The 57,671-nt window shown below is 72.5% G+C and carries 38 protein-coding genes (2 of these 38 running past the window's edge); 18 read left to right on the top strand and 20 right to left on the bottom strand.

Annotated features, from left to right (window positions below; all coding sequences use genetic code 11):
* Window positions 1-188 carry the end of a DUF2804 family protein gene (locus FE251_RS15775; protein WP_139947807.1) on the top strand. 2,635 nt of this gene lie to the left of the window's left edge, so 188 of the gene's 2,823 nt are visible here — the last part of the coding sequence; its start codon lies off the left edge, out of view; the stop codon is at window positions 186-188.
* Window positions 189-194: 6 nt separating this feature from the next.
* Here the strand turns inward: FE251_RS15775 and wecB are convergent, their stop codons facing one another.
* Complete coding sequence (gene wecB / locus FE251_RS03035) at window positions 195-1,256, bottom strand: non-hydrolyzing UDP-N-acetylglucosamine 2-epimerase (protein ID WP_139073820.1); 1,062 nt, start codon at window positions 1,254-1,256, stop codon at window positions 195-197.
* A 128-nt stretch (window positions 1,257-1,384) separates the two neighbouring features.
* On the opposite strand from wecB, the gene FE251_RS03030 reads away from it, so the two are divergent.
* Window positions 1,385-3,130, top strand: a complete 1,746-nt coding sequence (locus tag FE251_RS03030) for an ABC transporter ATP-binding protein (RefSeq protein ID WP_230976521.1) — start codon at window positions 1,385-1,387, stop codon at window positions 3,128-3,130.
* Window positions 3,127-4,194 (top strand): glycosyltransferase family 2 protein, encoded by a 1,068-nt coding sequence (locus tag FE251_RS15445; protein WP_168202637.1) that lies wholly within the window; start codon window positions 3,127-3,129, stop codon window positions 4,192-4,194. Before FE251_RS03030 ends, FE251_RS15445 begins: the two co-directional genes overlap by 4 nt.
* Before the next feature lie 3 nt (window positions 4,195-4,197).
* Here the strand turns inward: FE251_RS15445 and FE251_RS03025 are convergent, their stop codons facing one another.
* A complete protein-coding gene (locus FE251_RS03025; RefSeq protein WP_139073821.1) occupies window positions 4,198-5,187 on the bottom strand; it encodes a glycosyltransferase family protein in 990 nt (329 codons plus the stop codon).
* A 51-nt stretch (window positions 5,188-5,238) separates the two neighbouring features.
* Here FE251_RS03025 and FE251_RS03020 point away from each other — a divergent pair, with 51 nt between their 5' ends.
* The 4 genes from FE251_RS03020 to FE251_RS03005 are packed head-to-tail and all read left to right on the top strand — an operon-like array spanning window position 5,239 to window position 9,747.
* Window positions 5,239-6,363: a glycosyltransferase family 4 protein gene (locus FE251_RS03020; protein WP_139073822.1), complete on the top strand. Its 1,125-nt coding sequence runs from the start codon at window positions 5,239-5,241 to the stop codon at window positions 6,361-6,363.
* 32 nt (window positions 6,364-6,395) lie between these two features.
* Window positions 6,396-7,499, top strand: coding sequence for a glycosyltransferase (locus FE251_RS03015; RefSeq protein ID WP_139947805.1), 1,104 nt, complete (start codon window positions 6,396-6,398; stop codon window positions 7,497-7,499).
* Window positions 7,496-8,572 carry a glycosyltransferase gene (locus FE251_RS03010; protein ID WP_139947803.1) on the top strand — a complete coding sequence of 359 codons (1,077 nt, stop codon included), beginning with the start codon at window positions 7,496-7,498 and terminating at the stop codon, window positions 8,570-8,572. Before FE251_RS03015 ends, FE251_RS03010 begins: the two co-directional genes overlap by 4 nt.
* Window positions 8,569-9,747, top strand: a complete 1,179-nt coding sequence (locus tag FE251_RS03005; protein ID WP_139947801.1) for a glycosyltransferase family 4 protein — start codon at window positions 8,569-8,571, stop codon at window positions 9,745-9,747. The genes FE251_RS03010 and FE251_RS03005 overlap by 4 nt, the downstream gene beginning before the upstream one ends.
* Before the next feature lie 4 nt (window positions 9,748-9,751).
* Here the strand turns inward: FE251_RS03005 and FE251_RS03000 are convergent, their stop codons facing one another.
* The 6 genes from FE251_RS03000 to FE251_RS02975 all read right to left on the bottom strand — a co-directional run bounded on the left by FE251_RS03000 (window position 9,752) and on the right by FE251_RS02975 (window position 17,075).
* The gene (locus FE251_RS03000) at window positions 9,752-10,954 is read right to left on the bottom strand and encodes a CAP domain-containing protein (RefSeq protein WP_139947799.1); all 1,203 of its coding nucleotides are present in this window, start codon (window positions 10,952-10,954) and stop codon (window positions 9,752-9,754) included.
* Window positions 10,955-11,113: 159 nt separating this feature from the next.
* A complete protein-coding gene (locus FE251_RS02995) occupies window positions 11,114-12,115 on the bottom strand; it encodes a sugar phosphate isomerase/epimerase family protein (protein ID WP_139947797.1) in 1,002 nt (333 codons plus the stop codon).
* A gap of 1 nt (window position 12,116) precedes the next feature.
* Window positions 12,117-13,295, bottom strand: coding sequence for a Gfo/Idh/MocA family protein (locus FE251_RS02990; RefSeq protein ID WP_139947795.1), 1,179 nt, complete (start codon window positions 13,293-13,295; stop codon window positions 12,117-12,119).
* 67 nt (window positions 13,296-13,362) lie between these two features.
* A complete protein-coding gene (locus FE251_RS02985) occupies window positions 13,363-14,436 on the bottom strand; it encodes a substrate-binding domain-containing protein (RefSeq protein WP_139947793.1) in 1,074 nt (357 codons plus the stop codon).
* A gap of 54 nt (window positions 14,437-14,490) precedes the next feature.
* Complete coding sequence (locus FE251_RS02980; protein WP_139071994.1) at window positions 14,491-15,561, bottom strand: ABC transporter permease; 1,071 nt, start codon at window positions 15,559-15,561, stop codon at window positions 14,491-14,493.
* On the bottom strand, window positions 15,558-17,075 hold the full coding sequence (locus FE251_RS02975; protein ID WP_139071993.1) for a sugar ABC transporter ATP-binding protein: 1,518 nt from the start codon (window positions 17,073-17,075) through the stop codon (window positions 15,558-15,560). Before FE251_RS02975 ends, FE251_RS02980 begins: the two co-directional genes overlap by 4 nt.
* A gap of 107 nt (window positions 17,076-17,182) precedes the next feature.
* Here FE251_RS02975 and FE251_RS02970 point away from each other — a divergent pair, with 107 nt between their 5' ends.
* On the top strand, window positions 17,183-18,397 hold the full coding sequence (locus tag FE251_RS02970; RefSeq protein WP_139947791.1) for an ROK family transcriptional regulator: 1,215 nt from the start codon (window positions 17,183-17,185) through the stop codon (window positions 18,395-18,397).
* A gap of 227 nt (window positions 18,398-18,624) precedes the next feature.
* Here the strand turns inward: FE251_RS02970 and FE251_RS02965 are convergent, their stop codons facing one another.
* The 5 genes from FE251_RS02965 to FE251_RS02945 all read right to left on the bottom strand — a co-directional run bounded on the left by FE251_RS02965 (window position 18,625) and on the right by FE251_RS02945 (window position 38,333).
* Entirely contained in the window at window positions 18,625-24,459 is a 5,835-nt protein-coding gene (locus FE251_RS02965; protein ID WP_179954773.1) for a ThuA domain-containing protein, read from the bottom strand.
* A gap of 378 nt (window positions 24,460-24,837) precedes the next feature.
* Window positions 24,838-25,476, bottom strand: a complete 639-nt coding sequence (locus FE251_RS02960) for a 3-keto-disaccharide hydrolase (RefSeq protein WP_223147558.1) — start codon at window positions 25,474-25,476, stop codon at window positions 24,838-24,840.
* A 121-nt stretch (window positions 25,477-25,597) separates the two neighbouring features.
* A complete protein-coding gene (locus tag FE251_RS02955; RefSeq protein WP_456237478.1) occupies window positions 25,598-30,949 on the bottom strand; it encodes a ThuA domain-containing protein in 5,352 nt (1,783 codons plus the stop codon).
* A gap of 605 nt (window positions 30,950-31,554) precedes the next feature.
* On the bottom strand, window positions 31,555-37,002 hold the full coding sequence (locus FE251_RS02950; protein WP_139947788.1) for a TIM barrel protein: 5,448 nt from the start codon (window positions 37,000-37,002) through the stop codon (window positions 31,555-31,557).
* Between the two features lie 275 nt (window positions 37,003-37,277).
* The gene (locus tag FE251_RS02945; protein WP_168202635.1) at window positions 37,278-38,333 is read right to left on the bottom strand and encodes a polyprenyl synthetase family protein; all 1,056 of its coding nucleotides are present in this window, start codon (window positions 38,331-38,333) and stop codon (window positions 37,278-37,280) included.
* A gap of 272 nt (window positions 38,334-38,605) precedes the next feature.
* Between FE251_RS02945 and FE251_RS02940 the strand changes: the two genes are divergently transcribed.
* The 7 genes from FE251_RS02940 to FE251_RS02910 are packed head-to-tail and all read left to right on the top strand — an operon-like array spanning window position 38,606 to window position 45,612.
* Window positions 38,606-39,775, top strand: coding sequence for an inositol-3-phosphate synthase (locus FE251_RS02940; protein WP_139070960.1), 1,170 nt, complete (start codon window positions 38,606-38,608; stop codon window positions 39,773-39,775).
* On the top strand, window positions 39,772-40,632 hold the full coding sequence (locus tag FE251_RS02935) for an SCO3242 family prenyltransferase (protein ID WP_139070959.1): 861 nt from the start codon (window positions 39,772-39,774) through the stop codon (window positions 40,630-40,632). Before FE251_RS02940 ends, FE251_RS02935 begins: the two co-directional genes overlap by 4 nt.
* Window positions 40,629-41,507 carry a sugar phosphate isomerase/epimerase family protein gene (locus tag FE251_RS02930; RefSeq protein WP_139947786.1) on the top strand — a complete coding sequence of 293 codons (879 nt, stop codon included), beginning with the start codon at window positions 40,629-40,631 and terminating at the stop codon, window positions 41,505-41,507. The genes FE251_RS02935 and FE251_RS02930 overlap by 4 nt, the downstream gene beginning before the upstream one ends.
* Window position 41,508: 1 nt before the next feature.
* Entirely contained in the window at window positions 41,509-42,189 is a 681-nt protein-coding gene (locus tag FE251_RS02925) for an EboA domain-containing protein (RefSeq protein WP_139947784.1), read from the top strand.
* 21 nt (window positions 42,190-42,210) lie between these two features.
* On the top strand, window positions 42,211-43,077 hold the full coding sequence (locus FE251_RS02920) for a TatD family hydrolase (RefSeq protein WP_139070957.1): 867 nt from the start codon (window positions 42,211-42,213) through the stop codon (window positions 43,075-43,077).
* Window position 43,078: 1 nt separating this feature from the next.
* Window positions 43,079-44,245 (top strand): metabolite traffic protein EboE, encoded by a 1,167-nt coding sequence (eboE, locus tag FE251_RS02915; RefSeq protein WP_139947782.1) that lies wholly within the window; start codon window positions 43,079-43,081, stop codon window positions 44,243-44,245.
* Entirely contained in the window at window positions 44,242-45,612 is a 1,371-nt protein-coding gene (locus FE251_RS02910) for an alkaline phosphatase family protein (RefSeq protein ID WP_139947780.1), read from the top strand. The genes eboE and FE251_RS02910 overlap by 4 nt, the downstream gene beginning before the upstream one ends.
* Before the next feature lie 554 nt (window positions 45,613-46,166).
* Here FE251_RS02910 and manA read toward each other — a convergent pair.
* The 4 genes from manA to FE251_RS02890 all read right to left on the bottom strand — a co-directional run bounded on the left by manA (window position 46,167) and on the right by FE251_RS02890 (window position 51,601).
* On the bottom strand, window positions 46,167-47,366 hold the full coding sequence (gene manA / locus FE251_RS02905) for a mannose-6-phosphate isomerase, class I (protein WP_139070954.1): 1,200 nt from the start codon (window positions 47,364-47,366) through the stop codon (window positions 46,167-46,169).
* Between the two features lie 96 nt (window positions 47,367-47,462).
* Complete coding sequence (locus FE251_RS02900) at window positions 47,463-48,617, bottom strand: CAP domain-containing protein (protein ID WP_168202634.1); 1,155 nt, start codon at window positions 48,615-48,617, stop codon at window positions 47,463-47,465.
* 132 nt (window positions 48,618-48,749) lie between these two features.
* Window positions 48,750-49,610: a dTDP-4-dehydrorhamnose reductase gene (gene rfbD, locus FE251_RS02895; RefSeq protein WP_255303545.1), complete on the bottom strand. Its 861-nt coding sequence runs from the start codon at window positions 49,608-49,610 to the stop codon at window positions 48,750-48,752.
* Between the two features lie 53 nt (window positions 49,611-49,663).
* The gene (locus FE251_RS02890; protein ID WP_139947776.1) at window positions 49,664-51,601 is read right to left on the bottom strand and encodes an N-acetylmuramoyl-L-alanine amidase; all 1,938 of its coding nucleotides are present in this window, start codon (window positions 51,599-51,601) and stop codon (window positions 49,664-49,666) included.
* A 114-nt stretch (window positions 51,602-51,715) separates the two neighbouring features.
* Here FE251_RS02890 and FE251_RS02885 point away from each other — a divergent pair, with 114 nt between their 5' ends.
* The 3 genes from FE251_RS02885 to FE251_RS02875 all read left to right on the top strand — a co-directional run bounded on the left by FE251_RS02885 (window position 51,716) and on the right by FE251_RS02875 (window position 55,043).
* Window positions 51,716-53,044 carry a UDP-glucose dehydrogenase family protein gene (locus FE251_RS02885; RefSeq protein ID WP_139947774.1) on the top strand — a complete coding sequence of 443 codons (1,329 nt, stop codon included), beginning with the start codon at window positions 51,716-51,718 and terminating at the stop codon, window positions 53,042-53,044.
* A gap of 44 nt (window positions 53,045-53,088) precedes the next feature.
* Entirely contained in the window at window positions 53,089-54,078 is a 990-nt protein-coding gene (gene rfbB / locus FE251_RS02880) for a dTDP-glucose 4,6-dehydratase (RefSeq protein WP_139070950.1), read from the top strand.
* A gap of 95 nt (window positions 54,079-54,173) precedes the next feature.
* Window positions 54,174-55,043 carry an Fpg/Nei family DNA glycosylase gene (locus tag FE251_RS02875; RefSeq protein ID WP_139947772.1) on the top strand — a complete coding sequence of 290 codons (870 nt, stop codon included), beginning with the start codon at window positions 54,174-54,176 and terminating at the stop codon, window positions 55,041-55,043.
* 110 nt (window positions 55,044-55,153) lie between these two features.
* On the opposite strand, the gene FE251_RS02870 is transcribed toward FE251_RS02875, so the two are convergent.
* The 3 genes in view from FE251_RS02870 to FE251_RS02860 are tightly spaced (each overlapping or abutting the next) and all read right to left on the bottom strand, a layout consistent with a single transcriptional unit that may run on beyond the window.
* Window positions 55,154-56,140 (bottom strand): Gfo/Idh/MocA family protein, encoded by a 987-nt coding sequence (locus tag FE251_RS02870; protein ID WP_139070966.1) that lies wholly within the window; start codon window positions 56,138-56,140, stop codon window positions 55,154-55,156.
* Window positions 56,140-57,243 carry a DegT/DnrJ/EryC1/StrS family aminotransferase gene (locus FE251_RS02865; RefSeq protein ID WP_139070948.1) on the bottom strand — a complete coding sequence of 368 codons (1,104 nt, stop codon included), beginning with the start codon at window positions 57,241-57,243 and terminating at the stop codon, window positions 56,140-56,142. Before FE251_RS02865 ends, FE251_RS02870 begins: the two co-directional genes overlap by 1 nt.
* Window positions 57,240-57,671 carry the 3' portion of an acyltransferase gene (locus tag FE251_RS02860; protein WP_139070947.1) on the bottom strand. The gene runs 162 nt beyond the window's last position, so 432 of the gene's 594 nt are visible here — the last part of the coding sequence; its start codon lies off the right edge, out of view — the gene reads right to left on this strand; it ends in the stop codon at window positions 57,240-57,242. Before FE251_RS02860 ends, FE251_RS02865 begins: the two co-directional genes overlap by 4 nt.

Genomic DNA, 57,671 nt, shown 5'->3' with positions numbered 1-57,671 from the left:
GGGAGCGTGCGGACCTCACCCTCACCCCGTTCCACGTCAAGGAGTCGCGCACGGCGCTGGGCGTGCTCGCCAGCGACACCCACCAGGCGTTCGGGCACTGGTCGGGGTGGATGAGCGACTCCGCCGGGACGCGGGTGAGCGTGGACGGTGCCACCGGCTGGGCGGAGGACGTCCTCAACCGGTGGTGAGCCGCCTCAGGCCGGCAGCGCCTCCGTGAGCGCCGCGACGACCTGCTCGGCCGCGTGCCCGTCCCCGTAGGGGGCGGCGTCGGTGGCGGGCGGCGTGGGACGCAGCGCGTGGCCGGCGACGTCGGTGAGGTCCCCGTCCAGGACGTTCCAGCCGAGCTCGACCGTCTCGACCCACTCGGTCTCCCGGCGCAGCGTCGTGCACGGCACCCGCAGGAGGAAGGCCTCCTTCTGCAGGCCGCCGGAGTCGGTGACGACACCGGAGGACCGCGCGACGAGCGCGACGAGCGTCGGGTAGGGCTGCGGCTCGAGGACGGTGACCGCCCCGGCCGTGAGGTCGATCCCGGCGGCCGCCGCGCGGTCACGCAGGCGCGGGTGGGCCAGCAGCAGGACGGGCCGGGGCAGGCTCGCCAGCGCCCCGACGATGGCCCCGAGACGCTCGGGGTCGTCGGTGTTCTCCGCGCGGTGGATGGTCGCGACGAGGTAGTCCCCCTCGGGGGCCGCGACGGCGGGGGCGCCCTCGCGCACGACCTCGTCGCGCACCCGGTACAGGACGTCGGTCATGACGTCGCCGACGAGGACCGTCCGGTCGGCCAGTCCCTCGGAGCGCAGGTGCTCCACGGCGACGGCGGTCGGGGCGAGCAGGAGGTCGGCGGCGTGGTCGGTCATCACCCGGTTGTGCTCCTCGGGCATGCGCCGGTTGAAGGAGCGCAGCCCCGCCTCGAGGTGGGCCACGGGCTGGTGGATCTTCACCGCGGCGAGCGCGGCGGCGACGGTGGAGTTCGTGTCGCCGTAGACGAGCACCCAGTCGGGGCGGTGGTCGAGCATCGCCCGCTCGAGGCCGGGGAGCATCGCCCCGGTCTGCTCGGCGTGCGAGCCGGAGCCCACGTGGAGGTTGACGTCCGGGCGGTCGATGCCGAGGTCGGCGAAGAAGACGTCGGACAGGGCGGCGTCGTAGTGCTGGCCGGTGTGGACGATGACGTGCTCGTGACCGGCGGCCGCCAGGGCGTGGGCGACGGGCGAGAGCTTGACGAACTGCGGGCGGGCACCGACGACGCTGAGGATCTTCACGAGCACCGACCCTATCCGGCAGCCGCGCGGCGTCGGACCTCGGTGCGATAGTGGGACGATGGCGGGATGACCGTGCCGACCGAGGAGACCGACGCGTGACGCGCTTGTGGGCCGCTCTCAAGGAGCTCTTGCCGCTTCTCCCCCGAGGTGCCCGGCGCTTCCTCGTGCTCTACGCCGTGGCGACCAGCTCGCTCGCGCTGCTCGACATCGCCGCCCTCGGCCTGCTCGCCCTCACGATGACGCCCCTGGTCCAGGGCCGCCCGCTCAGCCTGCCGCTCGTGGGCGAGGTGCCGCCGGAGTACACCGTGTGGATCATCGTCGTCGTCTGCGTGCTCATCGTCCTCAAGAGCGTCCTGTCGATGGCGCTCCAGTGGATCGCCACCCGCCGCTTCGCGGCCTATGAGCTGCTCATCGGCGACCGCCTCTTCGCCGCCTACATCCAGGCGCCGTGGACCGAGCGGCTGCGCCGCAACTCCGCCGAGCTCGTGCGCCTCGCGGACGTCGGCATCGCCAACACGACGGCCGGGCTCCTCCTGCCCGCCGCGTCGCTGCCCGCCGAGGTCGTGACGTTCGTCGCCGTGCTCGCCGTGCTCGTCGTCGCCGAGCCGGTGACCGCGGCCATCACCCTCGTCTACCTCGGCCTCATCGCCGCCGTCCTCTACTTCGTCATCTCCAAGCGCGCCGTCGTCGCCGGGCGGGTCAACCGCGACTACTCCTTCCGCGTCGCCACGCTCATGACCGAGATGGTCGCCACGCTCAAGGAGATCACCCTGCGCAACAAGGCCGGGGAGGTCGCGCAGGTCGTCCACCGCAACCGCATCCACACGACCCGGGCCCGCGCGAACATCCAGTTCCTCAACGCCGTGCCGAAGTTCGTCATCGAGGCCGCGCTCATCGGCGGCTTCGTCCTCGTCGGGGCGGCCGCCTACCTCCAGGGCGGGTCGGCGAGCGCGCTCAGCGCCGTCGCGCTCTTCGCCGTCGCGGGCTTCCGGATGATCCCCTCGGTCACCCGCTTCCAGGGGATCATCACCACGACGTCCTCGACGATCCCGCACGCCAACGCCGTCATGCGCGACATCCGGCTCGCCGAGAGGTACACCGCGGGGCCCGAGCAGATCGGCACCCGCCCGCTGCGTCACCGCCCCGAGGTGCTGAGCCTGCGCGACGTCGAGTTCACCTACCCGGGCAGCGCGACCCCGGCCGTCACCGGTGTCGACGTCGACGTGCGGATGGGCAGCTCGCTCGCGCTCGTCGGTGCCTCCGGGGCGGGCAAGTCCACCCTCGTCGACATCTTCCTCGGCCTGCTCGTCCCGTCCTCCGGCTCGATCACCATCGACGGGGAGCCGCTCGTCGAGGTGCTCGCCGACTGGCGGTCCAAGGTCGGCTACGTCCCCCAGGACGTCTCGCTCTTCGACGGGACCATCGCCCAGAACGTCGCGCTGTCGTGGGACGGGGACGTCGACGAGGACCGGGTGCGCGAGGCCCTGACCCGCGCCCAGCTCCTCGAGGTCGTCGAGAACCGCGCCGGCGGCCTGCACGCCCGGATCGGCGAGCGCGGCATGGCCCTGTCCGGCGGGCAGCGCCAGCGCCTGGGCATCGCCCGGGCGCTGTACTCCGACCCGCTCGTCCTCGTCATGGACGAGGCGACGAGCGCGCTCGACACCGCCACCGAGGAGGCCGTCGCCCGCGCGATCCGCGACCTCCACGGCGACGTCACGGTCATCAGCGTCGCGCACCGGCTCTCCACGATCCGCCACAGCGACCAGGTGTGCTTCATGCGCGACGCCCGCATCGTGGCCCGCGGGACCTTCGAGGAGGTCGTGGCCAGCGAGCCCGACTTCGCCTACCAGGCGAGCCTGGCGGGTCTCGCGTGAGCGCCCCCGACGTCGACGTCGTCGTCGCGCTCCACGACCCCTCCCGGCCGGTGGGACGCTGCGTCTCCTCCCTCCTCGCCGGCGCCGGCTCCCACGTCCGGGTGACCGTCGCCTGCCACGAGCTCGACCCCGACGACGTCGCCCCGCTCGTCCCGGCCGACCCGCGCGTGCGTCTCCTGCCGGTCCGCGACGGCCTCGGCAGCCCGTCCGGCCCGTACAACGCAGGCATCGACGCCGCCACGGCCCGCTACGTCTCGATCATCGGCTCGGACGACTTCCTCGAGCCCGGCGCGCTGTCCGCCTGGACGCGCGCCGCGGACCGCCTCGGCTCCGACGTCATGCTCGCCCGGGTGCGCATGCAGGACGGCACCGAGGTCCACACGCCGCGGGTGCGCCCGCTGCGCTCGCGCGACCTCGACCTCGTGCGCGACCGGCTCGCCTACCGCACGGCGCCGCTGGGCCTCATGCGCAGGGCGACCCTCGACGCGCTCGAGCTGCGCCTCGTCGAGGGCATGCGCTCGGGCGGCGACGTCGCGTTCACCGCGCGCCTGTGGTCCTCCGGCGTGCGGGTGGACCTCGCGCGCTCGGCGCCCCGCTACGTCGTGGGGACCGACGCGGTCACCCGGGTGACGACGTCGGTACGCCCGATCACCGACGAGCTGCGCGCGTTCGACGACCTCGTCTCCCGCCCGTGGCTGCCCGACCTGACCCCCGCCGCGCGCCGCGCCATCGCCGTCAAGAGCGTGCGCATCCACCTCCTCGGAGCGATCCGCCGCCGCCGGGAGGAGACGGACTGGCACGAGGGCGAGCCGCAGTGGCTGCGTGACCTGCTCACCCGGTGGGTGGACCTGGCACCGGGCGTGCTGCGGCCCTTCAGCCGCGCCGACCGGGCGCTGCTCGCCGCCGCCCTCGACCCCCAGGTCACGGCCGCCTCGCTCGTCGAGGCCGTCGCCGCCCGCGCGGCCGCGGGCCGGTGGGACGCCGTCCTCACGCCATCGCCGGCCGACAACCTCGACCGGGAGTCGACGCTGCGCTACCTCGCGGCGGACCGCTTCTGGCGCTGAGGCTCAGCCGGACCGCGCGACCCGGCGGTAGACCTCCTGGAGCGGCCGGACGTAGGGGTCGGCCGTGTAGTGCCGGCGCACCCACGCCGCCGCCCCGAGGCCGTCACTGACCCCACGAGGGTCGCGCAGCGACTCGAGGACGTGCTCCACCGACTCCTCGACGCCGCCCGCGAGCACCGGGGGCGGCCCGCCCTCCGGGTGGGTGAGCACGTGGCTCGGGACGACGAGCGGCACCCCGAGCGCCATCGCCTCGTGCTCGCTCACGCCCAGGACGGTGTTCGCCTGCCCGACGACGACGTCGGCCTGTGCGAGCAGCTCGAGGTAGCGGGCGTGCGCCGTGCGCGGGAGCAGCTCCACCCCGGCCGCGGCGGCCGCCCCGGCGGCCTCGCCCCAGTCCAGCCCCTGGAGGCGGACGTCGGCGGGGAGCACCTCGCGCAGCCGCGCCGCGAGCTCGAGCATGACCGGGGCACCCTTGGCCGGCGACCAGCGGGAGGCGAAGACCACCCGGCGGCCGCCCGGCCGCCACTGCGGCAGGCCGGTGACGTCGACGAAGGCCGGCATGTACTGCGCGTCGGGCCGGGCGGCCAGCGCCCGCTCCGCGGTGTCGAGGTTCGTGTAGTAGACCTGCTCGGCGCCGTCGACGGCCCGGGCGATCTCCTCGCGGTAGCGCGGGTCGTCGGCCTGCTCGCGGATGTCGGTGCCGTGGAGGTGGAGCAGGTAGGGCCGCCGGGGCATGAACCGCTCACGGATGAGCCGCACGCTCGTCCCGTAGTGGACGTGGACGACGTCGGCCCGGTGCAGCGCACGGGCGCGGCGTTGGACGTAGGGCAGGTAGCGGACCCGGTCCAGGCCCCCGCCCGGCGTGCGGGCCGGGCGGACCTTGTCCGGGGGCAGGTAGCCCCACCGCAGGTCGGCCCTCCGGGCGGCGCGCACGAGGTTGAGCGCGACGAACGCGCAGTCGTTGAGGTGGAGGACAGCCGGCTCAGCGGTCATGCCCGCCAGCGTATGCGAACGTCGTCGGGGATCGGTGGCAGGATTCCGTCCATGCCGACCCGCCCGACGTTGCTCATCCTGTCCTTCTCCCCGATCCACGCCGACGCCCGGGTGCTGCGCCAGGTCCAGCTCCTGTCGGGCAGCTACGACGTGACGACGTGCGGGTACGGACCGGCGCCCGAGGGCGTCGTCGACCACATCGAGATCCCGGCCGAGCACGTCTACTGGCGCAAGGACCAGCGCCTGCTCCTCCAGCGGCGCTACGCGGCGGTCTACCGGTCGAACGAGGTCGTGCGGTACCTGTGGGACCGCCTGCCGCGCGGCTACTTCGACGTCGTCCTCGCCGACGACATCGACACCGTCCCCCTCGCCCTGTCCCTCGGGGCGCGCGCCGGGGTGCACGTCGACCTCCACGAGTACGCCCCGCGCCAGAACGAGGAGATGTGGCGCTGGCGCCTGCTCGTCGCGCCCTACCTGCGCTGGCTGTGCCGCACCTACCTGCCGCTCGCGAGCTCGGTGACCACCGTGGGCGCGGGGCTCGCCGCGGAGTACGGCCGGGAGTTCGGGGTGGACGCCGCCGTCGTCGTCAACGCGCCCCACTACGCCGACCTCACCCCGGGCGAGGTCGGCGACCCGATCCGGCTCGTCCACTCGGGCAACGCGCGCCGAGGCCGCCGCCTGGAGATCATGCTCGACGCCGTCGCCGCCTCGCGCCGGCCGTTCACCCTCGACCTGTACCTCATGCCGAACGACCCGGTCTACCTCGCCGAGCTGCGTGAGCGGGCCGAGACGATGCCCGAGGTCACGGTGCACGACCCGGTCCCGCCGACCGAGCTCGCCCGCACCCTGTCGGCCTACGACGTCGGCGTCTACGTCCTGCCGCCGGTGAGCTTCAACAACCTGTGGGCGCTGCCGAACAAGTTCTTCGACTTCATCCAGGGCCGCCTCGGCCTCATCGTCGGCCCCTCCCCCGAGATGGCCGGCATCGTGCGCCGGCACGGGCTCGGGGAGGTCACCGAGGGGTTCACCGCCGAGGCCCTCACCGCCGTCCTCGACGAGCTCGACCCGGCGCAGGTGCGCCGCTGGAAGCAGGCCTCCCACGAGGTCGCGGCCGAGTACTCCGCCGAGCAGCAGACCCAGGGCTGGGCCGACGCCGTCGCCGCCATCCTGCGCTGAGGGGCCACGCCGCCGGCTGGTAGCGTGACGGCGTGCGAGTCGTGGCCGTGTCGACCTGGTTCCCGACGTCCGTGGCCCCCAGCAGCGGTGCCTTCGTCGTCAAGGACGCCCTCGCGATCGCCTCGCTCGGGCACGACGTGCGGGTCGTCCACCTCGTCCCGCCCCACCAGGACGACGGCACCCGCTCCCTCGTCCACGAGGGGCTGCCGGTGCGCCGCGTCCCGATGGGCACGACGAACCCGCTCGACGTCGTCCGGGCCGCCCGCGCGCTGACGCCGCTGCTCGCCGGGGGCGACCTCGTCCACTCGATGGCGATCTCCTCCCTCCTGCCGCTCTCGCTGCACCGTCCCGCGGCGCCGTGGGTGCACACCGAGCACTGGTCCGGGCTCACCTCCCCGCAGAACCTCCCCGCGACCTGGCGCCGCGCGCTGCCCGTCGTCTCGCGGGTGCTGCGCCGGCCCGACGTCGTCACGGCGGTGTGCGAGTTCCTCGCCCAGCCGATCCGCGCGGTGCGCGGCCCGCGCCCCACGCGCGTCGTGCCGTGCATCGTCGAGACGCCCGAGCCGCTCCCGCCCCGCCCGGCCCGCACCGACGTCCTGCGCCTCGTCAGCGTCGGCGGGCTCATCGACCGCAAGGACCCGGTGACCGCCGTCGAGACCGTCGCCGAGCTCGAGCGGCGCGGCACCCCCGCCGAGCTCGTCCTCGTCGGGGAGGGTGAGCTGCGCGCGGCCGTCGTGCAGCGCTCCGAGGAGCTCGGGATCGCCCACCGGGTGCGGCTCACCGGCTCCCTGCCCCGCCCCGCCGTCCTCGCCGAGCTCGCCGCCGCGGACCTGTTCCTCGGGCCCACCAAGGGGGACAACTTCTTCGTCTCCGCGGCCGAGGCGATCGTCTCCGGCCGGCCCGTCGTCGTCGGCGCGACCGGCGGCCAGGGCGAGTACATCGACCCGCGCGTCGGGGAGCTCGTCGCCGAGCAGACGCCCGCGGCCTACGCCGACGCCGTCCTGCGCGTCGAGGCCGCGACCCGCGACCTGTCCGCCGAGGAGATCTCCGCGACCATCGGGGACCGCTTCTCGGTGCCTGCCGTGGCCGACGGCTACGAGCGTGCCTACTGCGCGGCCCGGGAGCTGCGCCCGTGAGCGGACCTGTCGACATCGTCATCGCCGTCCACAGCCCGACCCGTCCCGTCGGGCGGGCGGTCGCCTCCGTCCTCGAGGGCAACCGCGCCGAGACCAGGCTCACCGTCGTGTGCCACAACGTGGCGGCGGACGAGATCGCGGCGGTCATCGACCCGCGCCACCGCGCCGACGTGCGCCTGCTCGAGCACACCGACCCCCGCCGCAGCGCCTCCGGCCCGTTCAACGCCGGCATGCGTGCGGCGGAGGGCGAGTTCGTCTCGATCATGGGCTCCGACGACGTCCTGCAGCCCGGGGCCGTGCGCTCGTGGCTCGACGTCGCCGGGCGCACCGGCGCCGAGACCGTCATGTGCCGGCTGCGGATCGGCAGCGCGGCGCGGCCGGTGCTCACCCCGCCCGTCCGTCCCTGGCTGCGCGGGCTCGCCGACCCGGTGCGCGACCGGCTCAGCTACCGCAGCGCCCCGCTCGGCCTCGTCTCCCAGCGTGCCCGCGAGCGCCTGGGCCTCGAGCTCGTCGAGGGGATGACCGTCGGCGGTGACGTCGCCTACGTCACCCGCCTGTGGTTCGAGACGCGCGTGGCCGTCGACCGCCGCGGCCCGGCGTACGTCATCGGCGAGGACGCCCGCGACCGGGTGACCCTCACCCCGCGCCCCATCGCCGTCGAGCTCGCCTTCGTCCGCGACCTCCTCGCCCAGCCGTGGTTCGCCGGCTACGACCTCACGGCGCGACGCGCGGTGTGCACCAAGCTCACCCGCATCCACCTCTTCGGCGCGGTCTGGAACCGGCGCGACCCCGCGGTGTGGACGCCCGAGGACCGCCAGGCGCTCGCGCAGACCGCCGAGGACCTCCTCGCCCGCGCCGAGGGCTTCGAGCGCGTGCTCTCCCTCGCCGACCGGACCCTGCTCGACGCCGTCGCCGACCCTTCCTCCGACACGGGCGCGATGATCCGGCTCGCGGAGCAGCGACGTCGCCACGGACGCCCCGCGACGCTCCTCACCCGCAGCCCGGCCGACCTGCTGCGGGTCGAGGCCCCGGTGCGGCTCATGGCTGCCTCGGCCCTCGTGGGACTCCCGTGAGCGGGTCGGCACGGCCCGCCGACGGCGTCCGCGTCACCCTCGCGACCCGCATCTTCGCCCCCGAGCCGGCAGCCGCCTCCTTCCGCCTCGCCGCGCTCACCCGCGGACTCACCGGTCTCGGCGCCCGGGTCCGGGTGCTCACGACGACGGTGCCCGGACGGGCCGAGCCCTCCCCCGGCCCCGGCGTCACCGTCGAGCGGTGGCCCGTGCTGCGCGACCCCGAGGGCTACGTCCGCGGCTACGTCCAGTACCTCAGCTTCGACGTCCCGCTGCTGCTGCGCCTGCTGCGCACGCCGCGTCCCGACGTCCTCGTGTGCGAGCCGCCGCCGACCACCGGCGCGGTGGTGCGGCTGGCCGCCCGGCTGCGCCGCGTTCCCTACGTCTACTACGCGGCCGACGTGTGGGCCGACGCCGCGCAGTCCGCCGGCATGCCGGGCGCCGTCGTGCGCGCCCTGCACACCGTCGAGCGATGGGCGATGGGCGGGGCGGCCTGCGTCATCGCCGTCTCCGAGCCGGTGGCCGCGCGGCTGCACGAGCTCGGCGTCGGGCGGGTGGAGGTCGTGCCCAACGGCGTCGACACCGACGTCTTCTCCCCCGACGGCCCCGCCGTCGACGACGAGGGACGCCCGTACCTGCTGTACGCCGGTACCGCCTCGGAGTGGCAGGGCGCCGACGTCTTCCTCCGGGCGCTGCCCCGGGTCCTCGAGGAGGTCCCCGGCGCCCGCGTCGTCTACCTCGGGCAGGGCAGCGACTGGCAGCACCTGCGCGAGCTCGCCGCCGGGCTGCCGCCCGGGACCGTCGAGTTCCACACCCGCGGCCCCGCGGAGGAGGCGGCCCGCTGGCAGCGGGGTGCCGCGGCCTGCCTGGCGAGCATCGTGCCGGGCCGCGGCTACGACTTCGCCGTCCCGACGAAGATCCACTCCGCGCTCGCCTGCGGCGCCCCGGTCGTCTTCGCCGGGGTGGGTCAGGCGGCCGAGCAGGTGCGCGACGAGCGGCTCGGCTGGGCGGTGGACCACGAGCCCGGCGCCGTCGCCGAGGCGATGGTCGCCGCCCTGCGCGCCGGGCGGTCACCGCAGGAGGACGCGCGGCGCGCCGCCTGGGTCCGCAGCCACCGCTCCGCCACGGCCACCGGCCGGCGGGCCGCTGAGGTCGTCACCGCCGCGGCCCGCCGCTGAGGCCCTAGGAGCAGCCGCGCACGAAGCGCTGGGTGTTGTAGACCATGTCCCCGGCCTGGACGCTTCCCGTGGCCACGTGGGTGTTGTTCGGGTTGAGGATCCCGGTGCGGTGGTCGGCCGAGCTCATGTACCAGTTCATCGCGTCGCGCGGGTCCGGCGCGGTCCCCCGCTGCCACGTGCGCACGATGTGCTCCCCGCCGCGGGTGCAGCCCACGGCGGCGGCGTCGGCCGCGATCGTCGCGGTGGCGGCGTGCTGGATGATCCCGTTCTCGGCCATCCACGTCGAGTGGCGCACGGCGGCGGCGCGCAGCTGCGGCACGGCGCGCACGGGCGGGACGTCGCGGGCCGCGCGCTCCGCGTTGATCATCTCGATCATCCGCTCGTCGTACTCGTTCATGCTGCCCACACGCGGCGGCACCGGGTGGCTAACGCCGTTGCGCAGGCCGATCGAGTCGCGCCCGTCGCCGTTCCAGTCGCCCACCATGACCCCGTCACCGCGTGCGCCGTAGGGCATGACGATGTCCGCCGGGCCGCCGGCGATGGTGTTCTTCATGTGGAAGACGTCCCCGCGGCGCACCCCGAGGGTGTCCCCGCCGCGGCCGTCCCAGTCGCCGACGAGGACCTCGTCGTCCGGGCGCCCGTAGGTGACGACGACGTCCGCGTCGCCCCCGCTGATCGAGTTCTTCAGGTGGTAGGTGCTGCCGCGGCGCACGCCGAGGCTGTCGGCGCCGTCCCCGTCCCAGTCGCCCACGAGGACGACGTCCCCCGGCCGTCCGTAGACGACGACGTGGTCCGCCTCCCCCGGCGTGAGGCTGTTCTTGACGAAGTACTGCGCGCCGCGCCGCACCGCCGGGGTGTCGACGCCGTCGCCGTCCCAGTCGCCCATGAGGACGACGTCGCCCGGGCGCCCGTAGGTGACGACCCGGTCGGCCGGGCCGCTGGACAGGCTGTTGCGGTAGTGGAAGGTGGCTCCGCGGCGCACCGCGAGGGTGTCGGTGCCCCGCCCGTCCCAGTTGCCGACGTGGACGGAGTCGTCCGCGTGCCCGTAGGCGATCGACAGGTGGGTGATGCCCGCCCACGTGTTCGTCAGGTGGTAGCGGGTGCCCTGCCCCTCGACCTCCCCGCCCTTGGCGGCGGCAGGTGCGGCGACGGCGGTGAGGCCGACGGTCAGGGCGGCGGCGAGCAGGCGTCGTCGCGTCGTCGTCATTGGCTGGTCTCCCCCAGTGGTCGTGTCCGGCAGTCCACGGTACGGAAGACCGGCGGCGCGGTCATCTCGGCGACGCCGTCGCCCTGGTCACACGCCGACGCCGGCGGTACCGCGGCGCCCACGAGGGGGCGCCGCGCGTGCCGCCGGCGTCGGCCGGGCTCAGCGCGTGGAGAAGGCGGCGTCGAAGGCCGCCTCGGACGGCTTGAAGGAGAGCTTGCGGACGAACTCGAGCGCCTCGGGGGCGCCGACGAGCCGGTCCATCCCGGCGTCCTCCCACTCGACCGACAGCGGACCGTCGTAGCCGATGTGGTTGAGCATCCGGATCGCGTCCTCCCACGGCACGTCGCCGTGGCCGGTGCTGATGAAGTCCCAGCCACGGCGCGGGTCGGCCCACGGCAGGTGGGAGCCCAGGCGTCCGTTGCGGCCGTTGAGCCGGCGCTTGGAGTCCTTGCAGTGGACGTGGAAGATCTTGTCCTTGAAGTCGAGCAGGAACGCGACCGGGTCCAGGTCCTGCCACATGAAGTGGCTGGGGTCCCAGTTGATCCCGAACGACTCGCGGTGGCCGATCGCCTCGAGGGTGCGCTGCGCGGTCCAGTAGTCGTAGGCGATCTCCGAGGGGTGGACCTCGAGCGCGAAGCGCACGCCGACCTCGTCGAAGACGTCGAGGATCGGGTTCCAGCGGTCGGCGAAGTCCTGGTAGCCGGCCTCGACCAGCTCCTCGGACGCCGGCGGGAACATCGCCACGTACTTCCAGATGGAGGAGCCGGTGAACCCGGTGACGGTCTTGACGCCGAGGCGGGCCGCGGCCCGCGCCGTCATCTTCATCTCCTCGGCGGCCCGCTGGCGCACGCCCTCGGGCTCGCCGTCGCCCCAGACCCGGTCGGAGAGGATGTCGCGGTGACGCGCGTCGATCGGGTCGTCGCAGACCGCCTGCCCCTTGAGGTGGTTGGCGATCGCGTAGACCTTGAGGCCGTTCTTCTCGAGGATGTCGAGCCGGTTCTGGACGTAGGCGTCGTCCTCGGCGGCGCGCCACGGGTCCAGGTGGTCGCCCCACGAGGCGATCTCCAGGCCGTCGTAGCCCCACTCACCGGCGAGACGGGCCACCTCCTCGAAGGGCAGGTCTGCCCACTGTCCGGTGAAGAGCGTGATCGGTCGAGCCATGTCAGTCTCCAATCGTCGTGAACGTGCTGTTCTGCGCGGCCGAACGCTCGATGGCGTCGAGCACGCGCTGGACGTGCAGACCGTCCTCGAAGGACGGGGTGGGCTGCTCGCCGGCGCCGAGGGCGCGGACGAGGTCGACCGCCTGGTGGACGAAGCCGTGCTCGTAGCCCAGGCCGTGACCGGCGGGCCACCATGCCTCGATGTACGGGTGGACGGGCTCGGTGACGAGGATGCGGTGGAAGCCCGCGGTCTCGGCCGGCTCGGTGGCGTCGTAGTAGTGCAGGACGTTCATGTCCTCGAAGTCGAAGGCGATCGACCCGGTCGAGCCGTTGACCTCGATGCGGATGGCGTTCTTGCGGCCCCAGGCGAAGCGGCTCGCCTCGAAGACGGCGGGCGCGCCGCTGGACAGCCGGCCGAGGAAGCTCGCGGCGTCGTCGACCGTGACGGGGCCGCGCTCGGTGCCACCGGTGCCGTGCAGGCCGCTGAAGCTCTCCGCGACCGGGCGCTCGGTGACGAACGTGTCGAGCATGCCCGAGACGCCGGCGAGCTGCTGGCCGGTGATGAACTGGGTGAGGTCGATGATGTGGGCGCCGATGTCGCCGAGCGCGCCGGAGCCGGCCTTCTCCTTGTCCAGGCGCCACGACAGCGGCGTCTCGGCGTCGGCGAGCCAGTCCTGGAGGTACTGGGCGCGCACCTGGCGCACCTCGCCGATCCGGCCCTCGGCGACGAGCCGCTGGGCGAGCCGGACCGCGGGGACGCGGCGGTAGGTGAAGCCGACCATCGACTGCACGCCGCGGGCGCGGGCGGCGACGGCGGCGGTGGTCATCGCCTCGGCCTCGGCGACCGTGTTGGCCATCGGCTTCTCGACGAGGACGTGCTTGCCGGCCTCGAGCGCGGCGATGGCGATCTCGGCGTGGGTGTCGCCCGGGGTGCAGATGTCGACGACGTCGACGTCCTCACGCTCGATGGCCCGCCGCCAGTCGGTCTCCACGGAGTCCCAGCCCAGCTGCTTCGCGGCGGCACTCGCCCGCTGCTCGTCCCGGCCCACGAGCACCGTCATGTGCGGCTCGAGGGGCAGGTCGAAGAACCGGTGCGCGTTGCGCCACGCCTGGGAGTGGGCGCGGCCCATGAACGCGTACCCGATCATCGCTACGCCGAGCCGCGGCTTGTCCTCAGTCATCATGCTCCTTGTCGATATGTGGGAACCGGGGCGCCGGACGGACCGGCGCCCCGGTTCCTGGGGTGACTCAGGACTCGAAGGCCGAGTCGATGTACTGGCTGACGTTCTCCGAGGTCACGACGGGGGCGTAGAGCTGGACGAGGCGGGGGACCTCGATCTGGACGAGGTCGCCCATGCCCTTGCCCTGCGCGAGCAGACGCGCGAGGCGGATGCCGTCGGCGGCCTGGCTGGCCGGGTAGATGACGGTGGCCTTGACGAGCGAGTCGCCGGACTCGATCTCACGCATCATGTTGGCCGAGCCGGCGCCGCCGACGACGAAGAACTCGTCACGGCCGGCGTTCTCGATGGCGGCCATGACGCCGACACCCTGGTCGTCGTCGTGGTTCCAGATGGCGTCGATCTCCGGCGCCGCCTGGAGCAGGTTGGCCGTCGCGGACTCCCCGCCCTGGACGGTGAAGTCGGCCGCGACGCGGTTGGAGACCTCGAGGCCGCACTCGGACAGCGCGTCGGCGAAGCCCTGGCTGCGCTCCTGCGTCAGCGGCAGGTTGTCGATGCCGGCGATCTCGGCGACGACGGCGTCGGACTGGTCGCCGAGCTGCTCGCAGATGTACTCGCCGGCGCTCACGCCCATGCCGTAGTTGTCGCCGAGGACGGTGACGCGGGCGGCGTTCGGGTCGGAGAACTCGCGGTCGACGTTGATGACGGGGATGCCGGCCGCCATCGCCTCGAGGGCGATGTCGGTGAGCGCGGCACCGTCGAAGGGCAGCAGCACGATGGCGTCGACGCCGTCGTTGATGAACGTCTCCATCTGGCTGATCTGCAGCGACACGTCGTTGGTGCCCTCGGCGAGACGCAGCTCGACGTCCCCGTACTTCTCGGCCTCCTCGACGGCCTGGGAGGTGATGGCACCCATCCAGCCGTGGTCGGCGGCGGGGGCGGAGAAGCCGATGACGACGTTCTCGCCCTCCTCGTCGTTGCTCGAGCTGCCACCGGCGGTGGCACCGGCGGTGGAGCCGGCGGTGGAGTCGCCGTCACCGGTCTCCTCGGGCTCCTCGGTGTTGCCGGTGCATCCGGCGAGGAGCAGGGCGGCGGTGACGCCTGCGGCGACCGCGAAACGGCGGCGCGTGGTGCGTGCGGACATGGGTGGTTCCTCCTTGAACGGGTACTGCTGACAGGGATGGGAAGGGTTCTTGGGCTACTTGGTCCCGCGCGTCGCGATGCGCTGCTGGAGCATGACCGCGCCGACGATGATCGCGCCCTTGGCGACCTGCTGGACCGAGGTGGAGAGGTTGTTGAGGATGAAGACGTTGGTGAGCGTGGAGAAGATGAGCACGCCCAGGACGGTGCCGACGATCGTGCCGCGGCCACCGATGAGCAGCGTGCCGCCGACGACGACCGCCGCGATGACGTCGAGCTCGAGGAGCACGCCGTGGGTCGAGGTGCCCGCGCCCGTGCGGCCGAGCATCGTGATGGCGCCGATGCCCGCCGTGAGGCCGGCGATCGCGAAGAGGTACATCGTGTGGCGCTGGACGTTGATGCCGGCCAGGCGCGCCGCCTCGGGGTTGCCACCGACGGCGATGGTCCGGCGGCCGAAGGTCGTCCGGTTGAGCAGGATCCACCCGATGATCGCGACGACGACGAACATCCACACCGTGACGCGCAGACCGAGGAAGCTCGCGCCGAAGAAGTCCTTGAACTCCTGGACGTTGAGGATCTGGGTCTTGCGGTCGGAGATGATCTCCGCGAGTCCGCGGGCCGCGACGAGCATCGCGAGCGTCGCGATGAAGGCGACGACCTTCCCGTAGGCGACGACGACGCCGTTGACCAGTCCCGCGGCGGTGCCGACGAGCATCGCGGTGAGCGCGATGACGAGCCAGTGGGTGTCCTCGGCCATCGACTGGGTGGCGAGGGTGGTCGCCCACACGGTGGCCAGGCCCATGACCGAGCCGACCGACAGGTCGATCCCGCCACCGGTGATGACGAAGGTCATCCCGACGGCGAGGATGCCCGTCGTCGCGGCCAGCGCGAGGATCGTCGCGATGTTCGACGTGCTGAGGAAGCGGTCCCCCGCGGTGGCGAAGCCGGCGACGCACAGCAGGGCGAGCGCGACGACCAGGCCGAGGTTGCGGGCCATGCCCGAGATCCGCAGGCTCCGGCCGGACGAGCGGCCGGTGCCGTCGTCGGGCACGAGGTCGGCGTTGGTGGGCGGCAGTGCTGCGGAGCTGCCCGCAGCGGCGGAGGTGCCTGCCGCAGTGTTCTCACTCATGCGTGAGTTCCTTCCATGACGAGGTCGAGCACGCCGTGCTCGTCGATCTGGTCAGCGGGTCCCTGGTGGACCACTCGGCCGTCGGCGACGACGAGGACGTCGTCGGCCAGACCGAGGACCTCCTCGATCTCGCTGGAGACCATGAGCACCGCAGCCCCCTGGGCGGCGAGGCGTCGGATGAGGCCGTAGATCTCGGCGCGGGCACCGACGTCCACGCCGCGGGTCGGCTCGTCGAGGACGAGGACGTCGCAGCCGTGGACGAGCCAGCGCGCGAGCATGGCCTTCTGCTGGTTGCCGCCCGAGAGCGTGCGGATCCGCCGCTCCCCGTCGGCCGGCGCCACGTGCAGGTCCTTGATCTGCTCGTTGGCGGCGCGGCGCTCGGCCCGCTCGTTGAGGAAGCCCGAGCGGGCGAAGCGGGCGAAGGTGGACAGGGTGATGTTGCGGTAGACCGGCTCGTCGAGCAGGAGTCCCTGGCTCTTGCGCTCCTCGGGCGCGAGGCCGACGCCGGCGTTCACCGCCGCGGCGACCGAGCCGGGGCGCAGCTTCTTGCCCTTGACCCGCACGGTCCCGGACGTCGCCTTGCGCGCGCCGTACACGGTCTCGAGGATCTCCGAGCGGCCGGCGCCGACGAGGCCGGCGAGGCCGACGATCTGCCCGGCGCGCACGGTGAAGCTCACGTTGTGGAAGACGCCCTCGAGAGAGAGGTCCTCGACCTCGAGCAGGGCCTCGCCCCGCTCGTGGCCGCCCGGCCCGCCGCCGAAGTCGCCCTCGACCGTGCGACCGGTCATGAGGCGGATGAGGTCGGGGGTGGGGGTGTCGGCGACGGCGAGGTTCTCGGCGACGGTGCGCCCGTCCTTGAGGACGGTGATCCGGTCACCGATCTGGCGGATCTCCTCCAGGCGGTGGGAGATGTAGATGACGGCGACGCCGTCGGCCTGGAGCGCGCGCACGACGCGGAAGAGGTTGTCCACCTCCTCCGGGTCCAGCACCGCGGAGGGCTCGTCCATGACGATGACGCGCGCGTCGTGCGAGAGCGCGCGGGCCATCGACACGATCTGCTTGCCGGCGGCGGACAGGTGGCCGACCTCGCGGTTCGGGGAGATCTCCGAGTGGCCCAGGCGCTTGAGGAGCGCACGAGTGAGGCTGTGCGCCTCCGAGCGGCGCAGGAGGCCACCGCGGGAGAGCTCGTGCCCGAGGAAGATGTTCTCCGCGACGGTGAGACCGTCGACGACGTCGAGCTCCTGGTACATCGTCGCGATGCCGAGCTCGATCGCGGCGGTGGGTGACCCGATGGTGACGACCTCGCCGTTCCACCGGATCTCGCCGGCGTTGGGCTGGTGCGCCCCGGCGAGGACCTTGATGAGCGTGGACTTTCCGGCGCCGTTCTGGCCGAGGAGGCAGTGGACCTCGCCGGCGCGGACCTCGAGGTCGACGCCGTCGAGCGCCTTGGCTCCGGGGAAGTGCTTGACGATGCCGGTGAGGGTCAGGAGGGGTGTGGGGTCTGCTGTGACCATGGCGACACTGTAGGGGCGCATTCTGGAATCCGTCAATCAAAAGTTGGGAAGGAGAGAAGTAGTTACGTGAGCGTGACCTGTGGAAGCAACGGTGGTTTACTCTGTGCATGAGCACACTTCCGACAGGCCTGGAGGAGCGCGGAGACCTGCGGCGTGACGCCGACCCCCGCTCTGCCGGCACGCTGTTCCAGCTCGTGCGCGACGGACGGCCCCGGACCCGCGCGGATCTCGCGGCCGTCACCGGCTTCGCGCGCCCGACCGTGGCCGCGCGCATCGACGAGCTGCTCGGCTCCGGACTGATCGTCCCCGCCGGCGAGGCGTCGTCCACCGGCGGACGACCCCCGGCCACCTTCGCGTTCAACCCGGGCGCCCGCATCATCCTCGCCGCCGACCTCGGGGTCAGCCACGGCCGTCTGGCCATCACCGACCTCGCGTCCAACGTCCTGGCCGAGCGGTCGCTGGAGCTCGTCATCGCCGACGGCCCGGAGATCGTCCTCGACGCCGTGACCGCCGCGCTGTGCGACATGGTCGACGAGCTCGGTCGCCCGATCTCCGACGTCGCGGGCGTGGGCGTCGGACTGCCCGGTCCGGTCGAGCACCGGCTCGGGCGTGCGATCAGCCCGCCGATCATGCCCGGCTGGGACGGCTTCGACGTGCCCGGCCACATCGGCCGCACCCTGCCCACCCCCGTCCTCGTCGACAACGACGTCAACATCATGGCGCTCGGCGAGCACGCCGCGCGGTGGAAGGACGTCAAGGACCTCGTCTTCATCAAGATCGCGACCGGCATCGGCGCGGGGATCATCTCCGACGGCGAGCTGCGCCGCGGGGCGCTCGGCGCCGCCGGGGACCTGGGCCACATCGCCGTTCCGCGCGGCCGCCAGATCCCGTGCCGCTGCGGCAACGTCGGCTGCCTCGAGGCACTGGCCGGCGGTCAGGCGATCGTGGAGTCCCTCAAGGCCCAGGGCATCGACATCCAGCGCACCGCGCAGATCGTCGACCTCGTGCGCTCGGGGAACGTCACCGCCAGCCAGACCGTGCGTCAGGCGGGCCGCGACATCGGCGACGTCGTCGCCGGCTGCGTCAACCTGCTCAACCCGTCGGTCATCGTCATCGGCGGCATCGTGTCGGAGGTCGGGGAGCACCTCCTCGCCGGCATCCGCGAGGTCGTCTACAGCCGCTCGCTGCCGCTGGCGACCCAGCACCTGCGCATCGTGGCCTCGCAGACCGAGGGCCGCGCCGGCGTCCTGGGCGCCTCCCAGATGGTGTCCCAGCAGGTGCTCTCGGCACCCGCCATCGACGACCTGCTCGCCCGGGCCTGATCCTCCCCGGCGGGGAGCTGCGTGCTCCCCGCCCCGGGTCGAGGGCGCCCGGGCCGGCACCGCGCGTCTGCGCGGTGCCTTGTGCTGCGGTGACGCGGACGTCACGAGGGTCATCGTCGTCTCACCATCTGCGTGTCGTGGAGGGGCAGATCGACGGACCGGATGGTCCGCCCCGGTGAGCCAGGGGCCCGGGCGAGGGCCCGGGCCCCTGGCTCACCGGTTGAGGGTCAGACGGCGATCACCTGCCCGAGAGCTGCCAGCGCCGTCGCGATGACGGCCGGGGGCAGCCGGCGCAGACCGAGCGTGTCGGTCCCGTTGCCGTCCCAGTCGCCGACGAACGCCTGGTCGGTGACCCCGCCGTAGGTGACGGTGAGGTCGGCGTTGCCGCCGCTCAGGGAGTTCTTCGCGAGGTACGTGCCACCGCGGCGCACTGCCAGGGTGTCGGTACCGTCGCCGTCCCAGTCACCGGCGAGCGTGATGTCGCCGGCGCGGCCGTAGGCGAACGTCTTGTCCGCGACACCACCGGTGAGGGAGTTCTTCACGAAGTACTCCGCCCCGCGGCGCACGGCCAGCGTGTCGCGACCGTCGCCGTCCCAGTCACCGACCAGGACGACGTCACCGGTGCGGCCGTAGGCCACCACGGTGTCCGCCACGCCACCCGACAGGGAGTTCTTCACGTGGTAGACGTTGCCGCGGCGGACCGCGAAGGTGTCCTTGCCGTCGCCGTTCCAGTCGCCGACGAGCACGGTGTCACCCGGGCGTCCGTAGACGAACACGGAGTCCGCCGTGCCGGCGCGCAGCGAGTTGGCCACGTGGAAGACGTTCCCGCGGCGCACCGCGATCGAGTCCTCCCCGTCCCCGTCCCAGTCACCGATGAAGACCTCGTCGGTGAACCGGCCGTAGTGGAACGCGTGGGCCGTGCCGCCCTTCCAGTCGTTCGACAGGAAGAAGCCGTGCTCCTGGCTGACCGGGGGCTGCGGCTGCGGCTCCGGCTCCGGCTCCGGCTGCTCGCCACCGGTGGTGGCGAACGTGTAGGACCACTGGGCGGTGGCGTCGTCGGCCAGCACGTAGCCGTCCGTCGCACGCGCCGTCACGGTGACCGTCCCGGAGCCCGGGTAGGTCCCGGCCGTGACGACCTCGCCGTCCACCAGGTACTCCACGCCCTGCGTGGCCGGCACCGTGAAGGTGTCGTTCGCCGTGCCGGGCAGCTCGGTGAACGTCACCGCGGCCGGACGGACCTCGACCGGCTCCGGCTCGCCACCGGTCGTGGCGAAGGTGAAGCTCCACTCGGTGGTCGCGCCGTCGGCGATGACGAACCCGTCCAGGGCCCGCGCCGTCACCGTCACCGTGCCGGAGCCCGGGTAGGTGCCGGCCTCGACGACGTCGCCGTCGACCAGGTACTCCACGCCCTCGACCGCCGGGATGGTGTAGGTGTCGCCGGCGGTGCCGGCGGCGTCGGTGAAGACGACCGCCTGGGGCGTCACCGTCACCGGCTCGGGCTCCTCGTCCCCGTCGACCCGGAAGTAGTCGAAGGTGACGGGCTGGTTGTCCGTCGAGGAGGTGCCGAGCGCGAAGAGGCCGACCTTGCCGCTGGCGGCGACAGGGGCGTTGGGGATCGACGCGAAGGTTGTCCACTCCTCACCGTCGGCGGAGTACGAGCCGGTGAAGTCGGTGCCGACCTTCGCCAGCCGCAGGTGCCAGACCGCCTGCTGGACGGTCGCTGCGGGCTGCGGGTTCTGGATGGCCCCGTCGACCTCGCTGAGCGCCTCGAGACCGAGCGTCAGCGCGCTCCCGGGGCTGTTGCGGGCCGAGATGTCGAGCTTGACGTAGTTGTCGTCGTCGACGTAGGCGATCAGACCGCCCTGCTCGTACTGGCGGGTGAGGGTGGAGGCGTCGACCAGGGTCTCCACCGTCCAGTCACCGTCGCCCAGGTCCTGCAGGACGAAGTTGTTCGGCGTGCCGTTGTCCGTGCCGTAGATGTCACCGGCGGTGGCGTCGAGCTCGAGGTGGCCGTCCACGACCCGCATGTGCTGCGGGTCGGGCCGCACGATCTCCCAGCGGCACCCGTCCAGGGTGCTGCCGTCGAACTCGTCGCTCGGGTCGACGGGTGCGACCGAGTCGTCCGGGACGATGTGGAAGTAGTCGAACTCCACGTCGACCGGGGCCTGCGCCTGGCCGGCCCCCTGGAGGGCGAACAGACCGATCTTCGGGTCCGTCATGCCGGCCAGCAGCTTCGTCTCCGACATCTCGGTGAAGTCGGTCCCGTTCGCGCTGTAGGACGCGACGAGGTTCTGCCCGTCACTGACGAAGCGCACCCACACCGTGCTCGGGTGGTCCGCACCGACCGCGGGGCTCAGCGAGGCGTTGACCTCGTTAGGCTGCCCCGCCTCCTCGCGGATGAACTGGAAGACGCGGCTCGCCGGGTCGGACCCGGAGGTGCTGCGCCCGGAGAACACCATCTTGGCGTAGTTGTCCGCGTCGCCGTAGATGATGAGGCCGCCCTGCTGGTAGGCCTGCGACCCGTTGAGCGTCAGCCTGGTCGTCGCCGTGAACGGCCCCTCGGGAAGGTCCTGCAGGACGACGTTCGGCACGTCGCCGTTGTCCGTCCCGTAGATGTCCGTCGAGGACGTCGGGATGACGAGGTTGCCGTCCTCCACGCGCAGGTCCTGGTTGACCCGCAGGGACTCGTCCCAGCGCTCGGTGTCGAGCGCGTCACCGTCGAAGCCGTCGGAGCGGCCGTCGAGGCACTGGAGACCCGGCGCCGTGACGTTGACCTGGACGGTCTCGATCGTCGAGGCGCCGCGAGCGTCGGTCACCGTCACGGACGCCGTGTAGCGGCCGGGGGTGGTGTAGGTGTGCGAGGCCTCGGCCGTGTCGGCCGTGGCCCCGTCCCCGAAGCTCCACGCGTAGGTCAGGGGCGTGTCGCCGTCGGGGTCGGTCGCCGTGGCCGTGAAGGCCACCGCGAGCGGGGCCGGTCCCGAGGTCGCCGTCGTCGTGATCTCGACCGCGGGGCTCTCGTTGTCCGTGACACCGCGTCCGATGAACTGGACCCAGTTGACGTTGGCCTGTCCGCTCGTGATGACGAAGTAGAGCGGGCCGCTCTCGGTCGTCACGTCCTCGGGGAGGGCGACGTCGTGGTTGGCCCAGGACTGCCAGGTGTTCGCGGGGACGGTGATGGTGCCGATCGACTCCCCGTCCGGCGCGCCGGTACGGATGTCGACGGTGCCGCCGGGCTGCGACGCGGCACGGAGCCGGATCGAGTCGATCCCGGTGAGGTTGGTCGGGTCGAAGGAGAACCAGTCGTCGACCTCGGCGAAGCCGACGTTCTGGCCGCCGCCGACGTCCTCGGTGGCCTCCACCTGGACGCCCGGGTCACCGGTGCTCGTCGAGCCGGGCAGACGGCCCGTCTCGGCGAAGTACTCGGCCTCCTTGCGCTTGGGCTGGAGGATGATGACCTCCTGCGTGGTGAGGGGGTCGACCCCCTCGGCACCCTGGTCGGTGTAGGTCACGGTGATGACGCCGAAGATGTTCGCGCCGATGTGACCGGTGTCCCCGTTGACCGGGATCGCACCCTCACAGCCGCGGTACTGGTCGTACGGGTGGGCGTGCTCGTCGTGGCCGAGGGCCGGCTGGACGATGACGTCGTTGCAGTCGATCTCCTCCCCGTCCTCGGGGTCGGTGACCGTCACCTTGTACTGCACGACGTCACCGAAGTTGAAGAAGCCACCGTTCGGGGGCATCTCGACGGTGACCGTCGGCGCGGTGTTGCCCGCCGAGATGAGGACCGTGGTCGAGGTCGAGACCCCGTCCGCGTTCGTCACGGTGAGCGTGGCCGTGTAGTTGCCGGCCTCCGTGTAGGTGTGGGTCGGGTTGGCCTCCGTCGACGTCTCGCCGTCACCGAAGTCCCACGCGAGGGTGACCGGGCCGCCCTCGGGGTCGCGCGACCCCTCGGAGCTGAAGGTCACCTCGAGCGGCAGCGGTCCGTTCGTGACGTCGGCCTCGGCGCGCGCGATCGGCGCCCGCTGGCCGGAGAGGTAGTCGAGGCGGTAGACGCCGGAGTCGGCGTTGTTGCCGCCGAAGCCGGAGCCCCACTCGATGATGTAGAGCGCACCGTCGGCGCCCCACTCCAGGGCGTGCGGACGCCGGAAGGACATGCTCTCGAGGATCCGGTTGATGTCGACGACCTCGGTCGTGTCGTCGTTCATCTGGAAGGTGAAGAGCTTGCCGGTGTTCCACTCGGCGAAGGCGGCCTTGCCGTCGAAGTAGGCGGGCCACTTGCGGGCGGAGGCCAGCTCCTCGTCGTAGACGTAGACGCTGCCGGCCATCGGAGCGCCACCCCCGGAACCGATCTCCGGGGCGTTGTTCCGCTGGTTGTTGTTCTGGTACCAGATGGTCGCGGGCACGACCGGCGGCAGCTGGGTCAGCCCGGTGTTGTTGGGCGAGTCGTTGGTCGGGCCGTTGGCGCAGTCGAACGCCGCGCCGGGCTGCTGGGTGGCGAAGTCGTACGAGCGGTAGGCGTCGTTGGCGCCGACACAGTGCGGCCAGCCGTAGTTGCCCGGCTCCTGGACGATGTTCCACTCGACCATGCCGGCCGGTCCCCGGTCGGGGTTGGCCGCGCCGGCGTCCGGACCGTAGTCGGCGACCAGCAGCGTGTCGGTGCGCGGGTCCATGCCGATCTTGAACGGGTTGCGGAAGCCCATCGCGAAGATCTCCGGACGGGTCTTGTCCGTCCCGGGAGCGAAGAGGTTGCCCTCGGGGATCGTCACCGAACCGTCGTCCTGCGGGGTGATCCGCAGGATCTTGCCCCGGAGGTCGTTGGTGTTGCCCGACGTGCCCTGGGCGTCCCACGCCGCGCGGCCGGGACGCTCGTCGATCGGGCTGAAGCCGTCCGAGGCGAAGGGGTTGGTGTTGTCACCGGTCGCGACGTAGAGGTTGCCCTCGCCGTCGAACTCCAGGGCGCCGCCGGCGTGGCAGCACTCGCTGCGCTGGACCGGGACCTCCAGGAGGACCTGCTCGCTCGCGACGTCGAGGGTGTTCTCGTCGAGGGTGAAGCGGGAGACCCGGTCGGAGGACGAGCCCTGCGGGGAGTAGTAGAGGTACACCCAGCCGTTCTCCTCGAAGCCCGGGTCGAGCTCGATGCCGAGCAGACCGAACTCCTGCACCTGCGTCACGGGGAGCGTGGCCGCAGTGACGGTGCCGCCGTTCGGCTGGACGATCTGGACGCGGCCGTCGCGCTCGATGTAGATCGTGCGGCCGTCCGGCGCGGGCGCCAGGTCCATCGGGTTCTGGGTGTTGAGGTCGAGCTCGACCTTGTCGAAGCTCTCGTCGAGCGTCGCGCTGCAGTCGGCGTCGAGGACGCCTGCCGCGGTCCGGATGCCCTCGAGCATGTGGTCGCGGAACTCGGGCTCGGAGAAGGACGCGTCGGTGTGTCCGCCACCCGTGTACCAGGCGCGGCCACCGTCGTAGTCGTGGCACCAGGCGATCGGGTGGTCCGGGGCCATGGCGCCGTTGCCGGCGTCGTACGTCGACTCGTCGAGGGAGGCGAGGACGTGGACGTCACCGCGCGGGTTGCTGCGGAAGGAGTACCACTCGTCGGTGCGCTCCCAGCGCGCCGGCAGGTGCTCGGTGGAGGGGTGGGCCGGGTCCTCGACGACGACCGTGGCCGTCGGAGTCCCCGGGGGGTGGCTGGCGAAGTAGGCGCCGACGAGCTCGCCGTACCAGGGCCAGTCGTACTCGGTGTCGCTCGCGGCGTGGATGCCGGCGTAGCCGCCGCCGTTCTGGATGTACTCCTCGAACGCGGCCTGCTGCTGGTTGTTGAGGACGTCGCCGGTCGTGGAGAGCCAGACGACGACGTCGTACTGGGCGAGGTTCTCGCTGGTGAAGGCGGCGGCGTCCTCGGTGGCCGTCACCTCGAACCCGTGCTCCTCCCCGAGCTCCTCGATCGCCGCGATGCCTGCGGGGATGGAGCTGTGCCGGAAAGCTGCGGTCTTGCTGAAGACGAGTGCGCTGAAGGGCTCGGTCTCGTCGTGGTCGGTCCCGTCATGGGCCGTTGCGCCGCTCATCCCGAGCGGCACCACCAGTGCGCCGGCGAGCAGGGCGCTTGCGGCCCGTGCTCCCCAGCTTCGTACGGTGGATCTTCTGTGCACAATTCCTCCTCGAACCGTGTACGCAGGGTCGCGTCACGAACCCTCTCTGGTCCGCGACTGCTGTCGGTCGGGTGGGCGGGGTGGCCGCCCTTCCGCCTCGGCAGGGGGACGCAGGTGTGTCTTTGCACCGTCGTCGCCCACCGTGGCTCGCAGCGTAGGCGTTCTTTTGGGTAGCGGTCAACCAAAATCACCCCCGTCTCACGGATCGTCCACCCCGGTCACCCCCACCCTCACCCCGCGCCCCCCCTTCCCCGCCGAGAGCTGGATCTTGCACGCGAGGGCGGGCGGGGGTGGTCAGTCCGTGAGGGGCGTGAGGACGACGCTGCGGAAGTGGACCTCGTCGTCGTCGCCGTGGTTCTGCAGGCCGACGTGCCCGGAGGAGAGGTCACGCGCCGGGTCGGTCGAGACGAACTCGGTGACCACCGCGCCGTTGAGGGACACCGTGATCCGCGGGTCCTGGACGACGACGTCGAGGGTGTTCCACTCCCCCGGCGCGGCGAGGGCCGCGTCCCGGGCGACGACGTCGGCGCCCTGGAAGCCGTACACGGCGCCGGTCGTGCGGTCCGGCGCGTCGGTCGGGTCGATCTGGATCTCGTAGCCCTGCCGCACCGCCACCCACGGGTCGTCACCGGGATCTGGGAAGCCGACGAAGACGCCGGAGTTGTCGTCCCCCGACGCGCGCCACTCGACCGTGAGCCGGTAGTCCGCCAGCTCCTCGGGGAACCACAGCAGCCCCATCCCGCCGACGGTGCGAACCGAGCAGTCCTCGGCGACCTCGAAGCCACCCGGCCCGGCCGACCGCCACCCCTCGAGACTCTCCTGCGAGCCGTCGAGCAGCACCCGTGCGTCACCCGCCGGGTCGGGCCCGCCGCACCTGTCCGGCGTCGACGGCGCCGCGCACCCGACGAGGACGACGGCGCAGGTCACGGCCACGATCAGGCCGCGCGACCTCCCACCCACGGCGCCCTTCCCCTCTGCCGGAATGCTCGGCACGCTACCGTCCGGGCACGGGTGAGGCCCGCAGCCTGCCGGCTGCGGGCCTCACCTTCAGTGGTCAGCCGAGGAGGTCGATGATCACCTCCACCTGGCTGCGCAGGTCGGCCTGCGCCGCGGCGTCGAGCGTGTCGGGCCGCTTCGGGTTGTCCAGGTGCCGCATGAACAGCTCCATGGACCGGACGGCCTGGGCCTCGCGGCCCGCCTCGAGGTGCCGGACGGCCTGCTCGAGCGCCCGGGTGAGCTGACCGGCGATCGGGCCGGCCACGTCACCGGAGGCGATGTAACCCTCGAGCGCGTCGGCCAGCGCCTGCGCGCCCTCGACCGGGTCGGTCGGGGTGCCACCACCGGTGGAGAAGGTGTGCGTCCACTCGGTGGTCGCCCCCTCCTCGAGCCGGAAGCCGTCGAGCACCACCGCGGTGACGGTCACGGTGCCGGAGCCCGGGTAGGTCCCCGGCGCCACGACCTCGCCGTCGACGACGTACTCCACGCCGACCGACCACGGGACGGTGTACGTGTCGTCCTCGGTGCCGTCCTCGTCGGTGAAGGTCACCGCCGCGGGCGCCACGTCGACCGGGCGCGAGCCGTCCTCCCCGGCCTCCAGGCCGGTGAGGTACTCGAAGCCGGTGACCACGAAGTCCTCGCCCTCGGGCGCGACGTCGTACTCCATGACGTAGTACGCGATCTCCGCGTGCTCCTCGGCCGCGCGCAGGATGTCCTGCAGCGGGACGTCGCCCTCACCGAGGTTGGTGAAGGAGGGCCCGCCGGCCGCCCCGAGGTTCGTCGCGTCCTTGATGTGGAGCAGCTCGATGCGGTCGCCGTACTCCTCGAGGAGTGCGGGCACGTCCACACCGCCGTGCGTTGCCCACGCCACGTCCACCTGGAAGGTGACGAACTCGGGGTTCGTCTCCTCGACGAGGATCTCCCAGGCCGACATCTGCTCACCGTTGTGCTCGTACATGGTGGTGAACTCGACGGCGTGGTTGTGGCCGAAGAACTTCCCGATCCCGGCCGCGACGGACCGCTCACCGAGCCGGTTCATCGTCTCCGCCGTCGCGAGGGTGTTCTCGTAGGTGCCGATGCCGGGGGCGGCGAAGCCACCGGAGCCGACGTACTCCTGGCCCAGAGTCTCGACGTACGCGAGCGTGTCGTCGAAGGTGTCCTCCGCGGTGTTGTAGTGCGACGAGGGGACTCGCAGGCCGATCTCGTCGACCATCGCGCGGAACTGCTCGGCCGTGTACGGGGTGAGGTTCCCGCCGTAGGGCTCGATGTTCTCCAGCCCGATCTCGGCCAGCCGCGCGAGCACGGTCGGCAGACCCTCGGCCTCCACCCACGGGATGAGGGAGTACAGGCCGATCGAGACCTTCTCGACGGGGATGAGGACCGGCTCGGCCGGAGGCTCGTCACCGAGCACCCGGAAGTAGTCGAACCGGATGGTCGGCTCCAGCGTCGAGGCGGCGCCGAGGGCGAACAGACCGGTCCGGCCGTCGGCCGCGACACCGGCGTTGGTGACCGCCGGGAACGCGGTCCACGTCTCGCCGCCGTCCACGGAGTAGGAGCCGGTGAAGGTGTCCCCCTCCTTGGCGAGCCGCAGGTGGACCGTGGTCGCGGTGATCTGCGGGGAGCTCGGCTGCGGGTCCTGGACCACACTGCCGACCTCGCTGCGGAGCTCCACCTGCCGCGTCACGGCGGAGCCCGCCGCGTTCGTCGTCAGGGCGTCGAGCTTCACGTAGTTGTCGTCGTCGACGTGGACGATGAGGCCACCCTGCTCGTACTGCTGGCTGGTCTCGGACATGTCGACGACGGTCTCCACGGTCCAGTCCTCGTCACCGAGGTCCTGGAGCACGAAGTTCGCCGGGGTCTGGTTGTCACCGCCGTAGATGTCACCGGGGGTGGCGTCCAGCTCGAGGTGGCCGTCGACCACGCGCAGGTGCTCCGGCGCGGGCCGCACGACCTGCCAGCGGCACTCGTCGAGCTCCGAGCCGTCGAACTCGTCGCTCGGGGCGACCTCGTCGCACTGGGACGGAGGCCCGTCGACGGTCACGGTGACCGTCGCGGTGGAGCTGGCACCACCGGCGTCGGTCGCGGTGACCGTCGCGGTGTAGGTGCCGGGCTCGGTGTAGGTGTGGGTCACCTCGGCACCCTCACCCGTGGATCCGTCGCCGAAGTCCCACGCGAGGGTGACGTCGTCGCCGTCGGGGTCGGAGGCGGTCGCGGTGAAGGTCACCTCGAGCGGGGCCTCCCCGGAGGTCGGGGTGGCCTGCGCCTCCACCGTCGGGGCGATGTTGTCGGCAGCGCCGCGACCCGAGTACCGGATCTCGTCGATGTCGAAGAGCGCCTCGGTCTCGTGGCCGGTGAACACGAAGTACACCGGTCCGGTGCCCTCGAGGGCGTCGAGCTCGACGACCTCGCTGGTCTCCCAGACCTCCCAGCCACCGGTGTTGCCGAGCTCGACGCTCGCCGCGAGGTGGCCGTCGACCGAGCCCTGGCGCACCTCGAGGGTGCCGCCCGCGCCTCCGGAGGTGTACCGGAAGGACACGCCGTCGATGTTGACGAAGTTCAGCGGGTCGAAGGCGATCCAGTCACCGTTGTGGATGTCGCCGACCTGCTGACCGCCGGCTGCTCCGTCCTTGGCGAAGACGTTGACGCCCTCGGCCTCGTCGTAGAACTCGGCCTGCTGGGTGCGCAGCCGCAGCATCGCCTCGTCGTCCCCGGTGAGGCTGGGGACATCGCCCTCTCCGCCCTGGTCGGCGTAGCGGACGTTGATGATGCCGAAGATGTCGGCGTCCAGCCCGTGGCCATCGTCGGCCGCGGTGGCGATGGTGCCCTCACAGCCGGACACGCGGGACAGCGGGTGCCCGTGGCTGTCGTGGCCGAGGATGTACTCCACGACGACGTCGGCGCAGTCGATCTCGCCGTCCTCCGGGTCGGTGACGGTCACCTTGAAGGGGATCCGGTCGCCGAAGGAGAAGATGGAGCCGTCCTCGGGGAACTCGAGCTCGACCGTCGGTGCGGTGTTGCCCGCGGTGATGTTCACGGTCGCGGTACCCACGCGCCCGTCGGCCGCGACGACGTTGAGCCGCACGGTGTGGACGCCCGGGTCGGTGAACGTGTGCTCGACGGTGACGCCGGTGGCGTCCGCCGTCCCGTCGTTGTCGAAGTCCCACTCGTAGGTGAGGTCGCTGTCCTCCGGATCGGTGGACGTCGAGGCGTCGAACTCGACGGTGAGCGGCAGGGGGCCGCTCGTCGCCGAGGTCTCGATGCGCGCGACCGGGTTGAGCTGCCCGACGTAGTCGATGCGGTACAGCGCGGAGAACTCGTCACCGCCGAACCAGCTCTGGCCGTAGTCGAGGATGTACATCGCGCCGTCCGGCCCGAACTCGACGTTCATCGGCCACGAGAGGTCGAGCCACTCGAAGGACGGGACGACGTCGACGAGGTTGCCCTCGTCGTCGGTGACGAACTCCCGGATCCAGCCACGGCCCCACTCGTAGTTGAAGGTCTTGCCGTCGAAGTACTCCGGCCACTTCGTCGGGGAGTCGAGCTCCGGGTCGAAGCGGTAGGTCGGGCCGCCCATGGGCGACTCGCTGCCGGTGCCGAGCTGGGGCTCGCTGCCACCGTCGTAGGGCAGCCATGCCGGGACCGCCGGCGGCAGGTTCGTCAGGCCCGTGTTGTGCGCGCTGTCGTTGACGAGGTTCGCGCAGTCGAACTTCGGCCCGGACGTGCCGGCGGCGAAGTCGTAGTCGTTGTAGGCGTCGTTGTCACCGTGGCAGAAGGGCCAGCCGAAGTTGCCCGGCTCCTTGATGAGGTTGAACTCCACCTGGCCACCGGGGCCGCGGTCGGCGTTGGCCGCACCGGCGTCGGGGCCGTAGTCACCGAGGTGGATCCAGCCCGTCTCCTTGTCGACGGCGAAGCGGAACGGGTTGCGGAAGCCCATCGCGTAGATCTCTTCGCGCACGAGCTCCGGGTCGTACTCCTCGGAGTCGAAGAGGTTGCCCTCCGGGACGGTGTACGTGCTGCCCGGCCCCGGCTCCGCGTCGTCGGCGATCTCGTCCATGACGTCGATGCGGATGAGCTTGCCGCGCAGGTCGTTGGTGTTGCCGGAGGTCCGGCGGCCGTCGAACGCGGGGTTGCGGTTCTCCCGGTCGTCCAGCGGGGAGTACCCGTCGGAGGCGAAGGGGTTGGTGTCGTCACCGGTCGACAGGTAGAGGTTGCCCTCGGCGTCGAAGTCGATCTCACCGCCGGCGTGGCAGCAGATGCCACGGTCGGCCTCGACGCGCAGGATCTCCTGCTCCGAGGCGAGGTCGAGGGTGCCGTCCTCGGCGAGCTGGAAGCGCGAGAGGCTGTTGTGGCCCTCGAACGGCTCGTACGCCGACGGCGGCCCGGTCTCGGGCGCGTCACCCGGGGGCGTGTCCAGCGGCGGGGCGTAGTAGAGGTAGACCCAGCGGTTCTCCTCGAAGTTCGGGTCGATCGCGATGCCCTGCAGGCCGTCCTCGTCGTGGTTGTAGACGGGGATGGTCGCGGCGGTGCGGGTCGAGGCGTCGGCCGTCGTGTAGAAGACGCGGCCGTCGCGCGCGGTGTGCAGCACGTCGCCGTTCGGCAGGACCGCGAGCGCGATCGGCTCACCGATGGTCGCTCCCCCCTTGGCGAGGGTCACCTGCTCGAAGGAGCTCTCGACGGTCGCGGCGCAGTCCGCGCCCTCGACGCCCGCGGCGGTGCGGATGCCGCCGAGGATGTGCTGGACGAACTCCGGCTCGCTGTAGGACTCGTTGGTGTGCCCGCCACCGGTGTACCAGGAGCGTCCGCCGTCGTAGTCGTGGCACCAGGCGATCGGGTGGTCGGTGCCCATGGCGGCGTTGCCGGGCTCGTAGGTGGTCTCGTCGAGCGTCGCGAGGACGTGGACGTCGCCGCGCGGGTTCTCGCGGTAGTTGTACCACTCGTCCGTGCGGTTCCAGCGCATCGGCAGGTGCGCCGTCGAGGGGTGGACGCGGTCGACGACGGCGACGTCCGCGTTGGGGGTGCCGGGAGGGTGGCTGGCGAAGTAGGCACCGACGAGCTCGCCGTACCAGGGCCAGTCGTACTCGGTGTCGCTCGCGGCGTGGATGCCGGCGTAGCCGCCACCGTCCTGGATGTACTGCTCGAAGGCCCCCTGCTGCTCGTCGTTGAGCACGTCACCGGTGGTGGAGAGCCAGACGACGACGTCGTAGTTGGCGAGGTTCTCCTCGGTGAAGGCGGTGGAGTCCTCGGTGTGGTCGACGGCGAAGCCGTGCTCCTCACCGAGCTGCTGGATGGCCGCCACACCGGCAGGGATCGAGCCGTGCCGGAAACCGGCCGTCTTCGAGAAGACGAGGGCGCTGAACTCGGCATCCTCCTCTGCGTGTGGCTCTCCGTCATGGGCACTGGCACCACTCATGCCGAGCGGCGCCAGGAGCACGGCGGCGAGCGCCGCGCTCGCGCCCCGGGCCCACCACCGTCCCCCGTTGGTTCGTCTGACCACGATTCCTCCTTGAAGTCGCGTACGCGTCCGGGCCACGGGCGCAGCCCTGTTCGGGTGTCACCACCGACGACGGGTCAGCGCCACATCACGCGTTGCCCCCCGTCGACGTAGGCGCCCCTACGTCGTGCACCGAAGGAGCGTATGGCGATTTATGTGCATGGTCAATCAAAAGTCATACGCGAGGTAGGAGGGTTAGGTGATCGTGGTGCGGGGGTTAGGTGATCACTTCCACCTTTAGGAGGAGGGTGGATCGCGGCGGTGGCGCGGGTGGCGGTGACACCACACCGGTGTGACTCCACCGTTAGGAGGAAACCGCGCCGTTGCCGCATGCCGGACACCGCGAGCACGCTGCGCGGACGCTCGACCTGCCCCCTCTGGGACGCACTTTTGCGTCCGCTCGAGCTGCACAGGGTGCGTCCCCGGGCGCCAGGGGGTGTCCCAGAGAGGTGGGGGCGGGGCGGAGACGGGCCAGGGGCCCGCAGCCGTGTGGCTGCGGGCCCCTGGTCGTGCTCGGACGGTCGTCAGACCGCGACCACCTGTCCCGGCGTCGCGAGCGCGGTGCTCACGACGGCGGGGGGCAGGCGACGCAGACCGAGGGTGTCGGTCCCGTTGCCGTCCCAGTCACCGACGAACACCTGGTCGCCGACGCGGCCGTAGGTGACGACGAGGTCCGCGTTCCCACCGGAGAGGGAGTTCTTCGCGAAGTACGTCGCACCGCGGCGCACGGCCAGCGTGTCGGTCCCGTTGCCGTCCCAGTCGCCCGCCATCGTGACGTCGTCCGGACGTCCGTAGGCGAAGACCGTGTCGGCGGCACCACCGGTGAGCGAGTTCTTCACGTGGTACTCGCTCCCGCGGCGCACGGCCAGGCTGTCGCGGCCGTCGCCGTCCCAGTCGCCGACCAGCACCGTGTCGCCCCCGCGGCCGTAGGCGACGACCGTGTCGGCCGCACCCCCGCCGAGGGAGTTCTTGATGTGGTACGCCGCGCCGCGACGAACCGCGAACGTGTCCTTGCCGTCGCCGTCCCAGTCACCGACGAGGACGGTGTCACCCGCACGCCCGTAGACGAACGTGGCGTCCGCAGCGCCCCCACGCGGGCTGTTGCTCACGTGGAAGACGTTGCCGCGACGAACGGCGATGGAGTCGGTCCCGTCCCCGTCCCAGTCACCGATGAAGACCTCGTCGGTGAACCGGCCGTAGTGGAACGCGTGCGCCGTGCCGCCCTTCCAGTCGTTCGACAGGAAGAAGCCGTGCTCCTGGCTCGGCACGGGGGTGGGCGCGCCGGCCGCGGAGAACGTCCGGGTCCACTCGGTGGTGGCCCCCTCCGCCAGCTCGAAGCCGGCCGCGGCGCGAGCGGTGACGGTCACGGTGCCGGAGCCCGGGTGGGTCCCCGGCGCCTTGACCTCGCCGTCGACGACGTACTGGACGCCGGTCACCCGCGGCACCGTGTAGGTGTCGTTCTCGGTGCCGACCTCGTCGGTGAAGGTCACCGGCTGCGTGGTCGTCTCGACGGGGCGGCTGCCGGCCTCGCCGGCGGGGACGCCGGTGAGGTACTCGTAGCCGGTCTCGACGAAGGACGGACCGTTCGGGGAGACGTCGTACTCGAGGACGTAGAGCGAGACGTTCGCGTGGTCGCGAGCGGCGCGCAGGATGTCCTGGAGCGGGACGTCGCCGTCACCGAGGTTGGTGAACGTCGGGCTGGTCCCGCCGAGGTTGGTGGCGTCCTTGACGTGGAGCAGCTCGATGCGGTCGCCGTACTCCTCGATGAGAGCCGGCACGTCGATCCCGGCGTGCGCGGCCCAGGCCACGTCGAGCTGGAACGTCACGTAGCGCGGGTCGGTCTCCTCGACGAGGATCTCCCACGCCGACATCTCCTCGCCGCCGTGGTTGTACACGGTGGTGAACTCGGTCGCGTGGTTGTGACCGAAGAGCTTCCCGGTCCCCGCCTCGACGGACCGCTGACCGAGCCGGTCCATCGTCTCCGCCGTGCGCAGGGTGCGCCCGTAGGTGCTGATGCCCGGGTCGGCGAAGCCGCCGGAGCCGACGTACCGCTGGCCGAGCGTGTCGACGTACTCCAGCGTCGCGTCGAAGGTGTTCTCCGCGACGTTGTAGTGCGACGAGGGCACGTCGAGCCCGATGAGGTCGACCATCGCGCGGAACTCCTCGGCGGTGTACCCGCCGAAGTTGGACCCGAACGGCTCGACGTTCTGGAAGCCGATCTCCGCGAGGCGCGCGAGCACGCTCGGCAGACCCTCGGCCTGCACCCACGGGATCAGGGAGAACATGCCGATCGACACGTCCTCGCTGTCGACCCGGACGGGGGCGAGCTCCTCACCGGTGAGGTAGGAGAAGCCGGTCTCGACGAAGGTCTCGCCGTGCGCGGCGCGGTCGAACTCGAGGACGTAGTACGCGATCTCCGCGTGCTCCTCGGCCGCCCACAGGATCTCCTGCAGCGGGACCTCTCCCTCACCGAGGTTGGTGAAGGTCGGGTTCGTCGGGCCGCCGAGGTTGACGGCGTCCTTCACGTGCAGCAGCTCGATCCGGTCGCCGTGCTCCTCGATGAGGGCAGGCACGTCGATCCCGGCGTGAGCCGCCCACGCGACGTCGAGCTGGAAGGTGACGAACTCGGGGTTCGTCTCCTCGACGAGGATCTCCCACGCCGACATCTGCTCACCGTCGTGCTCGTACACGGTGGTGAACTCGGTGGCGTGGTTGTGGCCGAAGAACTTGCCGATGCCGGCCTCGACGGACCGCTCACCGAGCCGGTTCATCGTCTCCGCCGTCGCGAGGGTGTTCTCGTAGGTGCCGATGCCGGGGGCCGCGAAGCCACCGGACCCGACGTACTCCTGGCCCAGCGTCTCGACGAACTCCAGCGTGGCGTCGAAGGTGTTCTCGGCGGTGTTGTAGTGCGACGAGGGGACCCGCAGGCCGATCTCCTCGACCATCGCGCGGAACTCCTCGGCCGTGTAGCCGTTGAAGTTGGACCCGAACGGCTCGACGTTCTGGAAGCCGATCTCCGCCAGACGCCCGAGGACGTTCGGCAGACCGTCCGAGGTCACCCACGGGATGAGGGAGAACATGCCGATCGACACCTTCTCCGCCGGGATCTCGATGTTCCCGGCCGGACGGCCCGAGGCGGTGAAGTACAGCGAGTCGAGGTCGACTCCGCCGGTGCTCGTGACGACGAGCTCACCGGCGCCCTCGGGGGCGTTCCTGAAGCTGACCTCGACGTCCTGCCAGCCGTCGACGGGAGCGTCGGCGTAGGCGGCGAGGAGCTCGGAGCGCGCGTGGCCCGAGAGCACGCTCGCGTCCACCGCCTCGAGCGCGACGTCGGCGATCGCGTCGACCGCGTCGGCCGGGATGACCTCGCTGATGAGCGGGCCACCGACCGGGTCGGCGAACCACTGCGCCACCGTGGAGGCACCCGTGAGGGCCTTCTCCGCCTGGGCGAACTCGATCGTGGCGACGGTCTCGTCGCCCCAGCCCAGGGAGATGGTGCCCTCGCCCCTGCCGCGCGCCGTCACCGTGTCGATGACGTCGCCCGTCGGGGCGTGGGTGAAGGCGAACGGACGGAAGGTGATCGAGTCACCCTCGTCGAGCTCGCTCACGTAGCCGCCGGCGCCGGCCTCGGCGTCGTCGACCACGGTGATGCCCTCGGAGGCGTCGAACCACTCGGCCTGCTGGACCTCGGGCTTGAGCACGAGGGTGGCCTCGCCGGTGATGGACGGGACGTCACCCTGCGCGCGGTCGGCGTAGGTGACGACGAGGGTGCCGTAGATCTTCTCGCCCTCGCCGTGCTCGACGGCGTCCTCGCTGGTCTGGAGGGTGAACTCGCAGCCGCGTCCGGACTGCTCCGGGTGGGCGTGCTCGTTGTGGCCGAGTCCGAACGTCCACCGGACGTCGTTGCAGACGAAGTCCGTGCCGTCCTCGGCGTCGGTCACCGTGACGGAGACCGGCACCGCGTCGCCCCAGTTGAAGACCGCGCCGTCGGGCACGCTCAGGGAGATCTCCGGAGCGGTGTTGCCGACGCTGATCTGCCGGATGGCGATGCCCGCCTTGCCCTCCGGGTCGGTGGCGCGCAGGGCGGCGTTGTACACACCGCGCTCGGCGTAGGTGAACGTGGGGTTCACGCCGGTGGCGTCGTCGTACTGGCCGTCACCGTCGAGGTCCCACGTGTAGGTGAGCTCGGCACCCTCCGGGTCGCGCGACGCGGAGGCGTCGAAGACGACCTCGAGCGGCGCGTCACTGCCGGAGACCGGCGTCGCAGTGAAGGCGGCCTGCGGCGTCTTGTTGCCGTCGCCCACGTAGTTGACGCGGTAGAGGCCCGCGTCCGGGTTCTGGCGGAAGAAGCCGTCACCGTACTCGAGGACGTACAGCGAGCCGTCCGGCCCGAACTCCATGTCCATGACGTTGTCCCAGATGGGCTGGTTCACCGTCTCGAGGTGGAGGTTGGGCAGGAAGTTCTCCACGGCGGTGACGACACCGTCGGAGGAGAGCTCGTCCATCGTGATCGCGGCGACGTAGTCCTGGGAGAACTCCGCCATGAGCGGCTTGCCGTCCCAGTACTCCGGGAACTTGGTCTCCGAGTCGTACTGGTCGAAACGGTAGATCGGGCCACCCATGGGGGCCTGACCGGTCGCGGTGCGGAACTCGACGAACTCGTCCCACGGCTGGTCGCCGACGTTGTCGCCGTAGTAGACCTGCGGCTCGGTGACCGGGGGGAGCTGGGTGAGGCCGGTGTTCCACGTGGAGTTGTTCTCCGGGCCGCCTGCGCAGTCGAAGAACTCACCCGGCGTGCCGGTCGCGTAGTCCCACTCGTTGTAGGCGCCGCCCTCGTTCGGGCCGTGGCAGTAGGGCCACCCGCCGTTCATCGGCTCGGTGGTCAGCTGCCACTCGACGTAGCCCATGGGGCCACGGTCGGCCTGGGCCGCTCCGGCGTCGGGGCCGTAGTCGCCCCAGACGAGCGCGCCGGTCTCGATGTCGAAGTCGATCCGGAAGGGGTTGCGAAGACCCATCACGTAGATCTCCTCGCGGACGAGGTCGGGGTCGTACGCCTCGTCGTCGAAGAGGTTGCCCTCGGGGATCGTGTAGGTCGCGCCCGGCCCGGGCTCGGCGTCCGGCGCGATCTCGTCCAGGACGTCGATCCGCAGGATCGCACCGCGCAGGTCGTTGGTGTTGCCGGCGCCGCGGCGGGCGTCGAAGCCGGGGTTCATGCCCGGGGCGTTGTTGATCGGCGTGTAGCCGTTGGCGCCCGGGGTGCCGGCGGGGGTGTTGTCACCCGTCGACAGGTAGAGGTTGCCGTCCGCGTCGAACGCGATGTCCGCGCCGACGTGGCAGCACTGGCCGCGCTGGGCGTCGACCTTGATGATCTCCTGCTCCGAGGCGAGGTCGAGCGTGCCCGTCTCCTCGTCCCACTGGAAGCGGGAGAGCACGTTGTAGCCGAGCCACTGGTCCCAGTAGGTCTCGGGGTCGGCCCCCGCGGGCAGGGTGTTCGGCGCGTTCCCGGCCGGGGTGGTCTCGGGGTAGGGCGTCCCGTCCGCCGACGTCCCGGACATGACCCGGGGGGCGTAGACGAGGTAGACCCAGTTGTTGTTCTCGAAGTCCGGGTCCAGCGCGACACCCTGGAGACCGTCCTCCGAGTTCGCGTAGACGTCGAGGCGGGCGGCCTGGGTGGTCGCGCCCGTCGCCGGGTCCGTCAGACGGACGACGCCGTCACGCGCGGTGTGGAGCACCCGCGAGTCCGGGAGCACGGCGAGGTCGAGTGGTTCGCCCGTGTTCTTCGTCAGCAGGGTCTTCTCGTAGTTGTTCCAGTCCAGCGCCGGCTCGGCGCTGTCCTGTGCCGGGGCCGCGTCGTGCGGCGCGTCCGGGTTGGCCTGCGCTCCGCTCATGGCGAGCGGCAGCACGAGAGCGCTGGCCAGCAGCGCGCTCGCGCCTCGGGTCGCCCAGCGGCGCCCCGTTGATCGTCTTGCCACGAATCCTCCTTGAGTCGCGCACGTCGTCGGCTCCGCAACGCAGCGGAGCCGCGCACCGGGAGAGTGACTGACGGAGGGTCCGCCAAACTGCCGCCCGCCCGGCGGGTCGTGGACCGCATCACGCGATGCACGCCCCTTGTGCTTCAGGTCACGACCTTTCGGACGATATGCCCCACTTCGGCACACGTCAAATCAAAAGTCGCCCTATGCGGCTCGGGTTCAGGATGCGCAACGCGCACCTTTGGTATAGGCCGAGACTTAGCGCGTCGTCGCGCTCAGGCCTTGGCGGCGACGACGTACCCGGCCGCGTCGTCGAGCGTGCGCGCGACCATCTCCCCCACGCCCCGGACCACGGCGTCGGCCGCCGCGAGCGCCGGCGAGGCAGCGAGCAGCCCGTCGACGGCGTCGAGCTCAGCACGCGCCTGACGCACCACACGGTCGGGCGCCTCCGAGCGGGCGAGCTCCCGGCGCACGACCCGCGCCGTCCCCTCGTCGAGGTCGGGGCGCCCGACGTCCGCCGCGATCACCCGCCACACCGGCAGGGTGCGGGCATGGAGCATGAGCGTCGTCGCCTTGCCCTCGCGCAGGTCCGACAGCGCGCTCTTCCCGGTGACCGACTCGGGGGCGAAGACGCCGAGGAGGTCGTCGACGAGCTGGAAGGCCTTGCCGAGGGCGAGGCCGACGGCCTCGACCTCGCCGCGCAGCGCGGGGGGCGCCCCGGCGAGGATCGCCCCGGCGCGCAGAGGGGCCTGGAAGGAGTAGAGGGCGGTCTTCTCGGCGGCGATCCGCAGGGCGTCGTCGAGCGAGACGTCCTGCAGGCCGAGCGCCGCGGCGACGTCGCCGAGCTCGCCGCCGACGCTGACGAACACCGTGTCCCAGAGCAGCTCCTGGAGACGGGCGTGGAGGTCGGGCGGGGCGGCGACGCCGGCGACGAGCCGGTGCGCCAGGGAGATGGCGAGATCGCCCGCGAGGACGGCGGAGGCCTCGGCCAGCTCCTCCGCCTGGAGGTCCGGCGCTCCCGCCTCGCGGGCGACCATCCCCATGCGGGCGGCGAGGTTGAGCTCGCCGCGGCGCATCGTGTCGTGGTCGATGAGGTCGTCGTGGACGAGGAAGCCCGCATGAAGCAGCTCGAAGGCCGCCCCGACCTGCGCGGCCGCCTCCCGCCGGGGGCCGCCGAGCGCGTCGTGGACCTCGACGACGAGCCTCCCGCGGAACCGCTTGCCGCCGCTCACGGCGCGGCCGAGCTCGTCCCACAGCCGCCGGTAGAGGACGCCGTGGCGCCCCGCCCGCGGGCCGACCTCGGCGAGCACCCGCTCGAGGACGGCACCCACCTCCTCACCCGCTGTCCGCACGGGGAGATGCGCGCCCGTCCCGGTCGCCAGTCCGCTACTGTCCACTCGTCCCTCCTCCCGGCCGCCACGACGCCACCGTTGGTCACCTCCACCGCGGTACACCGGCGCACCCGGGTAGGTTCAGGACAAGCGGACGATGTGTTACCGTCTTTTGTCAAGACGTGTCTCACACGGAAGACACTGCCTTACCTAACAGGGCAGAGTTCCGGCAGCCACAGGCGGTTGCCGTGCACATACGACGAGGTGATGTGATGTCCCAGGGTACTGCCGTCGACGGAACGCGAACCGGGGTCTGGTTCGTCGGGGCCCGCGGCTCGGTCGCCACCACGGCCACGCTCGGCACGCTCGCGATGAACGCGGGGCTCGCTCCCCGCACCGGACTCGTGAGCGAGCTCGAGCCCGTCGCCGTCGCCGGGCTCCCCCCGGTCGAGGGTCTGGTGACCGGCGGCCACGACGTCATCGAGACCCCGCTCGCGCACCGCGCGCAGGTCCTCGCGGACGGCGGGGTCTTCCCCCCGGCCCTCGTCGCCGCCCTCGGCGCCGAGCTCGCCGCGGCCGACTCGCGCATCCGTCTCGCGCCGCGCCGCGACACCCAGCGTGAGGCCGCCCAGGCGATCAGCGACGACATCCGCGCCTTCCGCGACGAGCACCGGCTCGACCGCGTCGTCGTCGTCGACGTCTCGAGCACCGAGCCGCCCGCCGAGTCCAAGCCCGAGCTCGACAACCTCGCCGCGCTCGAGTCCGCGCTCGACGCCGGATCGGCGCCGCTGCCGCAGAGCTCGCTCTACGCCTACGCCGCCTTCCGGGCCGGCTGCCCGCTCGTCTCCTTCACCCCGAGCCCGGGGGCCACCCTCGGCGCGCTCACCGAGCTCGCCAAGCAGCAGGCCCTGCCGTGGGCCGGGCGCGATGGCAAGACCGGCGAGACGCTCGTGAAGTCGGCGCTCGCCCCCATGTTCGCCACCCGCGCCCTGCGGGTGCGCTCCTGGGCGTCCTACAACATGCTCGGCGGCGGAGACGGCCGGACCCTCGCCGACCCGCGCGCCGCCGTGAGCAAGACGACGACGAAGGGCGCCGGCCTGGACGCCATGCTCGGCTACCACGTCGACGGCCCCATGCACATCGACTACGTCGAGGACCTCGGCGACTGGAAGACCGCGTGGGACAACGTCTCCTTCGAGGGCTTCCTCGGCACCCGGATGACGATGCAGTTCACCTGGGAGGGCTGCGACTCCGCGCTCGCCGCCCCGCTCGTCGTCGACCTCGTCCGGCTCACCGCCAAGGCGCACGAGCGCGGTGAGAACGGGGTCCTCGGCCCTCTGTCCTTCTTCTTCAAGGACCCGCTCGGCAGCATCGACCACACCCTCGCCGGGCAGTGGCGGGCGCTGACCCAGTGGTGCGAGCAGCTCGGCGCCCGGGCGTGACCACCGCCCGCGACCTCGCCGAGCTCGTCCGGCTGCCGGCTGCGCTCTCGGTGCCCGGCGACGCGCTCGCCGGCGCCGTCGCCGCCGGCGGGCCGGACCGGCGCACCCTGCCCCTCGCGGCGTCCTCGGTGTGCCTGTACTGGGCGGGCATGGCGCTCAACGACTACGCCGACCGCGACCTCGACGCCGTCGAGCGGCCCGAGCGGCCCATCCCCTCCGGGCGGGTGAGCCCGACGACGGCGCTACGGCTCGCGGGCGGGCTCACCGCCGCCGCCCTCGGGCTCGCCGCGTGCGGCGGGCGCCGCGCGCTGGCCGTCGCGGTCCCCCTCGCGGGCACCGTCTGGGCCTACGACCTGCTCGCCAAGCCCACCCCGCTCGGACCGGTCCTCATGGGCTCGGCCCGCGCCCTCGACGTCCTGCTCGGCGGCTCGGCCGACCCGCGCCGGGCGCTGCCCGCGGCCGCGGCGCTCGGTGCCCACACCGTCGCCGTCACCGCGCTCAGCCGCGGCGAGGTCCACGGCTCCACGCCCGCCGTCGCCGGCGCGGCCCTCGCCACGACCGGCGCGGTGGCCACCGCCGTCGTCGCTCGCGGCGTGCGCCCCCGGCGCCTGCTGCCCGGGCTGGCCACCGCCGCGCTCGCCGCGAGCTACGCCGCCACGGTCGGCCGCGCCCAGGCGGAGGCGGTCCGCACGCCCGACGCCGTGACCGTCCGCCGCGCCACCGGCACCGGCATCCGTGGGATGGTCCCGCTCCAGGCCGCGCTCGTCGCCGGGGGCGGGGCCGTCGCCGCCGCTCTCGCACTCACCGTCGCCGGCCCCGTGCTCCGCGCCGCCGCGAAGGGAATCTCACCGACATGACCATGCGCCTGTCCTACGGGACGAACGGCTTCACCGACCACCGCCTGCCCGACGCGCTGGAGATCATCGCCGAGCTGGGCTACGAGGGCGTCGCGCTCACCCTGGACCACCAGCACCTCGACCCCTTCTCCCCCGGGCTGGCCGAGCGCGTCGCGCAGACCGCGGCCCAGCTCGAGCGGCTGGGGCTCGGCGTCGTCGTCGAGACGGGCGCCCGCTACGTCCTGGACCCGTGGCGCAAGCACGAGCCGACGTTCCTGTCCGCCGAGGGTGCCGAGCTGCGCGCCCGCCTCATCCACGACGCCGTCGACGTCGCCGTCGACCTCGGCGGTGACGCCGTCCACCTGTGGTCCGGCGCCCTGCCGCCCGGGACCTCCGAGGACGTCGCCTGGGAGCGGCTCGTCTCCGGCCTCGCGCCGGTGCTCGAGCACGCCGAGGAGGCCGGCGTCCGCCTCGCCTTCGAGCCCGAGCCGGGCATGTTCGTCAGCCGCCTCGACGGCGTCCGGGAGCTGCGCGCGCGGATGGGCGACCCCGCTGCGCTCGTCGCGACCGTCGACGTCGGGCACGCCGTCGTCAACGAGGACCTGCCGCCGCACGAGTGCATCCGCGCCGCCGGTGACCTCGTCGCCCACGTCCAGATCGAGGACATGCGCCGCGGGGTGCACGAGCACCTCGAGTTCGGCGAGGGGGAGGTCGACGTCCCGGCGTCCCTGCGGGCCCTGCTCGACATCGGCTACGACGGCCTCGTCTCCGTCGAGCTCACCCGGCACGCCCACGACGCCCCCGCCGTCGCACGCCGCTCCATGGAGGCGCTGCGCACCGCCCTCGCGGCCGCCGAGGCCGCCGGTCCGTCCACCCCATCCGCCCACAGGAGCTGACATGAGCCGTACCCAGCAGCTGCGCGCCGACCTCGCCGAGCACCTCTCCCCGGCCGCGAGCGAGCGGCTGGAGCAGATGACCGCGCAGATCGCCGCCGACCCCACCGTCATCGGGCGCCTCTTCCCGGCCGCTGCGCGGGAGGTCGCCCGCGGTCCGCTGGACCCGGCGGACCGCAGCGGCCTGTACGGTCCCACCCTCGACGACGCCGTCCGCGGCGTCCTCGTCGCCGCGCTCCTCGAGGCGCTCGACGACGAGGAGGCGGCCCTGCGCGAGCTCACCGAGCTCTACCGCTTCGGCGACGGCGACGAGAAGCGCGCCGTGCTGCGCGCCCTCGACGGCCTGGGCACCGCTGCCCAGCCCCTCGTCGAGGACGGGCTGCGCACCAACGACATCCGCATCGTCGCCGCCGCCATGGGCGAGTGGTCCGGGCAGCGGCTCGACCCCGCCACCTGGCGCCAGGGCGTCCTGAAGTGCCTGTTCGTCGGCGTGCCCCTCGCGGCGGTCGACAGCCTCGGTGAGCGCACCGACGACGAGCTCGGCCGCATGGTCGCCGCCTACGCCCACGAGAGGCTCGCCGCCGGCCGCGCCGTGCCCGAGGACGTGCGCCTCGTCCTCGACCGCGTCCCCCACGTCCTGGACCAGTTCCCCGACGTCGCCGCCACCCTGCGGCCCACCGCCTGACCACCCCACCAGGAGCCCGCCATGCGCATCTTCGACCCGCACATCCACATGACGTCCCGCACGACGGACGACTACGAGGCCATGCACGCGGCCGGCGTGCGGGCCCTGGTCGAGCCGGCGTTCTGGCTCGGCCAGCCCCGCACCACCGTGGGCTCCTTCGTCGACTACTTCGACGCGCTCGTCGGCTGGGAGCGCTTCCGCGCCTCCCAGTTCGGCATCGCGCACCACGCGACGATCGCGCTCAACCCCAAGGAGGCCAACGACCCGCGCTGCCTCGGCGTGCTGGACGTGCTGCCCCGCTACCTCGCCAAGGACGGCGTCGTCGCCGTCGGCGAGGTCGGGTTCGACTCGATGACCGAGGCCGAGGAGCGGGTCTTCGCCCGCCAGCTCGAGCTCGCCGGCGAGTTCGGCCTGCCCGCCATGGTCCACACCCCCCACCGGGACAAGGCCGTCGGCACCCGCCGCACCCTCGACCTCGTCGCCGAGGTCGGCATCGAGCCCGGGATGGTCGTCGTCGACCACCTCAACGAGACCACCGTCGAGATGGTCGACGACGCCGGCGCCTGGCTCGCGTTCTCCATCTACCCCGACACGAAGATGGACGAGCACCGCCTCGTGCGCATCCTCCAGGAGCGCGGGCTGGACCGGGTGCTGGTGAACTCCGCCGCCGACTGGGGCCGCAGCGACCCGCTGAAGACCTACAAGACCGGCCAGGCGATGCTTGCCGCCGGCTTCACCGACGACGACGTCGACCGCGTGCTGTGGCGCAACCCGGTGGAGTTCTTCGGGCAGAGCGGGCGCCTCATGCTCGACTACGACACCACCGACCGGACGGCGGCGACCTTCGAGGGCAACTCGATCCTGCGCGGAGAGCGCACCGGGGCCTGACATGCGCCTGCGTCACCCGGACGGGACCGTCGTCCACCTCGCCTACTGCAGCAACGTCCACCCCGCGGAGGACCTCGCCGGGATCCACGACCAGCTCCGCCGCTTCGCCGGGCCGGTGCGCGCCGAGCTCGGCGTCGACCGGCTCGGCCTGGGGCTGTGGCTGCCGGCGCAGGCGGCCGGGCTGCTCGCCGCCGACAGGTCCGAGCTCGCGGCGCTGCGTCGCACGCTGGACGAGCAGGGCCTGGAGGTCGTCACGCTCAACGCCTTCCCCTACGGCGGCTTCCACGACCCGGTGGTCAAGCACCGCGTCTACCGGCCCGACTGGACCGAGCCCGAGCGCCTGGAGTTCACGCTCGACGCCGCGGCCGTGCTCGCCGGGCTGCTGCCCGAGGACGCCGTCCGCGGCAGCGTGAGCACCCTTCCGCTCGCATGGCACACGCCGTGGTCGCCCGAGCGGGCGGCCACGGCTCGGGTGAACCTCGACCTGCTCGCCGACGGCCTGGCCCGGCTGCGTGACCGCACCGGACGCACCGTGCGGGTGGGCCTGGAGCCCGAGCCCGGCTGCGTCGTCGAGACGACGGCCCAGGCCGTCCGCGAGCTCGCCGGCATCGACACCGAGCACCTCGGGGTGTGCGTCGACACCGCGCACCTCGCCACCGTCTTCGAGGACCCCGCCGAGGCGATGGCTCGGCTCACCTCGGCGGGGCTGCCCGTCGTCAAGGCGCAGGTGTCCGCCGCCCTCGACGTCGCGGACCCCGCCGACCCGGCCTCGCGCGCCGTCCTCGCCGAGTTCGTCGAGGACCGCTTCCTCCACCAGGTCCGCGAGCCCACCGCCGACGGCGTCGTCGGGCGCGACGACCTGCCCGAGGCGCTCGGGGACGAGCCGCTGCCCGCCGAAGGACCCTGGCGGGTGCACTTCCACCTGCCGCTGCACTCGGCCCCGCGCAGCCCGCTGGGCAGCACGACGGCCTCGCTCACCGCGTCGCTCGGGGCGCTCGTCGGCGGCCCGCGGCCCCTGACCGACCACCTCGAGGTGGAGACCTACACGTGGGCGGTCCTGCCGCCCGACCAGCGCCCGGCGGACGACGCCGGGCTCGTCGCGGGGATCGCGGCCGAGCTGCGGCACGCCCGCGGCGAGCTGCTCTCGCTCGGACTGGAGGACGCATGACCAAGGTGCTCGTACTCAACGTCGTCGCGCTGACCCCGCAGCTGCTCGAGCACATGCCGCGGCTGCGGCGCGTGGCCCGGCAGGGCTACCAGGCCCAGCTCGACACGGTGCTGCCCGCCGTCACGTGCACCGCCCAGTCCACCTACCTCACCGGTCTGCTGCCGAGCGAGCACGGCATCGTCGCCAACGGGTGGTACTTCCGCGACCTCGGCGACGTCCTGCTGTGGCGCCAGCACAGCGGTCTGGTCGAGGGCGAGCGCGTGTGGGAGACCATCCGCCGCCACCGCCCGGGCTACCGGGTCGCCAACGTGTGCTGGTGGTACGCCATGGGCGCCGACGTCGACACGACCGTCACGCCCCGGCCCGAGTACCACGCCGACGGGCGCAAGGAGCCCGACTGCTGGACCTGGCCGCCGTCCCTGCACGACGAGCTGGTCACCGAGCTCGGGCCCTTCCCGCTCTTCACCTTCTGGGGGCCGGGAGCGAACATCGAGTCCTCGAGGTGGATCGTCGGCGCGACCCGCAAGGTCATGCCCGACCACGACCTCACCCTCGCCTACATCCCGCACCTGGACTACGACCTCCAGCGCTTCGGGTCCTCCGGCCCCGAGGCCGTTCGGGCTGCGAAGGAGGTCGACGAGGCCCTCGCCCCCCTGCTCGACGACGCCGAGGCGCTCGGCGCGACCGTCGTCGTCCTGTCCGAGTACGGCATCACCGACGTCGACACGCCCGTCGACGTCAACCGGGCGCTGCGCCGCGCAGGGCTGCTGCACGTCCACCGCAACTCCACCGGCGAGCTCCTCGACCCCTGGACGTCACGCGCGTTCGCCGTCGCCGACCACCAGCTCGCGCACGTCTACGTCAAGGACCCGGCCGACGTGCCCGCGGTGCGCGAGCTGCTCGAGGCGCTGCCCGGCGTCGAGCAGGTGCTCGACGAGGAGGGCAAGCGGGCCAACGGCCTGGACCACCCGCGCTCCGGGGAGCTCGTGCTCGTCGCCGAGCCGCGCGCGTGGTTCACGTACTATTACTGGCTCGAGGATCGTCATGCCCCGGACTTCGCCCGGCTCGTGGAGATCCACAAGAAGCCGGGCTACGACCCCGTCGAGCTGTTCATGGACCCGGAGGACAGGTTCGTCAAGCTCCGGGCGGGCAAGGCCCTGCTGCGCAAGAAGCTCGGGATGCGCTACCTCATGGACGTCGTGCCGCTCGACCCGGCCCCGCTGCGCGGCAGCCACGGGCGCCTGCCCGACTCCCCGGAGGCCGGCCCGGTCCTCCTGTGCAGCGACCCGGCGACCGCGACGTCCCACGTCCGCGCCACCGAGGTCCGCGACCTCCTCCTCCGCCTCGCCGACGTCCCCACCCCCTGACCCCCATCCCCCGCGACAGCCGACTTCCGCCCGACAGCCGAGTTGGTCGCGACAGCCGACTTCTGCGCGACAGCCGGGTTGGTCGCGACAGCCGAGTTGCTCGCGACAGCCGACTTCTGCGCGACAGCCGAGTTGCTCGCGACAGCCGACTTCCGCACGACAGCGGACTTCCGTACGACAGCCGACTTCCGCACTAACACCGACCGGTCGACGTCCGCGCACACCTCAGCGCGGGAATTCCACTCGTCGCGCACGCCGACGACAGTTCCCCAGCGCAGACAGAACCCCGCTCTCGCGAGCAAGTCCGCTCTCGCGAGCAAGTCCGCTCTCGTGCGGAAGTCCGCTCTCGCGAGAAAGTCGGCTCTCGCGAGCAAGTCCGCTCTCGCGAGAGAGTCCGCTCTCGCGAGCGAGTCCGCTCTCGCGAGAACGTCGGCTCTCGCGAACAAGTCCGCTCTCGCGAGAAAGTCCGCTCTCGCGAGCAAGTCCGCTCTCGTGAGCAAGTCCGCTCTCGCGAGCAAGTCCGCTCTCGCGAGCAAGTCGGCTCTCGCGGAGGGTCAGGGGACGTCGGCCTGGACGAGGGTGCCGGTGCCGGCGATGGTGAGGGGACCGTCGTCGGCACGGACGAACGCGGCGTGCCCCCGGTCGAGGGTGAGGCCGCGGGTCTCCCCGCTCACCGCGAGCGAGCCCTCGAGGCACAGGAGCACCCGCGGGCCACGGCCCGGCAGGGGACGCGGGCCGTCGGCGCAGTCGCCCTCGGCCAGGGTCGTCACCGACAGCTCGAAGTCGTCCACCGGCGCGTAGAACACACGGGTCGCCCCGTGGAACACCTCCGGCGCGATGCGGATCGGCGGTGCGGCCACGTAGTCGACGCAGTCGAGCACCTCGGCGACGTCGACGTGCTTGCTCGTCAGCCCGGCCCGCAGGACGTTGTCCGAGGAGGCCATGACCTCGACGCCGAGCCCGGACAGGTAGGCGTGCACGCCGCCGGCCGGGACGAACAGCGAGTCCCCGGGCTGCAGGGTCACCGGGTTGAGGAGCAGGGAGGCGACGACGCCGGGGTCGTGCGGGTACTCCTCGGCCAGCCGGCAGACGATGCCGTCGGCGCGCGGTGACGGCGAGCCCTGCGCGGCCCGTTCCCGGCAGGCCGCGACCACCTGCTCGACCTCCTCCGGCCCGGGGCGGGTGGACTCGTGGAGCAGCGCGGTGAACGCGGTGCGCATGCCCGACGGCGTCGGGTCGGCGCGCAGCGCCGTGTGCAGGGACCGCGCCACGGGGGCGTCGAGGCCGGCGAGCAGCTCGGCGGCCCGCCGCGGCGCGCGGAAGCCGCACAGCGCCTCGAACGTCGTGAGCGCGAAGACGAGCTCGGGCTTGTGGTTCGGGTCGCGGTAGTTGCGCACGGGCGAGTCGAGGGCGACGCCGGCGGCATTCTCCGCGGCGAAGCGCTCCTGGGCGCGCCGCAGGTCGGGGTGCACCTGGAGGGACAGCGGCCGCTGCGGGGCGATGAGCTTGAGGAGGTAGGGCAGCTGGGGGCCGAAGCGGGCCAGGACGTCGTACCCCAGGGTGCCCTCGGGGTCCTCGGTGATGAGCGAGCGGAGGTCCGAGCCGTCCTCCGCCGTCCGTGCCGGGGCGGAGGGGTGGGCCCCGAACCAGAGCTCGGCGAGAGGTGTGCCGTCCGGCTCGCTGCCCACGAGATCGTGGATCGCCGACGCCGAACCCCACGCGTACGCCCGGGGCACGCCGAACACTCGCCGCATCTGTCACACCTCTCCCACGGCAGGCGGTCGCCGTGCCGGTCCGCCTACCGTAACGGGCGGGCTGGAGGAAAGGGCTGAGGCCCTCTCAGGCGCGGCTCAGGAGCAGCTGCGGGCGAAGCGCTGGGTGTTGTAGATGCGGCCGTTGTCCGCCTGGACGCTGCCGATGGCGATGAAGCGGTTCTCCGGGGCGAGGATGTTGGCCCGGTGGCCCGGGGAGTTCATGTACTCACGCAGGACCGCCGCGGGGTCGGTGGCGAAGCCGCTCGTGCCCCAGAAGATGTTCTCCGCCGAGGCGTCACAGCCCGCGGCCCGGCCGTCGGAGCTGATGGTCGTGCCGGTCGCGTGCTCGAAGCTGCCGGTGCGCGCCATCCACCTCGAGTGCTCCAGGGCGCCCTCGCGAAGGAGCGGCCAGGCCTGCGCGGGCGCGACGCCGGCGCGGCGCCGCTCGGCGTTGACGAGGTCGACCATCTCGGCGTCGAAGGAGGTGAGGCCGCCCTGGCCGGCGCTCTGCGCCGCGCGGCGGATGCCGAGCGTCGCGGCGCCGTCACCGTTCCAGTCGCCCACGAGGACGGCGTCGTCGTCGCGCCCGAAGGCCAGCACCCGGTCGGCCCCGCCGCCCGCAATCCGGTTCTTCAGGTAGTAGGCGCTGCCGCGGCGCACCCCGAGGGTGTCGCGGCCGTCGCCGTTCCAGTCCCCGACGAGGACGTCGTCGCCGGCGCGCCCGTAGGGCACGGTGTGGTCGGCCCGCCCGCCGGAGAGGGAGTTCTTCAGGTGGTAGACGTTGCCGCGGCGCACCCCGAGGGTGTCGCGGCCGTCGCCGTCCCAGTCCCCGACGAGGACCTCGTCACCCGGGTTGCCGTAGACGACGACCCGGTCCGCGCCGCCGCCGCCGAGGGAGTTCTTCACGTGGTAGACGTTGCCGCGGCGCACGGCCGGGGTGTCGACGCCGTCGCCGTCCCAGTCGCCCATGAGGACGGTGTCGCCGGGGCGCCCGTAGGTGACGACGCGGTCGGCCGAGCCGCCGGAGAGGGTGTTGGCGAAGTAGTAGGTGGCGCCGCGACGGACGGCCAGCGTGTCCTCGCCGTCGCCGTCCCAGTCGCCGACGTAGACGCGGTCTCCGGCGCGCCCGTAGGCCACGGTCTCGTCGGTGCGCGAGCTCCAGCCGTCGGTGAGGTGGTAGACGCTGCCGCTGCCTCCGACCTCACCGCCCTTGGCGTTCGCGGGCGCTCCGAGGAGCGTCAGTGCCGTCACCGTTCCGACCACGAGCGCAGTGCGTCGCGCACCCATCGGTTCCCCCGTTCGTTCCGCCCGGTACGGCCTGTCCTGGCCGAGCAACAAGCCTAGGCGGCTGGGAGGGACGTGGCATCCCGCCTGATCAGCGGCTCAGGCGAGGACCTCGGGGGCCGCCACGGTCCACCGCTCGGCCCAGTGGCCGATGGGCTCGACACCGGCGAGCAGCAGCGCCTCGTGGCCCAGCACCGAGTACGACGGGCGCGGGGCGGGCCGCTTGAAGTCCGCCGCGGTCGTCGGGCTCACCATGGCCGGGTCCTTGCCGAGGGTGCGGACGATCTCCTCGGTGAAGCCGAACCACGACGTCTCACCGGAGGAGGTCCCGTGGTACGTCCCGGACGGCGCGTCGGCCTCGACGAGCCGCACGAGCAGGTCGGCGAGGTCCGCCGTCCACGTCGGCTGGCCGACCTCGTCGGCGACGACGGTCAGCGCGTCCCGCTCGGCGGCCAGGCGGGCCATCGTCTTGGGGAAGCACTTGCCGTGGGCGCCGTAGAGCCACGCGGTGCGCACGATGAGGTGGTCGGGGCACTCGGCGCGCACGGCCCACTCCCCTGCGGCCTTGGTGCGCCCGTAGGCCGAGCGCGGGGCGATGGCCGCGGACTCCGCGTAGGGCCGGGTGGCGTCACCGGCGAAGACGTAGTCGGTGGAGATCTGCACCATCCGGGCGCCGGCGAGGCGCGCGGCCCGGGCGAGCAGCTGGGGAGCGACGGCGTTGAGGGCGAAGGCCGCGGCCTCCTTCTCCTCGGCGTCGTCCACGGCGGTCCACGCGGCGCAGTTGACGACGACGTCGACGTCGCGCACCTGCTCGGCCACCTGGGCGGGGTCGGTGACGTCGAGCTCCTCACGGTCGGCGGCGACGACGTGCGCGCCGCGGCTGCGCAGGAGGTCGCACACGTCGGTGCCCAGCATTCCCGCGGCTCCGGCCACCAGCCACCGCGTACCCTCGATGTTCACCCGGACAGCCTAGTGGGCGGGCGCCGGGCACGCCGCCCGCCCACGTCCACGGCTCAGCCGAGGCGGCGCACCCCGATGCCGTCGACGCCGTCGCCGTCCCAGTCGCCGACGAGCGACGCGTCGGCCGGGCGGCCGAACTCGAAGACGCTGTTCGCCTCCCCGCCCGCGAGCCGATTGTTGACGTAGTAGCTGCGCCCGCGGCGCACCGTGATGGTGTCCTTGCCGTCGCCGTCCCAGTCGCCGACGAGGACGAGGTCGGAGTCGCGGCCGTAGCGGAAGACGTGGTCGGCCTCGCCCCCGGACATCGAGTTCTTCACGTGGTAGACGCTGTAGCGGCGCACGGCGAAGGTGTCCTTGCCGTCCCCGTTCCAGTCCCCGACGAGCACCCGGTCACGCTCGCGGCCGTAGACGATGACCTGGTCGGCCGGGCCGCCGCTCAGCGAGTTCTTCACGTGGTACTCCCGGCCGCGGCGCACCGCGAGGGTGTCCTTGCCGTCCCCGTTCCAGTCCCCGACGAGGACGTCGTCGCCCGCGCGCCCGTAGACGACGACGGAGGAGGGGGTGGACCCGTGGTCGTCGTAGAACTCGTAGCGGCTGCCGCGGCGCACCGCGACGGTGTCGACGCCGTCGCCGTCCCAGTCGCCGACGAGCAGGGTGTCGGCCGACCGGCCGCGCGGGTAGGACAGGTCCGCCCCGCCGCCGGTGGCGACGTTCCTGAGGTGGACGGTGCTCGGCCGCCCGCCCAGGGCCGAGACGCGGCGGGCGACGTCGTCGAGGAGGGCGGGGATGCGCGCGTAGATGTCGTCGCCGGGACAGGTGGTGGCGTCGACGTCGCGGTGGGCGAAGACGCGCGGGAGCTGCTGCCCGGCGGGGCGTGCGTAGGTGCCCGGGGAGCGGTAGCCGCTGGCCGTCCGCACCTCGATGCCGGCGTCGGCGAACTTCCACGCGATGACCTCGGCCATGCGTGTCATGACGAGGTCGGGGGCACGCACGCGCGTGTAGTCCCCGATGACGGAGATGCCGAGCGTGCCGTCGTTGAAGCCGCGGGCGTGACCGCCCTCGGCCATGAGGCCGTAGGGCGCGGCGAGGGTGCCGTTGCGGCCCTCGAAGACCTGGCCGTACTTGTCGACGAGGAAGTTGTAGCCGATGTCGCCCCAGCCGCGGCTCGTCGAGTGGTAGTGGTAGATGCCCCGGACGATGCCGGCGGACTGCGCCGCGGTGTAGTCGTTGGAGCCGGCGGTGTGGTGGACGACGGCGGCGCGCAGCTCGTAGAAGTCCGGTGTCCAGGCGGGGGTGGAGTAGCCGGCGCCCCACCCGGAGCGGGGCACGACGCTCGGCGCGCCCGCCGTGGCGGCGAGCACCCCGAAGGTCGGGGCGGCGGCCTCGGTCTGCGCGGCCGACGCCGGGCCCGACGCGGTGGCCGTCGCGGTCGCCGAGGAGGCGACGCGTCGGGTCAGCTCGGCGGCCGCGGGCGCGGAGTCGGCGACGACCTCCTCGTCGGTGGGCTCCGGCGGGATGAGGTGGACGCGCAGGTCCTGGGGCAGGGTGCCGTCACCGCCGTCGAGCCGGAGCTGGACCCCGGTGGCCCCGCCGACGACGTACGGCTCGCTCCCCCCGACGTCCTCCCCGTCGACCACCTCGGTGTCGAGCTCGGTCCACGACGTCCACCCCTCCCCGGAGCGGACGCGGATGGAGATCCTCTCGTCGGGCTCCTGCCCGCCGGCCCAGGTGACGCCGGCGACGTAGAACTCCGGCGCCTCGAGCTCGGGAGTGAGGACCGAGCTGCCGGCGCGCAGGTCAGCCACCGTCCGCGCGAGGTCGGTGGGCCGTCCGTCGTCGTCGGTGAGCTGGAGGACGGCGACGTCGCGGGCGGCGTCGCCGGGTGCCGGACCGCCTCCGGGCGCCGCGAGGGCGGCGGGAGCCACGGCCCCGACGATGAGAGCACCGGCTGCCGTGCCGGCGACGACGAGGCGCGCTCCACGGGACGTCATGCGTCGAATCTACCGGCTTGTCCGGTTCGGCGACGGGTGGCGTGTTGCCCCCGGCGGCAAAACGGCGGCCGTTGGTCTCCCCGCGAGGGGACCGCCGCTCGCTAGGGTGAGCCCATGCAGATTTCGGTGATCGGTTGTGGCTACCTGGGTGCGGTGCACGCGGCGTCGATGGCAGAGCTTGGTCATGACGTCGTCGGCATCGACGTCGACGAGACCAAGGTGGCCCTCCTCGCACAGGGCAAGGCCCCGTTCCACGAGCCCGGCTTCGCGGACATCCTCGAGCGCAACGTCGCGGCGGGCCGGCTGCGGTTCTCCACCGACATGACCGAGGTGGCCGGCGCCGCGGTCCACTTCATCGGCGTGGGCACCCCGCAGCAGGAGGGCTCCTACGCGGCGGACATGTCCCAGGTCAACGGCTCGGTCGCGGCCCTGCTGCCGCACCTTGCGCCCACCGAGGCCGGCGCGCCCGTCGTCGTCGGCAAGTCGACCGTGCCGGTGGGCACGGCGGCCGGCATCGCCGCCCAGGTCGAGGCGGCCGGTGGCGTGCTCGTGTGGAACCCCGAGTTCCTCCGTGAGGGCTTCGCCGTCCAGGACACCATCTCCCCCGACCGCATGGTCTACGGCCTGCCCGCAGACCAGCAGGCCGCCGCGCACGGCCAGGCGCTGCTCGACGAGGTGTACGACGACCTCATCAACCGCCAGCAGATCCCGCGCCTGCTCACCGACTACCCGACCGCCGAGCTCGTCAAGGTGGCCGCGAACTCCTTCCTCGCGACGAAGATCTCCTTCATCAACGCGATGGCCGAGCTGTGCGAGGCCACCGGTGCCGACGTCACCCAGCTCGCCCAGGCCATCGGCCACGACGACCGCATCGGGTCGAAGTTCCTGCGCGCCGGCGTGGGCTTCGGCGGCGGCTGCCTGCCCAAGGACATCCGGGCGTTCATGGCCCGCGCCGAGGAGCTCGGCGTCGACGAGGCGCTCGGCTTCCTGCGCGAGGTCGACTCGATCAACGACCGGCGCCGTGACCACGTCATCACCCTGGCCACCGACCTGCTGGGCGGGCAGCTCGACGGCGCGAACGTCGCCGTCCTCGGGGCGGCGTTCAAGCCGGACACCGACGACATGCGCAACTCCCCCGCGCTCGACATCGCCCACCGGCTGGCGACCGCCGGCGCCCGGGTCACCGTCACCGACCCGCAGGCCGGCCCCGTGCTCGCCGGCCAGGACCACCACGACTTCACCGTCGCCCCCACCGCCCACGAGGCGATGACGGGCGCGGACCTCGTCCTGCTGCTCACCGAGTGGCGGGAGTTCAGCGAGCTCGACCCCGCGGCGACCGTGTCCCTGCCGAACCGGGCCGCTATCATCGACGGCCGCAACGTCCTGGACCCCGCCCAGTGGCGCGCAGCCGGCTGGACCTATCACGGCATGGGCCGTCCCTGACGCACACTAGGGGCACGTCCGTCATCAACGACAAGGAGCAGCCAGTGCACGTGCTGGTCACCGGAGGCGCCGGGTTCATCGGAGCCAACTTCGTCCACCAGACCGTCGCCGAGCGTCCTGACGCCCGCGTGACGGTCCTGGACAAGTTCACCTACGCGGCCAACCGGGAGTCCCTGGCCGGCCTGGACATCGAGATCGTCGAGGGCGACGTCGCCGACCGCGACGTCGTCGACCCGCTCGTCGAGGCGGCCGACGTCGTCGTCCACTTCGCGGCGGAGTCGCACAACGACAACTCGCTCAACGACCCGTGGCCGTTCGTCCAGACGAACCTCATCGGGACGTACACGGTGCTCGAGGCGGTGCGCCGTCACGGCACCCGCCTGCACCACATCTCGACCGACGAGGTGTACGGCGACCTCGAGCTCGACGACCCGGCGAAGTTCACCGCGTCCACGCCGTACAACCCCTCCTCCCCGTACTCCTCGACCAAGGCCGGCTCGGACATGCTCGTCCGCGCGTGGGTGCGGTCCTTCGGGGTGGAGGCGACGCTGTCGAACTGCTCGAACAACTACGGGCCGTACCAGCACATCGAGAAGTTCATCCCCCGCCAGATCACCAACGTGCTCGACGGCCGGCGTCCCAAGCTCTACGGCGCCGGGCTCAACGTGCGTGACTGGATCCACGTCGCGGACCACAACTCCGCGGTGTGGCGGATCATCGACGCCGGTCAGCTCGGGCGCACCTACCTCATCGGCGCCGACGGCGAGATGAACAACAAGGCCGTCGTCGAGCTCATCCTCGAGCTGCTCGGGCGTGACCCGCAGGACTACGACCACGTCGCGGACCGTCCGGGCCACGACCTGCGCTACGCGATCGACGCCACCCCGCTGCGTGAGGAGCTCGGCTGGGAGCCGCGGTTCCGCGACTTCCGCGCCGGGCTGGCCGACACCATCGAGTGGTACCGCGCCAACGAGGCGTGGTGGCGCCCGCAGAAGGACGCCGTCGAGGCCAAGTACGCCAAGACCGGCCAGTAGGCCGAGCACGCCGACGGCGCCGGGTCGCAGCTCCTGCGGCCCGGCGCCGTTCGCGTCCCCCGGCCCGTACCCGCGCGCTCTGCCACAATGGGCCGGTGCCCGAGCTGCCCGAGGTGCAGGCCCTGGCGCAGGTGCTCGCCACCCGTGCCACCGGCCAGGTGGTGCGCGCCGTCCACGTGACGAGCTTCCCGGCGCTCAAGACCTACGACCCGCCGCCGACGGCGCTCGTGGGCGCGGCCGTCACCGGGGTGGGGCGCCACGGCAAGTGGCTCGACGTCGTCACGTCCGGGCCCGACGGCGAGGTCCACCTCGTCCTCCACCTCGCCCGGGCGGGCTGGCTGCGGTGGCACGACACACCGCCCGAGGGGATGCCGCGGGCCGGACGGTCCGGGCTGGCGGCGCGCGTCGTGCTCGACGGCGGCGCGTTCGACCTCACCGAGGCCGGCACGAAGAAGAGCCTGGCCATCCACGTCGTGCGCGACCCCCGCGAGGTCGAGCGGATCGCCACGCTCGGTGTCGAGCCGCTGTCCCCCGACTTCACCCGGCAGGCCCTGGACGGCCTGCTCGACGCGCGCAACCAGCAGGTCAAGGGCCTGCTGCGGGACCAGGGCGCGATCGCCGGGATCGGCAACGCCTACTCCGACGAGATCCTCCACGCCGCCCGGCTCAGCCCCTTCGCCCTCACCCGGACGCTCGACGAGGAGGCCCGCGAGCGCCTGTTCACCGCCGTCACCGCCGTGCTCACGGCCGCGATCGAGGCGTCGGTGGGCAAGGACGCGCGGGACCTCAAGGACGTCAAGCGCTCGGGGATGGCCGTGCACGGGCGCACCGGCCAGGCGTGCCCGGTGTGCGGGGACACCGTGGCCGAGGTGTCCTTCGCCGACTCGTCCCTGCAGTACTGCCCCACCTGCCAGACGGGCGGCAAGAAGCTCGCCGACCGCCGCATGTCCAAGCTCCTCCGTTAACCAAAACCCCCCGACGCCGCCCCCACGCCGCCCCCCCGTCACCCCCGCAACGCCGAGAGCCGGATCGTGCACGGGGCACGATCCGGCTCTCGGCGGGTGAGGCGGGGGTGCTACAGGGCGATGGTGCGGCCGCCGTCGTGGGCGGAGGCGAGCATCGCCTCGATGACGGTGAGGGTGTGGACACCCTCACGCATGGTGACGATGTCCGTACCGGTGCCGGCGACGGCGTCACGGAAGTTCTCCTGCTCCACCGCGAGCGGCTCGCGCTTGGGCAGCGCGTAGCGCACGACGTCACCCTCGGTGACGCCGCGGAACTGGGCCACCCGGTCCCACGTCGTCGGCACGGTGCCGTTGGCGTAGAACGTGAGGTCGCCGGTCATCGTGTCGGCGACGAACGCGCCACGCTCGCCGGTGACGACGGTGGTGCGCTCCTTCATCGGCGAGAGCCAGTTGACGACGTGGTTGACGATGACGCCGGAGGCGAGCCGGCCGATGGCGAGCACCATGTCCTCGTGCTCGCGGCCCGAGCGGTGGGTCACCTGCGCGGCGACCTGGTCGTAGGGGCTGCCGGCGATGAACGCGGTGAGGTCGACGTCGTGGGTCGCGAGGTCCTTGACGACGCCGACGTCCGAGATCCGCGCCGGGAACGGGCCCTGGCGCCGGGTCTGAATCTGGTACACCTGTCCCAGCTCGCCCGCGGCGAGGCGCTTGCGCAGCTCGAGGACGGCGGAGTTGCACCGCTCGACGTAGCCGACGGCCCCGACGAGCCCGGCCTCCTCGAACGCCGTGGCGACCCGCTCCCCGGCCTCCACGGTGTGCGCGATCGGCTTCTCGATCATCGTGTGGACGCCGGCGGCGGCGAGTGCCAGGCCGACCTCCTCGTGGTGGACGGTCGGCACGGCGACCATCGCGGCGTCGATCCCGGCCGCGATGAGCGCGTGGACGTCGGGCAGCACCTCGAGGTCACCGGCCACCCCGTAGGCGTCCCCGCCGGGGTCGGCGACCGCGACGAGCTCCATCCCGGACGTCTGGCGGATGACCCGGGCGTGGTGACGGCCCATGGCCCCGAGGCCGATGAGGCCCATGCGGATCGGCATCACGCACCCGCCTTCGCCACGGCGTTGACCCCGGACACGACCCGCTCGAGGTCCTCCTGGGACAGCGAGGGGTGGACCGGCAGCGAGATGACCTCGCCGGCCGCCTTCTCGGTCTGCGGCAGCTCGTGCGCCGGGGCGTACTGCTCCAGCGAGGAGAGGCGGTGGTTGGGGATCGGGTAGTAGACGCCCGTCCCGACGCCGTGCTCCTCACGCAGCGCGGTGACCATGCGGTCCCGCTCGGAGGCCTCGACCCGGATCGTGTACTGGTGGTAGACGTGGACCGCACCGTCGGCCACCGGCGGGGTGACGACACCGGTGAGGTGCTCGTCGAAGAAGGCCGCGTTGGCCTGGCGCCGGGCCGTCCAGGCGGGCAGCTTGCCGAGCTGCACGCGGCCGATCGCCGCGTGGATGTCGGTCATCCGCACGTTGAGGCCGATGACCTCGTTGGCGTACTGGCGCTCCATGCCCTGGTTGCGCAGCAGGCGCACCATGCGGGCGACGGCCTCGTCGGCGCAGGAGACCATGCCGCCCTCACCGGACGTCATGTTCTTCGTCGGGTAGAGGGAGAACATCGCGAAGCGGCCCCACGTGCCGACCTTGCGGCCGTGGAGGCTCGCACCGTGCGCCTGCGCGGCGTCCTCGTAGATCTCCAGGCCGAGCTCGGCCGCGAGCGCCTCGAAGGCGACCATGTCGGCCGGGTGCCCGTACAGGTGCACCGGCATGACCCCGCGGGTGCGCTCGGTGACGGCGGCGCGCACCGACTCGGGGTCGAGGCAGAAGGTGTCGGGGTCGATGTCGGCGAACACCGGGGTGGCGCCGGTGAGCGCCACCGAGTTCGCCGTCGCCGCGAAGGTGAAGGACGGGACGATGACCTCGTCCCCGGGGCCGACACCGCTGGCGAGCAGGCCGACGTGGAGACCGGCGGTCCCCGAGCTCACCGCCTGGCAGCGGCGGCCCTCGACGAGCTGCTCCGCGAACTCCTCCTCGAACGCCGCGACCTGCGGGCCCTGCGCGACCATGCCCGAGCGCAGCACGGCGTCGACGGCGGCCCGCTCCTCGTCTCCGATGATCGGCTTCGCGGCAGGGATCAAGGACTGGTTCATGCGGTGACCTCGCGCAGTTCGTTGTCGTGGATGGCGTACGTCCGGCCGGTGGCCGGGCAGCGGAGCAGGTCGCCCTCGGGCTCGAGGCGACGTCCGGCGTGACCGACCCAGCCGATCTGGCGGGCCGGGACACCGGCGACGAGGGCGTGGGCGGGCACGTCACGGGTGACGACGGCGCCCGCGGCGACCGTGGCCCACGCACCGATCGTCACGGGCGCGACGCAGACGGCCCGGGCGCCGATGGCGGCGCCGGTGCCGACGGTCACGCCGACGGCCTCCCAGTCGTCGGCCGACTTGAGGGAGCCGTCGGGGTTGATGGCCCGCGGGTGGGTGTCGTTGGTGAGGACGGCGGCGGGGCCGACGAAGACGCCGTCGGCCAGCTCGGCGGGCTCGTAGACGAGCGCGTAGTTCTGCACCTTGCAGTTGTT

It is taken from the genome of Georgenia wutianyii (assembly GCF_006349365.1).
GTDB lineage: Bacteria > Actinomycetota > Actinomycetes > Actinomycetales > Actinomycetaceae > Oceanitalea > Oceanitalea wutianyii.
This window is presented reverse-complemented; position numbering and strand designations above follow the sequence as displayed.

Bases quoted from the DNA above. Each gene is read 5' to 3' on its own strand.
- FE251_RS02975 (WP_139071993.1), bottom strand. From the start codon at position 17,075: ATGGTCACAGCAGACCCCACACCCCTCCTGACCCTCACCGGCATCGTC.
- FE251_RS02930 (WP_139947786.1), top strand. From the start codon at position 40,629: ATGACCATGCGCCTGTCCTACGGGACGAACGGCTTCACCGACCACCGC.
- FE251_RS02870 (WP_139070966.1), bottom strand. From the start codon at position 56,140: ATGCCGATCCGCATGGGCCTCATCGGCCTCGGGGCCATGGGCCGTCAC.
- FE251_RS03000 (WP_139947799.1), bottom strand. From the start codon at position 10,954: ATGACGACGACGCGACGACGCCTGCTCGCCGCCGCCCTGACCGTCGGC.
- FE251_RS03020 (WP_139073822.1), top strand. From the start codon at position 5,239: ATGCCGACCCGCCCGACGTTGCTCATCCTGTCCTTCTCCCCGATCCAC.
- eboE (WP_139947782.1), top strand. From the start codon at position 43,079: ATGCGCCTGCGTCACCCGGACGGGACCGTCGTCCACCTCGCCTACTGC.
- FE251_RS02925 (WP_139947784.1), top strand. From the start codon at position 41,509: ATGAGCCGTACCCAGCAGCTGCGCGCCGACCTCGCCGAGCACCTCTCC.
- FE251_RS02980 (WP_139071994.1), bottom strand. From the start codon at position 15,561: ATGAGTGAGAACACTGCGGCAGGCACCTCCGCCGCTGCGGGCAGCTCC.
- FE251_RS02865 (WP_139070948.1), bottom strand. From the start codon at position 57,243: ATGAACCAGTCCTTGATCCCTGCCGCGAAGCCGATCATCGGAGACGAG.
- FE251_RS02955 (WP_456237478.1), bottom strand. From the start codon at position 30,949: ATGAGTGGTGCCAGTGCCCATGACGGAGAGCCACACGCAGAGGAGGAT.
- FE251_RS02920 (WP_139070957.1), top strand. From the start codon at position 42,211: ATGCGCATCTTCGACCCGCACATCCACATGACGTCCCGCACGACGGAC.
- FE251_RS02910 (WP_139947780.1), top strand. From the start codon at position 44,242: ATGACCAAGGTGCTCGTACTCAACGTCGTCGCGCTGACCCCGCAGCTG.
- FE251_RS02970 (WP_139947791.1), top strand. From the start codon at position 17,183: ATGAGCACACTTCCGACAGGCCTGGAGGAGCGCGGAGACCTGCGGCGT.
- FE251_RS02965 (WP_179954773.1), bottom strand. From the start codon at position 24,459: ATGAGCGGCGCAACGGCCCATGACGGGACCGACCACGACGAGACCGAG.
- FE251_RS02885 (WP_139947774.1), top strand. From the start codon at position 51,716: ATGCAGATTTCGGTGATCGGTTGTGGCTACCTGGGTGCGGTGCACGCG.
- FE251_RS02940 (WP_139070960.1), top strand. From the start codon at position 38,606: ATGTCCCAGGGTACTGCCGTCGACGGAACGCGAACCGGGGTCTGGTTC.
- FE251_RS02990 (WP_139947795.1), bottom strand. From the start codon at position 13,295: ATGACTGAGGACAAGCCGCGGCTCGGCGTAGCGATGATCGGGTACGCG.
- FE251_RS02985 (WP_139947793.1), bottom strand. From the start codon at position 14,436: ATGTCCGCACGCACCACGCGCCGCCGTTTCGCGGTCGCCGCAGGCGTC.
- FE251_RS03025 (WP_139073821.1), bottom strand. From the start codon at position 5,187: ATGACCGCTGAGCCGGCTGTCCTCCACCTCAACGACTGCGCGTTCGTC.
- FE251_RS02995 (WP_139947797.1), bottom strand. From the start codon at position 12,115: ATGGCTCGACCGATCACGCTCTTCACCGGACAGTGGGCAGACCTGCCC.
- FE251_RS02890 (WP_139947776.1), bottom strand. From the start codon at position 51,601: ATGACGTCCCGTGGAGCGCGCCTCGTCGTCGCCGGCACGGCAGCCGGT.
- manA (WP_139070954.1), bottom strand. From the start codon at position 47,366: ATGCGGCGAGTGTTCGGCGTGCCCCGGGCGTACGCGTGGGGTTCGGCG.